The organism is Nostoc sp. ChiQUE01b (assembly GCF_034531255.1).
Lineage (GTDB): Bacteria > Cyanobacteriota > Cyanobacteriia > Cyanobacteriales > Nostocaceae > Nostoc.
The window spans coordinates 1-46,946 of sequence record NZ_JAVRBM010000069.1; the positions used below are offsets into that span (position 1 = coordinate 1).

General features: G+C 42.7%; 39 protein-coding genes. 18 read left to right on the plus strand and 21 right to left on the minus strand.

Annotated elements, in window-relative coordinates; genetic code table 11:
• Positions 1–259 precede the first annotated feature (259 nt).
• The 8 genes from dnaK to RMY63_RS31245 form a co-directional block, all read right to left on the minus strand.
• Positions 260–2,188, minus strand: a complete 1,929-nt coding sequence (gene dnaK, locus RMY63_RS31210; RefSeq protein WP_322732405.1) for a molecular chaperone DnaK — start codon at positions 2,186–2,188, stop codon at positions 260–262.
• Between the two features lie 885 nt (positions 2,189–3,073).
• Complete coding sequence (locus RMY63_RS31215) at positions 3,074–3,223, minus strand: hypothetical protein (protein ID WP_322732406.1); 150 nt, start codon at positions 3,221–3,223, stop codon at positions 3,074–3,076.
• 85 nt (positions 3,224–3,308) lie between these two features.
• Entirely contained in the window at positions 3,309–3,854 is a 546-nt protein-coding gene (locus tag RMY63_RS31220; protein ID WP_322732407.1) for a photosystem I reaction center subunit XI, read from the minus strand.
• A 234-nt stretch (positions 3,855–4,088) separates the two neighbouring features.
• Positions 4,089–6,311: a photosystem I core protein PsaB gene (gene psaB / locus RMY63_RS31225; RefSeq protein ID WP_322732408.1), complete on the minus strand. Its 2,223-nt coding sequence runs from the start codon at positions 6,309–6,311 to the stop codon at positions 4,089–4,091.
• 154 nt (positions 6,312–6,465) lie between these two features.
• A complete protein-coding gene (gene psaA, locus RMY63_RS31230; RefSeq protein WP_322732409.1) occupies positions 6,466–8,832 on the minus strand; it encodes a photosystem I core protein PsaA in 2,367 nt (788 codons plus the stop codon).
• 662 nt (positions 8,833–9,494) lie between these two features.
• Positions 9,495–9,872, minus strand: a complete 378-nt coding sequence (locus RMY63_RS31235) for a response regulator (RefSeq protein WP_322732410.1) — start codon at positions 9,870–9,872, stop codon at positions 9,495–9,497.
• Positions 9,873–10,352: 480 nt separating this feature from the next.
• Positions 10,353–13,013, minus strand: a complete 2,661-nt coding sequence (locus tag RMY63_RS31240; protein WP_322732411.1) for an ATP-binding protein — start codon at positions 13,011–13,013, stop codon at positions 10,353–10,355.
• 166 nt (positions 13,014–13,179) lie between these two features.
• Entirely contained in the window at positions 13,180–14,283 is a 1,104-nt protein-coding gene (locus RMY63_RS31245; RefSeq protein WP_322732412.1) for a response regulator, read from the minus strand.
• 1,293 nt (positions 14,284–15,576) lie between these two features.
• Here RMY63_RS31245 and RMY63_RS31250 point away from each other — a divergent pair.
• From RMY63_RS31250 to RMY63_RS31265, 4 genes are all read left to right on the plus strand, one after another.
• On the plus strand, positions 15,577–16,788 hold the full coding sequence (locus RMY63_RS31250; protein WP_322732413.1) for a photosystem II q(b) protein: 1,212 nt from the start codon (positions 15,577–15,579) through the stop codon (positions 16,786–16,788).
• A gap of 29 nt (positions 16,789–16,817) precedes the next feature.
• Positions 16,818–17,015: a hypothetical protein gene (locus tag RMY63_RS31255; RefSeq protein WP_322732414.1), complete on the plus strand. Its 198-nt coding sequence runs from the start codon at positions 16,818–16,820 to the stop codon at positions 17,013–17,015.
• Between the two features lie 329 nt (positions 17,016–17,344).
• A complete protein-coding gene (locus RMY63_RS31260; protein ID WP_322732415.1) occupies positions 17,345–17,824 on the plus strand; it encodes a Photosystem I reaction center subunit III in 480 nt (159 codons plus the stop codon).
• A gap of 102 nt (positions 17,825–17,926) precedes the next feature.
• Complete coding sequence (locus tag RMY63_RS31265) at positions 17,927–18,073, plus strand: photosystem I reaction center subunit IX (RefSeq protein WP_322732416.1); 147 nt, start codon at positions 17,927–17,929, stop codon at positions 18,071–18,073.
• Positions 18,074–18,178: 105 nt separating this feature from the next.
• Here RMY63_RS31265 and RMY63_RS31270 read toward each other — a convergent pair whose 3' ends face one another.
• Positions 18,179–18,997: an SDR family oxidoreductase gene (locus tag RMY63_RS31270; RefSeq protein ID WP_322732417.1), complete on the minus strand. Its 819-nt coding sequence runs from the start codon at positions 18,995–18,997 to the stop codon at positions 18,179–18,181.
• A 275-nt stretch (positions 18,998–19,272) separates the two neighbouring features.
• Here RMY63_RS31270 and RMY63_RS31275 point away from each other — a divergent pair, with 275 nt between their 5' ends.
• Entirely contained in the window at positions 19,273–20,796 is a 1,524-nt protein-coding gene (locus RMY63_RS31275; protein WP_322732418.1) for a HAMP domain-containing sensor histidine kinase, read from the plus strand.
• Positions 20,797–20,921: 125 nt separating this feature from the next.
• On the opposite strand, the gene RMY63_RS31280 is transcribed toward RMY63_RS31275, so the two are convergent.
• The 4 genes from RMY63_RS31280 to RMY63_RS31295 all read right to left on the minus strand — a co-directional run bounded on the left by RMY63_RS31280 (position 20,922) and on the right by RMY63_RS31295 (position 24,748).
• Positions 20,922–22,163: a M20 family metallopeptidase gene (locus RMY63_RS31280; RefSeq protein WP_322732419.1), complete on the minus strand. Its 1,242-nt coding sequence runs from the start codon at positions 22,161–22,163 to the stop codon at positions 20,922–20,924.
• A gap of 237 nt (positions 22,164–22,400) precedes the next feature.
• Positions 22,401–23,147: a phycoerythrobilin:ferredoxin oxidoreductase gene (locus RMY63_RS31285; RefSeq protein ID WP_322732420.1), complete on the minus strand. Its 747-nt coding sequence runs from the start codon at positions 23,145–23,147 to the stop codon at positions 22,401–22,403.
• A gap of 103 nt (positions 23,148–23,250) precedes the next feature.
• Entirely contained in the window at positions 23,251–23,985 is a 735-nt protein-coding gene (locus tag RMY63_RS31290; protein WP_322732421.1) for a 15,16-dihydrobiliverdin:ferredoxin oxidoreductase, read from the minus strand.
• A 184-nt stretch (positions 23,986–24,169) separates the two neighbouring features.
• Positions 24,170–24,748, minus strand: coding sequence for a phycobiliprotein lyase (locus RMY63_RS31295; RefSeq protein ID WP_322732422.1), 579 nt, complete (start codon positions 24,746–24,748; stop codon positions 24,170–24,172).
• Between the two features lie 115 nt (positions 24,749–24,863).
• Here RMY63_RS31295 and RMY63_RS31300 point away from each other — a divergent pair, with 115 nt between their 5' ends.
• Positions 24,864–25,688, plus strand: coding sequence for a pentapeptide repeat-containing protein (locus RMY63_RS31300; protein ID WP_322732423.1), 825 nt, complete (start codon positions 24,864–24,866; stop codon positions 25,686–25,688).
• 221 nt (positions 25,689–25,909) lie between these two features.
• Here RMY63_RS31300 and RMY63_RS31305 read toward each other — a convergent pair whose 3' ends face one another.
• Both RMY63_RS31305 and RMY63_RS31310 read right to left on the minus strand, forming a co-directional pair.
• Positions 25,910–26,110: a hypothetical protein gene (locus tag RMY63_RS31305; protein WP_322732424.1), complete on the minus strand. Its 201-nt coding sequence runs from the start codon at positions 26,108–26,110 to the stop codon at positions 25,910–25,912.
• Positions 26,111–26,262: 152 nt separating this feature from the next.
• On the minus strand, positions 26,263–26,925 hold the full coding sequence (locus RMY63_RS31310) for a HEAT repeat domain-containing protein (RefSeq protein WP_322732425.1): 663 nt from the start codon (positions 26,923–26,925) through the stop codon (positions 26,263–26,265).
• A gap of 70 nt (positions 26,926–26,995) precedes the next feature.
• On the opposite strand from RMY63_RS31310, the gene RMY63_RS31315 reads away from it, so the two are divergent.
• The 6 genes from RMY63_RS31315 (at position 26,996) to RMY63_RS31340 (ending at position 31,934) form a co-directional block, all read left to right on the plus strand.
• Positions 26,996–27,577: a phycobilisome protein gene (locus RMY63_RS31315; RefSeq protein ID WP_322732426.1), complete on the plus strand. Its 582-nt coding sequence runs from the start codon at positions 26,996–26,998 to the stop codon at positions 27,575–27,577.
• Positions 27,578–27,962: 385 nt separating this feature from the next.
• On the plus strand, positions 27,963–28,826 hold the full coding sequence (locus RMY63_RS31320) for a phycobilisome linker polypeptide (protein WP_322732427.1): 864 nt from the start codon (positions 27,963–27,965) through the stop codon (positions 28,824–28,826).
• A 387-nt stretch (positions 28,827–29,213) separates the two neighbouring features.
• Entirely contained in the window at positions 29,214–29,972 is a 759-nt protein-coding gene (locus tag RMY63_RS31325) for a phycobilisome rod-core linker polypeptide (protein ID WP_322732428.1), read from the plus strand.
• Positions 29,973–30,236: 264 nt separating this feature from the next.
• On the plus strand, positions 30,237–30,773 hold the full coding sequence (locus tag RMY63_RS31330) for a phycobiliprotein lyase (protein ID WP_322732429.1): 537 nt from the start codon (positions 30,237–30,239) through the stop codon (positions 30,771–30,773).
• A 197-nt stretch (positions 30,774–30,970) separates the two neighbouring features.
• Positions 30,971–31,612 (plus strand): chromophore lyase CpcT/CpeT, encoded by a 642-nt coding sequence (locus RMY63_RS31335; protein WP_322732430.1) that lies wholly within the window; start codon positions 30,971–30,973, stop codon positions 31,610–31,612.
• Positions 31,596–31,934, plus strand: coding sequence for a CpeR family transcriptional regulator (locus RMY63_RS31340; protein WP_322732431.1), 339 nt, complete (start codon positions 31,596–31,598; stop codon positions 31,932–31,934). Before RMY63_RS31335 ends, RMY63_RS31340 begins: the two co-directional genes overlap by 17 nt.
• Positions 31,935–32,074: 140 nt before the next feature.
• Here the strand turns inward: RMY63_RS31340 and RMY63_RS31345 are convergent, their stop codons facing one another.
• Complete coding sequence (locus RMY63_RS31345) at positions 32,075–32,236, minus strand: hypothetical protein (protein WP_322732432.1); 162 nt, start codon at positions 32,234–32,236, stop codon at positions 32,075–32,077.
• A gap of 250 nt (positions 32,237–32,486) precedes the next feature.
• Between RMY63_RS31345 and RMY63_RS31350 the strand changes: the two genes are divergently transcribed.
• Positions 32,487–33,494 carry a phycobilisome rod-core linker polypeptide gene (locus tag RMY63_RS31350; RefSeq protein WP_322732433.1) on the plus strand — a complete coding sequence of 336 codons (1,008 nt, stop codon included), beginning with the start codon at positions 32,487–32,489 and terminating at the stop codon, positions 33,492–33,494.
• Positions 33,495–33,742: 248 nt separating this feature from the next.
• On the plus strand, positions 33,743–34,657 hold the full coding sequence (locus tag RMY63_RS31355) for a M23 family metallopeptidase (RefSeq protein ID WP_322732434.1): 915 nt from the start codon (positions 33,743–33,745) through the stop codon (positions 34,655–34,657).
• A 311-nt stretch (positions 34,658–34,968) separates the two neighbouring features.
• On the opposite strand, the gene RMY63_RS31360 is transcribed toward RMY63_RS31355, so the two are convergent.
• Both RMY63_RS31360 and RMY63_RS31365 read right to left on the minus strand, forming a co-directional pair.
• A complete protein-coding gene (locus tag RMY63_RS31360) occupies positions 34,969–35,823 on the minus strand; it encodes a cyanophycinase (RefSeq protein WP_322732435.1) in 855 nt (284 codons plus the stop codon).
• A 524-nt stretch (positions 35,824–36,347) separates the two neighbouring features.
• Complete coding sequence (locus RMY63_RS31365; RefSeq protein ID WP_322732436.1) at positions 36,348–36,551, minus strand: hypothetical protein; 204 nt, start codon at positions 36,549–36,551, stop codon at positions 36,348–36,350.
• A gap of 328 nt (positions 36,552–36,879) precedes the next feature.
• On the opposite strand from RMY63_RS31365, the gene RMY63_RS31370 reads away from it, so the two are divergent.
• Together RMY63_RS31370 and RMY63_RS31375 are read left to right on the plus strand one after the other, a co-directional pair.
• Entirely contained in the window at positions 36,880–38,790 is a 1,911-nt protein-coding gene (locus RMY63_RS31370; protein WP_322732437.1) for an acetate--CoA ligase family protein, read from the plus strand.
• A 214-nt stretch (positions 38,791–39,004) separates the two neighbouring features.
• Positions 39,005–39,595, plus strand: a complete 591-nt coding sequence (locus RMY63_RS31375; protein WP_322732438.1) for a thioredoxin family protein — start codon at positions 39,005–39,007, stop codon at positions 39,593–39,595.
• Between the two features lie 67 nt (positions 39,596–39,662).
• Here RMY63_RS31375 and RMY63_RS31380 read toward each other — a convergent pair whose 3' ends face one another.
• The 3 genes from RMY63_RS31380 to RMY63_RS31390 form a co-directional block, all read right to left on the minus strand.
• Positions 39,663–40,874: a sensor domain-containing diguanylate cyclase gene (locus tag RMY63_RS31380; protein WP_322732439.1), complete on the minus strand. Its 1,212-nt coding sequence runs from the start codon at positions 40,872–40,874 to the stop codon at positions 39,663–39,665.
• A gap of 616 nt (positions 40,875–41,490) precedes the next feature.
• Positions 41,491–41,721, minus strand: coding sequence for a DUF6737 family protein (locus RMY63_RS31385; protein ID WP_099099524.1), 231 nt, complete (start codon positions 41,719–41,721; stop codon positions 41,491–41,493).
• Positions 41,722–41,780: 59 nt separating this feature from the next.
• On the minus strand, positions 41,781–43,400 hold the full coding sequence (locus RMY63_RS31390; protein WP_322732442.1) for a cyclic peptide export ABC transporter: 1,620 nt from the start codon (positions 43,398–43,400) through the stop codon (positions 41,781–41,783).
• Positions 43,401–43,718: 318 nt separating this feature from the next.
• Here RMY63_RS31390 and RMY63_RS31395 point away from each other — a divergent pair, with 318 nt between their 5' ends.
• On the plus strand, positions 43,719–44,576 hold the full coding sequence (locus tag RMY63_RS31395; protein WP_322732440.1) for a hypothetical protein: 858 nt from the start codon (positions 43,719–43,721) through the stop codon (positions 44,574–44,576).
• A gap of 301 nt (positions 44,577–44,877) precedes the next feature.
• A complete protein-coding gene (locus tag RMY63_RS31400; protein ID WP_322732441.1) occupies positions 44,878–46,533 on the plus strand; it encodes a B12-binding domain-containing radical SAM protein in 1,656 nt (551 codons plus the stop codon).
• Positions 46,534–46,946 lie beyond the last annotated feature (413 nt).

The window sequence follows — 46,946 nt, forward strand, 5'->3', positions numbered from 1 at the left end:
TAACTCCTAACTCCTAACTCCTAACTCCTAACTCCTAACTCCTAACTCCTAACTCCTAACTCCTAACTCCTAACTCCTAACTCCTAACTCCTAACTCCTAACTCCTAACTCCTAACTCCTAACTCCTAACTCCTAACTTCTAACTCCTAACTCCTAACTTCTAACCCCTAACTCCTTAAAAAAATCCCCACTCAGGCATTTGTCTGAGTGGGTAATTATAAGGTGGGACAAGATAATCTTCCCAAAAGAAGTAGAGAAATTATTTGCTCTCTGTAAAATCAGCGTCAATCACATCGTCGCCGTTACTAGAACTAGAGGAACTGCTACTATCTTGAGGTTCACCACCAGATGTAGCACCGGCACCAGCACCAGCACTGGCACTTGCACCAGCTTGTTGATAGATGTTGCTACCAACAGCGAATAACGCTTGTTGTAATTCTGGGGTGAGCTTCTTGATTTGCTCATCGTCTTCTTTAGCAACTGCTTCCCGCAGTTCTTTGACTAAACCTTCGACTTTAGTCTTGTCAGCATCAGGAACTTTATCGCCCAACTCTTGTAACTGCTTTTCAGCTTGGTATGCCAAAGAATCAGCTTGGTTCTTGCGTTCAATCTTCTCACGTCGCTCTTTGTCAGATGAAGCGTTCTGTTCAGCTTCTCTCACCATCCGGTCAACGTCATTTTTGTCCAAGGTGGAAGCGCCAGTTATGCTGATGGACTGTTCTTTACCAGTACCTTTGTCCTTAGCGGTGACATTAAGGATACCGTTAGCGTCAATATCGAACACCACTTCAATTTGAGGGACGCCACGTGGTGCAGGAGGAATACCATCGAGGCGGAAGGTTCCCAAGCTCTTGTTATCGTTAGAGAATTCGCGTTCACCTTGAAGCACGTGAATTTCTACGTTGGTTTGTCCATCCACAGCAGTAGAGAAGACTTCCGATTTCTTGGTAGGAATTGTAGTGTTGCGGGGGATAATTTTAGTCATCACGCCGCCCAATGTTTCCACACCCAAAGATAGAGGTGTCACGTCTAACAGCAAGATGCCAGTTACATCACCAGCCAGTACCCCAGCTTGAATGGCTGCACCAATTGCGACGACTTCATCGGGGTTAACGCTTTGGTTGGGGTCTTTACCCAATACCTGCTTCACAATCTGTTGGACTGCGGGAATCCGCGTAGAACCACCAACTAATACCACTTCATCAATATCGCCTTTGTTTAACTTGGCATCCCGAAGGGCGTTTTCCACAGGAATACGGCAACGGTCGATTAAGTCAGAACAAAGTTCTTCAAACTGAGCGCGAGTTAAGGTTGTATCCAGGTGCTTGGGCCCATCCTGGGTTGCAGTGATAAATGGTAGGTTGATTTCTGCTTGGCTGACACTAGAAAGCTCAATTTTGGCTTTTTCTGCGGCTTCTGTTAGACGTTGTAAAGCTTGCTTGTCTTTCCGTAGGTCAATACCTTCAGCTTTCTTGAACTTCTCAGCTAAGAAGTCAACTATTTTTTTATCAAAGTCGTCACCACCAAGGTGGGTATCACCAGATGTGGCTAGTACTTCAAAAACTCCGTCTCCTACTTCCAGCACGGATACGTCGAAGGTACCACCACCAAGGTCAAATACGAGGATAGTTTCGTTAGTCTTCTTGTCAAATCCATAAGCCAAAGAAGCAGCGGTAGGCTCGTTGATAATCCGTAGAACTTCAATCCCGGCAATTTTACCAGCGTCTTTTGTCGCTTGCCGCTGGGAGTCGTTGAAGTATGCTGGAACGGTGATTACAGCTTGGGTTACAGTTTCACCCAGGTATTTGCTGGCATCTTCAACTAGTTTGCGAAGAACTTTTGCAGAAATTTCTTCAGGAGCAAACGGTTTACCAGCTATCGGACAATCTAGTTTGACATTGCCATTGCTGCTGAGAACTTTGTAAGAAACTTCCGTAGCTTCGTTACCCACTTCATCGTAGCGGCGACCGATGAAGCGTTTGACTGAGTAAAACGTATTTTCGGGGTTCATCACCGCTTGGCGTTTGGCGATTTGGCCAACCAAGTTATCACCATTTTTCGCAAATGCGACTACTGATGGCGTTGTCCGAAAACCTTCAGCATTAGCAATTACTGTGGGTTTACCACCTTCCATCACTGCCACGCAGGAGTTCGTTGTTCCTAAGTCAATTCCAACTACTTTTGCCATTTTAGGTGCTGGCTCCGTATAACTACAAATGAATGAGTGAGAATATAAAGCACTAAATTTTGAACTAACAGGGTCAAGAAATCAGCCAGTTCAGCATGAATACCTTTGATTTGGCTTTCCTGGGGTTAAAACTCCAGACTATGCTGATATATATACTGAAGCTTAGTGGTAGCCAGTCCATGAAGGGTGGTTTCCCGAACCTTACTTGGGACGGTTAAACTAACTAAATTTTATTTTTAGTTGGTTCATGGATTAATTTGTCTTCACTCTGTCTAATGTAGGAGAATTAATACTTTCAGTAATTAGGGTGAACCGTAACGTCCGAGTGGTGTTTGCCGTCTTTTGAGGCAATAAACTACAGAAGTACTGAGAATAGAAGGAGGTTAAAAGGTGCGTAGGCGAGCATTTACCGCAGGCATCGCTTCCATATTGCGTATAATCGCCAATATTTAGTAGTTTTCATGGCTGTGATTTTGCTGCCATCATAAAAAACTCCACCCACTCTTGGGTGGAGTTTTTGGACATAGAAATGGTGGGGCCCCTCTGGGGATAAGGGGTAATGGGGCATGGGGAAGAAGTTACCAATGACGCCAGTTGCTTCTCCCAAAGGGAGACGCTGCGCGAACAAGTCGGGCATTGCCCGCCCAACGCACTGGCTTCCCAATGCCCCAATAGGAAAATAATATTTTTTATAAAAAATAACCAGCAGTCAACAAAACTGCTGATTTATTTACCAACTTTCGAACTTCTGATAAGCGTTTGTAACCAGTTATAACTTGTGATTCTGCGATTGAATTTTGCTGAAGCAAAGTATGCGTTAATGCGCGTTAAAGAAGCGTCATCCTATTCTTTAAAAGTAGGTGTGTTATGAATTCATTAGAAGGCTCATACTTCGTCTTGAGAACCTTCTTTTTGAATCCAGATAAATACTAAAGCAAACACTGGAAAAGGCAAGATATAGAATATTAAGGGAATCATGATCCAGGGTAGCCATGAAGCAGCATAATCACCTGTTAGTTGTGTTATATCTACCATGATGTATTATCCTCATGAATTAAAAGTTGAAAAATTTATGTAAGCTGCCCTCTGGGCGTCTCTAAAATTCCAAAGACAAGCGTGATTAACTAGCGTTAACCGCACCTCGCAAGATAGCATCTAAAGAATCAAAATTTTCTAGTAGAAAGTAGGCAAATATGGCGCCACCCATTGCACCTACAAAAATTCCACCATTCAATTGACTCCATTCTTCACGATTTCTTAGTGGTCGAAGCTGGTCTTGAGAATATGAACTATAAGCTCCTTTAGGATTTCCTTGGAAAGTAGTAATTGCAAAAATGGAAATACCCAAACAGGCTGATAAAGCTATATATATGGAGGTAATTAATCCACTGAGATTGGTTCCATGTGCAGATTCTCGCAGAGGGCCAATCACAACCTCTGGCCCAACTAGGAAATAACCATGAGCCATGCCAATTTCTAACCCTCGCATGAAAGGTGTTAATCCTTTACGGTAGGCGGGCAAATTATTAATGAAAGCCTTAACTAAGGGAGAATCATTAATCGGAGTGGATAGATTACCAAGGCAAGGATCTCCTTTGTAGGGTTTAATTATGTCTTCCTCATTGTATTGTTTAATTATCTCTGCCATGTCAATTGAATTAGACATTATTATTTCTCCTAATTATCTTAGTTAAATATTATCATTGGCATGTAAAATTAGAGATATCTTATTGAAAGTTAACATATTATAAACTAAAAAACTCTCCTACCAAAATAGGTAAGAGAGGAGGTCGAAAACTGAATATTTTTAGCTGAACACTTGCATATTAATTACGCATTTTTTTGCAAATAAGTAGAATTAGTTGCGTAATTTAAAGTGTAGTTAAACAGCTTTTAAAGCTTAACCAAACTTCCCTGCGGTTGAGGCAATTAAGAAAGCCCCATAGGTTGCGATATAACCAACAGTAAAGTGAGTTAAGCCAACTAAACGAGCTTGAACAATTGACAAAGCAACGGGCTTATCTCTCCAGTAGCCAAAGGATAGTGGAGTCTGTTCGTGCGCCCAGGCTAAGGTTTCGATTAATTCTTGCCAGTAACCCCGCCAGGTAATCAAGAACATGAAGCTAACAGCCCAAGCTAGGTGTCCAAAGAGGAACATCCAAGCCCAAACGGCTAAGTTATTTGTGCCGTAAGGATTATAGCCATTAATTAACTGTGCGGAATTCGCCCAAAGGTAGTCTCGGAACCAGCCCATGAGATAGGTAGAAGACTCATTGAATTGGGCGACATTGCCTTGCCAGATGGCAAGATGTTTCCAGTGCCAGTAGAAGGTGACCCAACCAAGGGTGTTAAGCATCCAAAACATGGCGAGGTAGGAACTATCCCACGCAGAAATATCGCAAGTGCCTCCCCGTCCGGGACCATCGCAGGGGAAAGCATAGCCGAAGTCTTTTTTATCCGGCATGAGCTTAGTACCGCGAGCATCCAGTGCACCTTTGACTAAGATGAGGGTGGTGACATGCAAACCGAGAGCGATCGCATGATGTACATAGAAATCACCAGGGCCAATTGTCAGGAATAAGGAGTTGGTGCCGTTGTTAATTGCCTCCAACCAACCTGGTAACCAGACATTGCCATGATTAGGCCATGCCGTGGAAGCAATACTATGTGGATTTGACAACAACGTGTTAAACCCATACAACAGCTTACCGTTAGCCGCCTGGATAAACTGAGCAAATACAGGCTCAATCAATATTTGTTTGTCAGCCGCCCCAAAGGCTACTTCTACATCATTGTGGACGTATAAACCCAAAGTATGGAAGCCCAAGAACATCGATACCCAGCTAAGATGAGAAATAATCGCTTCTTTGTGCTTGAGTATCCGCTCTAGAACATTTCCTCGGTTCTGTTCTGGGTCATAGTCCTTAATCCAGAAGATCGCAGCGTGGGAAAACGCCCCTACCATCAAGAAACCGGCAATGTACTGATGGTGCGTGTATAGTGCCGCCATTGTGGTAAAGTCCTTAGCGATAAACGCGTAAGGCGGCATGGAATACATGTGCTGCGCCGTCAAGGAACTCGCTACACCCAGACAAGCTAATGCCAAAGACAGTTGGAAATGCAAAGAATTATTAACGGTTTCGTACAGTCCTTGGTGGGGTAAGTTGAACGGTCCATCGACTTTATTACCGTAGAAGTCCTTGGAGTCCATCATCTCTTTGATGCTGTGACCAATACCCCAGTTAGTCCGGTACATGTGACCCGCAACAATGAAGATGACAGCGATCGCCAAATGGTGATGCGCCATATCTGTCAACCACAAAGAGGAAGTCTGGGGATTGAAACCACCCAAAAAGGTGAGAATTGCTGTTCCTGCACCTTCGGAACTATTAAATACATGGGCTGGTGTATCGGGATTTTGCGCGTATGCCCCCCAGTTCAAAGTAAAGAACGGTAGCAAGCCACCTGGGTGTGGTGGGGTAGACAAGAAGTTATCCCAACCTACATGAATACCACGAGATTCTGGAATAGCAACGTGTATTAAGTGACCAGCCCAAGCTAAGGAACTGACACCAAACAAACCCGCTAAGTGGTGGTTGAGACGAGGTTCTGCACTCTTGAACCAAGCCAAGCCAGGACGGAATTTGGGCTTTAAATGCAACGCGCCTGCAAACAAAAATACAGCCGCCAGCAAAACTAGGAAAATGGCCCCAACATACAGTTCATTATTCGTCCGTAACCCGATGGTATACCACCAGTGATAAACACCGGAGTAGCAAATATCTACCGGGTTACGCGCTCCCGCTTGGGTATAAGCTTCAATTGCCCCTGGCCCAAATTGAGCATCCCAAATCGCGTGGGCGATGGGACGGATATGTATGGGGTCTTTAATCCATAGTTCAAAATTACCTTGCCAAGCAACGTGGAACAAAATTCCCGACGCCCACAGAAAGATAATTGCCAGATGACCGAAGTGAGAAGAAAAAATCCTTTGATAAAGATTTTCTTCCGTCATGCCATCTTGACTTTCAAAATCGTGAGCCGTGGCGATCGCATACCAAACGCGTCGCGTCGTTGGATCTTGTGCAAGGCCTTGGCTAAATTTGGGAAATTTAGTCGCCATAGTTTTACAAAGTTTTGAGATTTTCTCGTTCCCAGGCTGAGTCTGGGATTGCACATCCAGAGGTTGAACCTTTTAAGAAACCAGGGAACAGGGAACAGGAAATGAGATTGCATAGCTGCCTCCTGCCTCCTGGATTAGGCGAACAAAAGGAGTATCATCCCAATGCCGACATTCGCGCTAGGAAGAAGGCCCAAGTGGTGACAATTCCTCCCAAAAGGTAATGAGCTACCCCCACAGCCCGACCATGAGTGATGCTCAAAGCGCGAGGCTGAATAGCTGGGGCAATTTTCAACTTGTTGTGCGCCCAAACAATTGATTCGATTAATTCTTGCCAGTAGCCACGACCACTAAACAGGAACATCAGACTAAAGCCAAAAACGAAGTGTCCCGCTAAGAACATTAAGCCGTAGCCCGAAAGTGCTGAATTGTAGGATGTGATTACTTGCGTTGCCTGTGCCCAGAGGAAATCACGCAACCAGCCGTTATTGGTAATCGATGATTGGGCAAAGTTTCCGCCCGTAATGTGCGTCACTACCCCATCTGCATCTACGGTTCCCCAGACATCTGACTGCATCTTCCAGAAGAAGTGGAAAATCACCATTGACAAGGAGTTATACATCCAGAACAGACCCAGGAAAACATGATCCCAAGCTGATACCTGGCAAGTACCGCCTCGTCCCGGGCCATCACAGGGGAAGCGGAAGCCCAAATTGGCTTTATCTGGAATTAAACGCGAACTGCGGGAAAACAACACACCTTTGAGCAGTACTAAAACAGTGACGTGAATTGTAAAGGCGTGAATGTGGTGAATCATAAAATCCGCCGTACCCAAGGTAATGGGCATCATCGCCACTTTACCAGCCACTGCCACAATACCGCCGCCGAATGCATAGCTGACGGGCGCGTGCAAATTAGGTGCAGCAGTTCCCAATCCGCTCAGTTCCAGATTTCGCAAGCCGCCGAATGCATCACCCAGAGGTGCAGCAGCTTGGAGAGCTGGATTGCCGATGGTCATCGTCTGGATATGTTGTACCCACTGAGCAAACACTGGCTGCAACTGAATTCCCGTATCCGAGAACATATCTTGGGGGCGACCAAAAGCCCGCATGGTGTCGTTGTGGCAGTACATTGCAAAGCTATGGAAGCCCAGGAATTGACATACCCAAGCTAGGTGGGAGATGATTGCATCGCGGTGGCGGATCGTCCGATCCAACACGTTGTTGACATGGTCGGCTGGATTGTAGTCCCGTACCATGAAGATGGCTGCGTGAGCCGCGCCCCCAACAATGCAGAAACCTGCAATCCATACGTGGTGGGTGAATAGCGATGTAACGGTCGCATAATCCGTTGCCAGATAAGGATAGGGGGGCATTGCGTACATGTGGTGCGCCACCAGGAGGCTGGCTGTTCCAAACTGTACTAGGTGGATAGCTAGATTAGCGTGCCAGGAAGTCTCGAAAATTTTATCGAGGCCTTTATGGCCGACAGGTCCAATAAAGCTCAAGAATGGCAGCATCTTCGGAGTTCTGGCATCATCGAGCATTTCCTTGAAGTCGTGGCCGATGCCCCAATTCGTGCGGTAGAAATGACCGGCAATGGTGAAGAGGACAGCGAGTGCTAGATGGTGGTGGGCAGTATCTGACAACCACAAGCCACCCGTCACTGGATTCAAGCCACCATTAAAGGTGAGGAAGTCAGAGTAAGCTCCCCAATTCAAACTGAAGAAGGGCGTGACTCCCTTGACAAAGCCCCAGTCTACTTTGGGATATAGCTCTGTCATTAAACTGGGATTCAGGATGAACTCGTGGGGCAGCGGAATATCCTTGATCGCAACTCCAGCATCCAGCAGCTTGTTGGTTGGTGAGGCAACGTGGATTTGATGTCCGGCCCAACCTAAGCAGCCCATTCCCAGCAATCCTGCCAGGTGGTGGTTCATCATTGACTCCCAATTCCGGAACCACTCCAGCTTGGGAGCGCGAACGTGGTAGTGGAACCAGCCTGCAAACAGCATCACTACTGCCATCACCAAGGCACCAATGGCGGTGCAATATAGCTGGTACGTATTAGTAAAACCCTGTCCACGCCACATCTGGAAGAGTCCAGAGGTAATTTGAATGCCGTGGAAGCCGCCGCCCACATCTGCATTCAAAATTTCTTGACCAAATATCGGCCAGACAACTTGGGCGCTGGGTTTAAAGCCAGTCGGGTTCGCCATCCAAGCTTCAAAATTGGAAAAGCGAGCGCCATGAAAATACATCCCGCTCAACCAGATAAACACTACAGCTAAGTGTCCGAAGTGAGCGGCGAAGATTTTGCGCGATACGTCTTGTAAATCGCTGGTATGAGTATCAAAATCGTGGGCGAGTGCGTGCAGGTTCCAAATCCAAGTGGTGGTTTTGGGACCTCTGGCAAGAGCGCGGTCAAAGTGTCCTGGTTCCGACCACTTCTTAAATGAAGTTTGCACCGGATTATTATCAACCTCAACCCTTACCTTTTGCTCTCGCTCAGGAGTAATTGTCATTAGAAATTCTCCCTTTTCCGTGAAAGAAATGAGAACTTTACTCGGCTCAAAGTTTCTGTATAAGTAGTTAGTTATTAGTTGGTAGTCGCTAACCAAAAATAATTAACTGCTTAAGTAATTTACAACTTTGAGTTTTGTCTATATGGTAAGCTGTTCCACATTTAAATTGCATAATGTCAGAAATAAAATCCTCTATAAGCTCAGATATATAGGAACTTGAGAATATCTTTCTGATAATTTATGCAATTTAGGTGACTTTCAGTTTAATGATTTAACAGCAGAGAAAAAAGCCAGCGATTGACTAACCAGTGACGCTAGATTAGCGAAACAAAGGTAACTCAAGAGAAATAATTAGCTGAAAAACTCTTTCTTCAGAGAGAATAAGAAATAAAAATGAAGAACCCATGAAGAAAAATGCTTTCTTAACGAAAGGTTACATTTGTGTAGCTATATAAGAGAAGGTAGGAGGCAGATCGCGCAGCGTGTAGTCAGACAGGGCAAGAAGAAAGTCCTGATGAATGAAAACTTTAGTTTTGGGTATAAAACCCAGTTTAAAAAGAAGAATTGTGTCGAGCGGAAAGTGCCTAAGTCCCACTAACTGAACTGTATTGTCTTAATAGGGTAGGCAAAAAATATGAAAAACTCATGAAGAATGTTGACAGTTAATTGTTAACTTTTAACGCCTGTGCAACTTGTTCAGACAGAGTAAAGGGATCGTAAGGCTTAGTAATTACTGCCGCAACTTTTAGTTGAGTAAACTGACGCTGTTCGGCAGCCTGTGCTTTTGCTGTTAATAAAATCACGGGAATACTCTGGGTTTCAGGATTTGCTTGCAGATTTTCCAACGTCGTCAAGCCATCCATATCCGGCATCATTACATCTAAGAGAATCACATCTGGATGTTCTAAAGCCGCTTTGAGCAAACCTTCTCTACCAGAACCAGCTGTCAGCACTTCCCATTCATTAGCTATCTCTAGACATATCTGAGTGGTTTCTCGGATATCTTCTTCATCATCAATAATCAAGATGCGCTTGTTCATTTGTTATACCATTTTGGATTTTGGATTTTGGATTTTAAATTTTGGATTGTGAATGCCAGTACATCATATTTGTTTACATACATCTGTTTTTCATCGTCTATCTGACTTGAAAGTGCTGAGGAGCTACTGCGGTCTTCTTTCAAAGGGAGAGGTTAGCGCCTTTCCTTCGGAACGCTACGCGAACACGGAGCGTCTCGTAGAGAAGGGGTTTCCCTAAGTGGAGCAAGTGGCGTTATTGAGTTAAGAGTTATTACAATGCTGCTCAGTTAAGGCTAAAAAATAAAAATGTATAAGTTGGATTGAGGAACGTAGTAAGATCCCGTTCGCGTAGCGTTTTTGAAGGAGAAGGGTAACTCAACATTCTGCGGGGTTTGTTAGGTAACGCATTGCCTCAACCCAACCTACGAATATTGTTAACCTAGCAGTATTGGGAGTTATTATTCTCCTCCCAGTCCCCAGTCCCCAGTTAATGATGCCTACTTAATTACTAATAGGTAATGTGAAATAAAATGTACTACCTTCCCCTAAAGTACTTTCTACCCAAATCTGGCCTCCGTGCTGTTGTATGATGCTACGGCAGATTGCTAATCCTAAGCCAGTTCCTCCTTGATGACGTGAGTTAGAGGTATCTACTTGCTGAAAACGATCAAAAATCGTTTCGAGTTTATCTTCAGGAATTCCTCGCCCTTGGTCTTTTACCTGGAATAGGATGTTGGAGTCGCAAGGCTTAGAGGAAGAACTAATTTCTTTTGTAACTTCTGTATTTATTTCTTTCCTAGTCTCTGCTTGGGCGCTCAACCAAACTGTAAAACCTGGAGACGAAAATTTAATCGCGTTGCTAAGTAAGTTGGTGAGTGTTTGGATGATGCGGTCTGAATCTGCCCATAGCTGCACTGACAAGGGCGTTAATTTTAGGTTAATCTCTGCTTTTTCGGCCATTGCCCGCATTTCGTCCGCTGCTTGACTCATCAAGTCAGCTGCATTGCAGGTCTGTTTATACATCGTTGCTTTGCCGGAATTAATACGTTCAATATCAAGGATGTCGTTAATTAGACGCACCAAACGATTAGTGTTATCAAAGGCAATTTCCAGCATCCGCTGACTTTTTTCTGGTTGATTGTCCAAAGAACCGCGCGCTAGTAAACCTAAAGCGCTGCGAATTGAAGTCAGAGGCGTTCGCAGTTCGTGACTTACTACTGAGACAAACTCATCCTTCATTCGCTCGACTATCTGTCGCTCGGTAATATCCTTAAATATGACTACTGCTCCGACTATATCGCCTTGTTCTCTAATTGGTGTACTTACATACTCAACTGGAAATTTCGACCCATCACAACGATAAAATATGTCATCAGAAATATGTTGTACTGCCCCAGTTTCCAGAGTGGCACGAATGGGATTTTTTTCCCAGCAATAGGGAGTGCCATCAGGTTGAGAATGGTTCACAATCTCATGCATAAATTGATTTTTTAGTTCTTTTACCCCAGATAAAAGCATTCTGGCTGCTGCTGGATTAACAAAAGTGATTTTACCTTGGGAATTTAAACCGTAAATTCCCTCACCTGCGGAGTTCAAAATTAACTCGCTCTGTCGGCTGAGGCGTTCTAGAGAGGCTTGTGTTTGCTGGCGAGCGCGTAGTGCCCGTTCGCGTTTGCTCATTTCCCGCAACAATCTTTCATTAGCACGCTGTAACTCCCCTGTTCGCTCTTGTACTCGCTGCTCTAGTTCGGCATTCAAGGCAGAGATTTTTTTCTCAGCCTGCTTGCGTTCTTCAATATCCTGCTGCAAGTCATCATTGAGCGCGTAAACTTGCTGATAGAGTTCATATTGATGAATTGCCATAGCAAAGTGACTACCCAAACTTTGGGCGAGTTCAATTTCTGTGGTTTTCCATTCTTGGGCTTGATTTTGCTTTAACTCTCGCCATACTTCAAAGGATTGAACTGGACGTTGATTTCGCTGATCATTACGGTTAACTCGTCGCGCCCACAGAGTTTCTGTGTCTATTTCATGGCGAAAAATACTTAAGTAACCCAATATCTGCTGCCGATATTGTAAGCAAATAACCAATAAGCTGCGAATCCCGGCATCAAAAAACGTCTGTGCCAAGTCTGACTGTAGGGCAGCCTGATATAAATCAGTAATTGCCCACACAAGTTTTCCCTTCTCAACAGTCGCCTCCATATTTAACCACTCTTGCCAACCGGGATGCTCCTCGAAGAGGATGGGGGGACTGGGGACTGGGGATGGTGGGGCCCCCTCTGGGGATAAGGGGGACTGGGGACTGGGGACTGTCATTCTTCTCCTGCTCCTCTGCTCCTCTGCTTCCCCTGCTCCCCCTGCTCCCCATTCCCCACAGCTAAACATCTGAGCCGCCTCACCTGGGTTTTGGGGAGCGATATAAATTCTGCCACCGGCAGCCTGTAAAGCAGATACAGTCAACTCCAACGCCTGTTGTAACTGCATTTCGGTCATGGAATGCAGTAGCTTGGCTACGCGGTTAATTGTAGCTTCTTGGTCAGCTTGGGCGCGGGTTTGTTCGAGGAGGGTATTTTGAGCGATCGCAATTGATAATTGATCTGCAACCAGCTGCACTACCTGTAATTCCCGTTCGCTCACCTCTCGCGGTGAACTGTGATGAGATACTAACAACCCCCATAATTGGTCACGATGCAAAATTGGCACTACCAGAGAAGACTGCACTCCCATTGAGGTGAGGTATTCTATATGACATGGGTCTATGGCTCGAAACCGGATATCATTTTCATCAAGTGACTCAGCCGTTTCCGGACAATCTAAGGGACTCTCCCCAATTTTCTCTGCTGCAACATCCACAATTGAGCGCTGCCTAGCTTTCAGAAACAACTCACGAGCTACAAACGGAATATCCTCAGCGGGAAAGTGTTGCCCTAGTAGAGATGGTAAGCGATCGCGGTTAACCGACTCAGCCACAACTTCACCGCTAGCATCTACATCAAAACGATACACTTTAACACGGTCAGTCCCCAAGAAGATACGTACTTCAGCGACGGTTCCTGAGAGTATTGCTGGCAACTCTAGGGATTGACGAATGCGGTTCATCATCCGATGTAGCAGCGCTTCTAAAGAGTCGATAGGCTTTTGTTTTTTGTCTTTTGTCATTTGTCTTTTGTCCTTTGTCCTTTGTCTTTTGTCAGTTGTAAATGACTAATGACTAATGACCAATGACCAATGACCAATGACCAATGACCAATGACCAATGACTAATGACCAATGCCCAATGCCCAATGCCCAATGCCCAATGCCCAATGCCCAATGCTCAATAAATTTATTCGCTCACATCGTCTAGAACATAATGGCAAAGGACTTTATCTAATTCTCTAAACGCCGGCTGCTGTAGTTCCCCAGAAAGAAGTTCTACTAAATGGCGAAGATGCAATGCCTCACTTTGGTCAAGAGTAATTTGGGATAGCAATATCTGCTCTATGTGTTTAGCCAAGCGTGAACCTTCTGCAAAACCAAAAATGCCTAAAGCTCCCCCTAGCTTATGTGCTGCATGATATGCTTTCTTCTGTAATTCTTCAGAGAGATTGTTGGCTTGTAATTCGAGTGAGGCTTGTTGGAGAATTTCTAAGCGATCGCTACTGTGTACTTTCAGCCTCTCCCACACAACTGCTAATGCCTCCTTAATTTGTGGCTTCCTCTTGCTTTGGCTTTGTTTTGTCTGTTTTACAGTTAGAGAAGGTTTTTCTTCATATGCAAATACTTTCAGACGATAACCCAAACCATAGACTGTTTCAATAAAATCAGTTGGTGCGCCAGCTTGCGTTAGTTTCTGCCGCAAACCTTTGATGTGAGCTGTCACCGTATCCTCTTTGGGTGCTTCTTCTACAGACCAGAGGTGGTCTAAAATTTCACTGCGGCTGAAGACAATATGTTCATTACGTAGAAAAAGCTCCAGTAAGCGATACTCCTTAGGTGTTAAATTCAAACCATGACAACCATAAGTCACTTCACAGCTACCAGGGTCAATACGCAATTTTTCCCATTTCATTACTGACAATATCGGTGAATTTCGTCGCCGCAATAAAACGCGAATTCGAGCTAATAATTCTGAGACTTCAAAAGGTTTAACAACATAGTCATCTGCTCCTGCATCTAATCCCATCACTTTCTGAGTGCTAGAATTTTGGGCTGTCAGTAGCAGTATAGGTGTTTGATAGTTATGGGAACGTAACCTCTGACAAAATTTTATACCGTCCAATTTGGGCAGGATGATATCTAGCAAAATTAAGTCATAGCTAAAAGCTTCTACTAGCTCCCAACCAAGCAGACCATCAGCAGCAATATCAATTACATAGTGTTGATTACCAAGAACATTTTCAAGTGTTTTAGCAATACATTCGTCATCTTCAACTAATAAAATTCTCATTCCAAATCACCCTACTGTACCTAAACGCTAGGACTTCATCAGAGGGAAAACAAATAATTAGGTAACTCCAAGAAATAAACCATTACATAGGATAGACAAGATGCCCAGCCTAGCAAAAAAGTATTGGTGAATTTTTTTCTTTGGCAGTCCCTTAGCAACAATCAAAGTAGAAAAGTTTTACCTCAGAAAAATCTGCCAATTGTTCACCACATATACTACTAGTACAGCACGGTGCAAATAGAGCAAGCATTGAAAATCAATGAAACTCTTGCGATATAGGAATTAGGAATTACGTTAGAGCAATTCCTGCCGAGTCTTGTCTGCGACAGGCTACGCATTCGAGCGAGCGTCATTACGAATTCTGCCTTGCGGTACTAGCATTTATGGTGAACAGAAAGCTCTATATCGAACAAGTTTCAAAATCATTATTGACTGTTCTTTGATGCAAAAGTTATACAGCTTCAACCAAATTTACATTTGTTGATTTATTTTGATAATTAAATGTGACATCTATCACCTAGTTTCAGGCTGTTATCGATCATCCTTTGATAAATAGCGTAGACGCTATGCGGTGAGGCAGTTGCAGTCCTGGCGGTGAGGCAGTCCGGTCTTGGGGTCTCCCCAAGTAGAGGAACTGCCGTTAGCGTAGCGTTAGGGACGCAGGAGCTTCACCCATAAGGGTTTCCGTCGGTTGCGTTCGCCTAGCGTCCCCTTGGGAGAAGGAGCGTCACTGCCGAACCCGTTCGCCCTTGGCGTTCCTGCAGGTAAGGCTTGTCGCTAGACATCGCCTAAATAGTGTCGAAAAATCAAGGTTTAATGCCTGAAATCAATACCTCATATTTAGGTTTTCCTGTCAATATTTCAGAGGGTATAGGGGGTAGGTATGGGGTGTAGGGAACCCACGTTTAAAAACGTGGGATTGAAGCAAGAACCAGAGACCAAGAGGCTCTGGCTCCGCACTTTATACCTCGCTGCACTCTCCACTCGGTATAATTCTTTTTTTAAACTGGAGCTCAAATCCAGAACTAAAGTTTTTATTTATACCCCACACCCCGTTTTTTGTAAGTCCTATCCCCTCTAAACCCTTGTGATGAATATTGTGAACTTTTATGAAAATACGAACTTCCTTCATTGGTTCTTCATGTTTTTCTTTTATGTTTCTTTTCATCGACCTTGAAGTAGTTTTTGTCTCAGCGGCTTTGGTTTGAGTGCAAAAGATTATTCTGTCGTCTCCGGTTTTAGAAACTGTGGCGATAGAGAATTCCTATTTAATTATGCAAGGATCTATGTAACATGACGCCAAAGTCAGACAGCATAATTGCAACTTCGACTGTTAGCGTAGACGAGGCAGTCAGAGCAGCGGCTCCCACCGATGTTAACTGTCATGGGGTGCGGGTTACGCCTGCAAATCACAATCTTCAAACAATACCAACAAGCATCTTAGAAAGACGCGAAAAGACTAGTTTATGGGAAAAGTTTTGTTCATGGGTAACCAGTACTGAAAATCGGCTGTATATTGGCTGGTTTGGCATACTGTTGATTCCTTGTGCCCTAACAACCACCATTGTTTTCATCATTGCTTTTATTGCTGCTCCGCCAGTAAACATGAACGGAATGGGTTCACCAATTTCCGGTGCTTTATTCGACGGCAATAATATCATCTCAGCCGCTGTAGTACCGACATCGGCTGCGATTGGTTTGCACTTTTACCCCATTTGGGAAGCTGCTTCTTTAGATGAGTGGCTTTACAACGGCGGCCCTTATCAAATGATTGTGCTGCACTTTGTGATTAGCATCATTTGTTACCAAGATCGGGAATGGGAATTGAGCTATCGCTTAGGAATGCGTCCCTGGATTTCTTTGGCGTTCACTGCTCCCGTTGCTGCTTCCGTCTCTGTATTCTTAATTTACCCAATTGGGCAAGGCAGTTTTTCTGCGGGAATGCCTTTAGGGATTTCTGGTACTTTTAACTTCATGTTGCAGTTTCAAGCAGATCACAATATTCTGATGAGTCCCTTACATCAGTTAGGGGTGATTGGGGTATTAGGTGGTGCAATGCTGAGTGCGATGCATGGTTCTTTGGTGACATCGACCTTGATTCGTACCAACGAAAGCGACTCAGAATCGGTTAATGCCGGATACAAACTTGGTCAAAAACATCCAACCTACAACTTTAAGTCTGCTCAATTTTATCTTGGACGGTTGGTATGGCGGCGGGCAAATTTTCCTAACTCTCGCAAATTGCATTTCTTCCTAGCGGCTTTTCCAGTAGCAGGAATTTGGTCTGCCGCTTTAGGGGTTGATGTCGCTGCGTTTAACTTTGAAAAACTCACATTTGATCAGCCAGAAATCAAAAGCCAAGGACAAGTTATTCACACTTGGGCAGACACAATTGATTGGGCTGATTTGGGGATAAAAGTGGTAAGCGAAAGCGATCGCCGAGTTTATAACTTCTCTGAAGATTTAAGTACAGGGGAACCAGTACCGTTGAGTTTTGAATTTTAAATTACTTGGGAACGCCCTTTTATAGCATTTTGGATTTTCCTCGTTCCCACCCTGAGACTATTGGTGACAACTTAGAGCAATTGCCAAAGTCGGCGAATGGACATGAGTTAAACGTCGAAATGTCAGCAGAACTGATTTATGTACAACCTAGAGGTGAGTTATTTGTGAAAGGGGATGAGGGAGCAGAGGAGCAGGGGGAAATAACCAATGCGCCATGCTCAAATTAGTCATGCAAAATTTTCTCAAACAGACAATTATTGCTCCCATAGTTGGGAATATTGCAATTGCCTTTTTTTCTGTGCTTGTAATGTTCTTGAAAACCTTTTTTCCCAACTCAATATCGGGCACATACTTACAACTGTTTTTCTAAAAGTTATAGCCGTAGCCACATAGGTTAGGACAATGTTGATTGCTAAAAGCCTTGATTTCACTGGGTTTATACTCAGCACTCAGCACTCAGTACTCAGTACTTTGCTATAAGAGCCATGAATTCAAAACTGCTAAGGTCAATAATTATCAGTACGGATTGTTCATCCTACTAACAAAGGACAAAATCGTGAAACGAATATTTGCTTTAATTTTGGGAATTTTTCTCTGGCTTAATGTTGTCCCCACAGCTTTAGCGGAGAACACTAGATTAGTACCTTGTGCCGAATCGTCTGTATTTGTAGAACGAGTACAAAATGCTGCTGATAGTTATTATACGACAAAGCCATTAAGGGCTTATTCTCGGTTACTTTGTGGCGAGGATGGTTTACCTCATTTAGTTCTTGACCGCTTGAGCCTTGCCCTTGACGTGCTGACTCCCATAGTGATATTTCTCTATATTGCAGGTTGGATTGGCTGGACAGGTCGTTCCTATTTGCGGGCAATTCAAAAACTTGGTTCCCAAGAAGAAAAAGAAATATTTATCGATATACCACTGTTCGTCAAATCTATGGTACTGGCTTTCCTTTGGCCGGCATCAGCAGTTCAAGAATTTCTCAGTGGTGACTTGGTTAATAAGGATGAAGAAATTCCGATTTCAATTCGCTAAAGGCTATTGACAGTTGATGGTTTTGATTAACTATTAACTATCAATTAACCTTAGAAAAATGACTGAATGTCAATGTAAACTTAGTTGATTTAGGAGAAGAACATGGAGCCACGTTATTTGTTGAAATATCTGACAGTGCTTCCTGTAGTTGCTACATTAGCAGTAGTTATTTTAGCAGTGATTTTCATTGAATTGAATTCCATTTTTCCTGGGTTACAATATGGGACTTTTTTCCATCCTCTACCGTAAATCATTTGACTTTTGCTAATGAAAAACTCCACGCCACTTGCGGAATGGAGTTTTTGGGCATGGGGAAGAAGTTAACAATGCCCAATGCCCAATGCCTCCTGAATATTAATGCAAAGATAAAAGAGTTTCCCAGTCAATCACAGGCAGTCTTTGTCCCTGGTTGACTATTTCAAAAATTTTCCTAGAACTACTTGGCTGAAAAAGGCATTCCACACAAGCGTTTGCTACGTCAATCCGGCTAGTATCACCCGAAAGAGTATCTCCAGTGCCTACGACCACACCGTATTTACCCCCTGTTTTTGCCTTGAGGAGGGTGTTGAGGTCGTATGAGGTATAGGGCCCGTCAATAAGGCGTCCTGGACGGATAATGGTGTAGGGTAATCCTGAATTAATAATAGACTCCTCGCCTTTTTGTTTGGCATCCAACACGCCAAACGCATTCAGAATACTAAAAGGAAACTGATTTTTACGAAGAATTCCACAGGAAGAGACGAAAACGAATCGCTGCAAATTCCGGGGTGCTGCTGCTACTATGTTGCTTACACCTTCGGCATCGACCTTTGCCGGACTATTCTTTGCTTTTGTTTCACTAGATTTAGGGTTAAGGAAAGTGATTCCCCATTCAATCAAGTTTAGTGGTTGGTCAAACTCCCATCGCGCAGAGGGAAAGGCAGTAGTTCCGGTACAACTTATGATACGAGTGACATCTGGCATTGCCGCTGGCAGTGTAGCTGGCTGGCGGATGTCACCAACGGCAATTTCTACTCTCTGGTTAAACATCTCTTCAGCTTTTACGGCATTGCGTGTCAGAACACGAACTTTCAAGCCCTTCTCCAGTAGCTTGCCTACCACCAGTTGCCCTACTCCACCAGTAGCACCAGCAACTAGTACCAAATCTTCAACTGACGTTTCAAAAGAAGTCATAAAGTGCCTTTGAGATAGTCTATTGCTAATCTACTCAAAAAATGCAATCGCAATGACAGATACTACGTTTTGCTATATCTTTTCTTACTCCCCACTCTCACTTAGCAATTTGCAGTTGGTCGAGTACTAAGTAACTAATTTACAGGGGAAATTGCACCCTAATTGTTCGGTTCTACCACTGTCACGAGTATACAAATAGCTATAACCTCTTAGATAGTAGTGAAATGTCTAACCTAGATGCTGTTAGTCGCTCTTGAATTAAGGGGTGAAAGCCTGTGTACCAATGGATATTGCCAAGCCTGAGTGGAATCTTGGCTGAAAATCAATCAAGTATGGCAGAATGTTCACCTGCTAAAGCAGAGCAGCAGTGGCGTATCAGCCTCGCAGCGACAGAACATTTGCTATTAAATACTTTAGCAGACCCTTCAGTTGACATAACCCAAGGATTAGTTTTAGCCGCACCAGCACCCTTGTTTAGTCAACCAAAATTGACTCAAAGTTTACAAACAGTAACTTTTACAGCAAAACCATTTAACCCTTTGGCGCTGATGCCATTTCAGATGCCAGGTACGATACCTGTGGCAGACTATGCCAACGCATCTGTAAATGAAGACATTGCTTTCCATGATTCGGTACTTCCTTTACTACCTGCCGATCCTCTAGGTGCAGAACAGTTTTGCTTAGTTTTTACAGATAAATTTAGATTAGTGCTGGTTTTAGCAACCCACAAAAACGGTAAAAAAACCTTTTCATTTTCTTTTGAGCCAGAGGTAGTGCAGCAGGCTTGGCGATCGCTAGGGGCACGGGTAATGCTGGCTAATCCAGAATTTTTTGCCCACTTGGACGCATTAGTAGAACAGTATTCTCCGGTAGCACCAGACTACCGAATGATGATTCAGTTTAGCCAGTTGTTGCTTCAGGAATTAACAGAACCAGAAGAGACTAGGGACTCTTTACTAGGAACTGAGGAAGAAGCAGGGGAGCAGGGGAGAAGAGTTATCCCTCAATGCCCAATGCCCAATGCCCATTACCCCTTATCCCCAGAGGAAGCCCCACCTTCTTCAAATCCTGATGTAGAATTGCTCCAAGCCTTCGCTCACGAAGTCCGCACACCTTTAACAACTATTCGCACTATGACTCGTCTGCTGTTAAAGCGGCGAGACTTAGATGCTAGCGCGATCAATCGTTTAAAAATTATCGATCACGAGTGTACCGAGCAAATTGACCGCATGGAATTGCTGTTTAAGGCGGCAGAACTAGAAACTACTACCTCAGCAAAATCATCGAAAACTCAACTCACGCCGATGTCTTTAGATCAAGTGTTGCAGCAGAGCATTCCCCGTTGGGAACAAGCAGCGCATCGGCGGAACTTAACTTTAAATGTTATTTTACCCCAGCAACTACCGACTGTGGTAAGCAATCCCACTATGCTGGATCAAGTTCTTACTGGTTTGATGGAAAATTTTACTCGCAGCTTACCCGCTGGCAGCCATATTCAAGTACAAGTTATCCCAGCTGGAGATCAACTGAAGTTACAATTATCGCCGCAATTGAGGTGTAAAGATTCCAATAAAACTACCATACCTGCAACGCCACCAATTCGCAAAGCCCTTGGTCAACTGCTGATGTTCCAACCAGAAACAGGTACGATTAGTTTAAATATCGCTGCAACCAAGCATTTGTTTCAGGCGATCGGTGGCAAACTAATTGTGCGCCAGCGTCCACACTATGGGGAAGTGATGACCATTTTCCTGCCTTTAGAAGTTAGCAATAAACAGAAATCGGCAGTCAGTAATTAGAGATATAGCAATCCTAAATGAGATTGTGAAAATTTTTGTTATGGTCATCCTTGGTCATTTGTCCTTTGTCAATAACTAATGACCAATGACCATTGTACAGACGCGATTAATCGCGTCTCTACTGACTAATGACATGAAACAAAGTACTTTTCCACGCATCTAACAAATATTTCCACACCCATTGCCAAGGCGGTTTCGTCAAAATCAAACCGGGGATGATGATGGGGATATGCTAAGTCTTTCGCAGGGTTAGCAGAACCTAGAAAGAAATAACAACCAGGAACCTCTTCTAAGAAAAATGACATATCTTCAGCAGCCATAGTTTGACATTCTGGCACAATACCTAGAGGAGTTTCTACCACTTCTTCTGCGACTGAACGCACTAGTTCTGCTATTTTTATATCATTAATTACTGGTGGATAAAGTGACCAATATTCTAAGTCATAATTTGCAGCATGACTCTGACAAATTCCAGCAATAATTTGCTCGACACGCTGGTTAAAAAAGTCTTTTAAACTAGGATTAAAATACCTGACAGTAGCACTCATTCTGGCTGTATCAGCAATTACATTACGTTTGGTTCCAGCGTGAAGTTCGCCCACTGTCACTACTGCTGAATCAATGGGATTAACATTCCGAGCGACAATGGTTTGCAAAGCATTGACGATTTGGGCAGCAACAACAACGGAGTCAACAGTTTGATGGGGTAGTGCGCCGTGTCCACCTTTGCCCAAAATTGTGCAGTTAAAGCACTCCACAGCTGCCATCAATGCCCCAGCACGCACACCCACTGTTCCTAAAGGCAAATTATTCCACAAGTGCAAACCAATAATCGCGTCAACATCTGGATTCTTCAGAACTCCAGCTTCAATCATCGGCTTTGCGCCTCCTGGTGATTCTTCTGCTGGCTGAAAAATAATTTTCACGATCCCGGAGAAGTCTTGGCGATGCTGCTGGAGATAATAAGCTGTACCTAAAGCGATCGCTGTATGTCCATCATGTCCACAAGCGTGCATCACTCCATCATACTGCGATTTGTACGGCACTTCGTTGAGTTCTTGGATTGGCAAAGCATCCATATCCGCGCGAATCGCTAAAACTTGGGGAGTCGGAAGTCGCGAGTCAGGAAGTTTGTTGCCTTGGATGGTGGCAACAATGCCAGTGTGAGCAATGCCAGTTTGATGCTCAATCCCCCATTCTTGCAGCTTTTGTGATACAAACTCAGCAGTCAGTTTTTCTTGAAAACCCAACTCTGGTTGTTGATGCAATCGCCGTCGCCACTCTACTAATTGCGGTTGCAATGAGCGGATCGAAAGTCGGATGCGAGATAGATCAACCGAAGAAGGATTGGGAAAGGTGGAAACCATTATGAAGACAAACTAGTTTAAGTACAGCTAATACCAATTTGAAAAAGAATGCAACACATAACATATAGATAAGATCCCTCGCCAACCCTTTCCAAGGTATCGGGGAAGGTGCGCATCAGCGGATCATGTCGCAAACATTTTTTGAATTGGTATTACTGAGATTATTTTCCTAGTTTAACGTGACTTGGATGAGTCTTCAGTAACGAGGACTCAGCACTGAGTGCGGTCAAAGAGCCTCTAGTTGATGGCTGTTAATTTTCTCTCTAGGTCAAATAAAAAGCCGTGGATATACTCTTCAGTCCATTCCGCACCATAGAAGCGTTTAAACATCCCTCGCGCTGGGTCTTTTTCAGCCCGATATCGCAGGTATCGCAGTTGGGCTTGCTCAATGGCTACTAAATTCTGGGAATCTGTTATGGGTTCTGCCTGCTCTACAAAATCGAGATAAGCTTTCAAATAGTCTTTGAAAGCGGCAAACACCTGAGTTTCTACGACAGCCGTTTCTTGGGGACGAGTCCACAGAAAAGCCGGAGAGAAAAAAGGCTGTGCTTCTTCGGGAAAATCTCCTCCCCAAGACAGATGTTGTTGGTGGGCGTGGAAAATGGGCAGAATTGGTTCAGTATATTTCGCCTGATATGCTAGATCGTCCCGAAATAGGGGCTGCATATCCAAAGCAATTAGATGTCCTCCTGGCAATGTCACCAAATCTGCCCCAAAAAAGGGTAAATCGTAGTTGAGGCGGGGAAAAATTACAAAATTCAGCACTTGCAGCGAATTACCACCCTGTACGTGAGCTGCACGAATTTGCCGCAATTTTGAAGTTTGAAAAGCATAACTGGTGGTGACAACCTCTTCCTGATTCTTTCCCTTGCCCACAACAGCACTCTTGGACTCAAACCCAGTGGGGATAGGATAGGGCTGTAAATCCAAACGCGATCGCATATAGGCGATCGCATAATCGAGAAATGGTTGATAGAGTGTCACGTCTGCTTCGCTCCAATTCCAAATTAAACCCTATACCTACTAACTTGAAAATACTACTTCGACCAACTAGATACCCCAATGCCCAATGCCCAATGCCCAACGCTTATCTTTTGCCGGCACCGACTGCTAGGGGAACAGCATCTTCAAATAAGAATTCATGGAGAAAGCGCTCTGCCCATTCATGACCAAAGTAACTGCTAAATAAACCAGATGCTGGATCGCGGTCTGCACTATATTGGTCATAGTCTTTTTGGGCTTTGACAATCCGCTGGATATCTTCAGGGTCTTGGAGCGGTTCGGCATCTGCTAACATTTGCCAGTACAAGTTTAAATAATCCTGAAAAGCTTCAAAGACTCGCGTTGCCACTGTTTGGGGGTCTGTTTTGGCAAACAATAGGTATTTAGAAAAATACTGATTGGCATCGTAAAATTTCATTTCTAAGTTTTGCGCCAAATCTGGGTATTTATCGTGAAGAGATTTTAGCGGAACTATATATTTTTTTTGATAATCTTCATCCTGAAACAAAGGCTGAAAATCAAGCACAATCAGGTTTTTGACTTTCCCAAAAGATAAAAAGTCAATCCCTAACAGAGGTAAATCGTAGTGATGACTGGGATAAATCACGCTGTTAAAAATTTGAGCGCTTTCCCCAGCATCAATGTAGGTATAACGAATTTTCCGCAACTCTTGACATTGGTGACACCAACTGCGAATAGTTGCTGGGTTTCTGCCGCGATCGCTAACTTTGAATTCCAAACCAGGGGGAATGACCCTACTTTGTAAATCAAACCGCTGAAATAGCTCTTTTTCTAAAAATTCCAGGAAAGGCTTATACATGGAGCATGATTTATTAACCCTTGCATGAAAATAAGTTATGACAATCATGCACGTCTCATTTATGAGAAACAAAGCAACATTCCTTAATGGGGAATCGGGCATTGGGCATTGGGCATAGTTATTCTTCTTGTCTCCCTCATCTCCCCCATCTCCCCACTCCCCACTCCCCACTCCCCACTCCCCACTAACGCCTAGCATGATTCCGACCGATCATTTGCTCCAAGACTTCTTGAGAAACACAGCGACGCTCAGAACAATAAGTCATCAAGTTGATTCCGTTCATCATTCGCACAGTACTGACTCTGACACGAAAATCATCCGTAACAAACCAACAACGTTCCTGACCTTGATTGTTGTCATAGTCAGTATCAATTGTCAGCACTCCATCATCGGCAAACCGATATCGGCTCACAACTGGAATACTCTCAACATAGCCTTGATTGCGAATCAGTTTTCCAGAACGCCTCGTTTCGTCGGGAACATCAACCAAAATCGCAGCATTATCGGTATTGGGTAGCCTGGTATCCAGATTAGCTTGCCATGCAAAGCTAGCACCGCTTGTTGCTTTACTAGGATCTATCCCTTGGGCTTTACAAACTTCTTGGACTTTCGGATCGTCCTTTTCCATAACTTTTATAATCAAATTCGACTCCCCGGACTCATCCGCCGCCGAGTCAAAATGATGAACGGAGCGTTCTGTAAACCATGTACCTTCACTTTTACGGAAGAAGTCGAGCATTGTCAAAGGCGGTATTATATGCATCTGTTTTGAAACCTCGTTTGATCAAATTTTGGCGTTATTAATCCTGAGTGATGAGATGAAGTCCCGATTTAGCTAAAGTGTAGAATAACTCCAAAAGTGATATTTTAATCAGCTGATGACAAATAGTGAAATTCAACTTATTACAAGCGAACGCCCCAGTCCAACTCCAGAAATCTTAACAGCCCTCAAAGCCGGAACCCCTGTGGATTCAATAGATTTGTACCAATTCAATCTAAAGCAAGTTGATTTCCGACAAGCTAACTTGAGTAAAGCCAAGCTATTAGGAGCTGACCTCAGTGAGGTGGTATTAAGTAATGTCGATTTGAGTGGAGCAGATTTGCGAGGCGCTAATCTGCAAGGAGCCGATTTGAGTGGGGCTAATTTGCAGGGAGCCTATTTAAACCGTGCTGACCTCCAACAAGCAAATCTCAGTGGCGCAAATTTGCAGGGAGCCAAACTCCAAGTAGCACGTTATGATTCACAAACGAAATGGCCTGAAGAATATAATTACAAAACTTCTGGAGCGGTAGGGCCGGGTGCTAATCTCAATGGTGCTTTTCTCAATACAGCTTCTTTACGAAATGCAGATTTACAAGGTGCTAATCTGCGTGGAGCCTACTTGAGTGGCGCTGATTTGACAGGAGCCAATTTACAAGGTGCTTATTTGAGTGGTGCCGATCTAACAAAAGCTTATTTGACAGGGGCTTGCTTACGAAATGCTCGACTGACTGGAGCCGATTTGCGGGATACAGACCTGCGAGCAACCGATCTCAGTGATGCAGAGATGGAGCATCTTCTAAGTATCGCTGGGGCAGACTTTACTCTTGCTCAAGGACTCACAGAAGCAACTAAAGCTATGCTTTTCAGCCGTCCACATTCAGAACTCGATGTTTGGAACGCCTATACCCGCACAACAACTCGTGAAAGTTTGAGTGTTTAAGCGTGCCGATTTTAGATTCAAGCTGCACTCCTTGTGGGCGAAATAAATCCAAAATTCGGTGTTGCGCTGACAACGCACTAAAGGTGCGACCCCAAATCCAATAATTATTTAATTATAGCACAAGCCTTGGTGATTAGGACATCAACAGATGATAAAACTTAGACACAAAAAGACTTTTCACCCAGTACCCAGTCCCTTGCTATAGTTGTTCTGTAGTGAGTTTACAACGGCTGCCAGTTCTTTTTCAGGAGCGCTAAAAATGTCGCGTATCCTTCGGAAAAACCGGGCGGATCAGGTAGGACATATTGTGGAAATTCTTTATACGATCGCCAAGGTTCCGAAGCATTATGCCGCAAATATAAAGCAGATTCTGAGGAACCTGGTAGTCGCCAAGTCATTTGACCAGCTTGTATATCAGTCACAAATGCCTCCTCATCTAGAAAAAGTTGATCTTTTATTCCAGATTTTGACAGATTAACCGGATATTTTAGTCAAATTTAAGGTAAAATAAAATATATACTATTCATCTGATAAGTTTTCTCACAATAATTGCATTGGGGACAAACCCAAGCCGCTATTGTGGCAATAAGTCTTCTAAAGCAGCTCCAACAACTCGGTGATCCTCATCCTGTCTGAGTTGGTTGAGGGCTACTTTGGCTTCTGGCTCATCAAATCGTTTGAGGGCATAGCTAACTCGCACGCGCATCCGCCAAGATTCATCATTCACCAACGTTAGGATCTGGGATAATGCCGCAGTATGTTGGCTAGAGTTAGCTAGTAAGCCAAGTGCATCAACAGAAGATTCCTGAACTGTGAAATCTTCATCTTTTAAACCCTGAACGCATATATCAAATAGTTCTTCAGGGCAATCCATTTCAGCGATCGCAGCCAAAATGCTCCGCCTAACTAGCCAGTGATCATCTTGATAATATGCCAAAACTAGATGAGAAACTGCAACTCTGCCAAATAGCGATAAAGAATTTGCCGCCTCAGCCCGCACGTTGGGAGTATCATCAAATTTCATAATTTGCATCAAAGCTGCAAAAGATTCCGCTGATTGTTGATTACCCAAACCTCTAGCCACAAAAGAACGCACTAAAAATTCTGAGTCATGAAGTTTACTCGTAAGCAGAGGAACTGCAACTTCTGATTCATAATCATTGAGGGCAGCGATCGCCTTCAAACGATAATGAAAATCTGGGTTCTTCAGTTCAGCTTGGATTTTATGGATTTCCATAAGTGCATTTGGTACAGCTATTCTTTATTTTAGGGCATGCCCCATGCCCAATACCCTATCCCCAAAACCAATGACTCAATTAAGCGAAACCGTTAAAGAATTAATCGCTAAAGCTAGAATTGTCAGCTTTGCTGAGTGGGAACAGTCCCATCCACAAGCAGCGATCGCTATATTTCAAGCTGCGGATGATGCTTTTCGCTACCTCAATGATGAAGATTTATTGCAGATTAAAACCTTGTCACCCGATAATTCTGAGTTGATTCCTGTTGCTCAATTGTTACGCGATCAGGCAGCCGAAATCGTTGATGAATCTAGGGAACAAGTTTTGGCAACTTATCCCGAAATTATCCAGCCTGGAGGCGGTCTTTATCCACCTGAACGTGCCCAAGCTTGCTGGCGAGATTTTTGGCATTTTCTCCGCTGCATTACTTATGGCATAGCAGGTGGTCACAGTAAATATACAAATCCCACAGGACTGCATTATATGAATTTGCTCTATCAGGAGTTACAAGTTCCATTGGATGCAATGGTTTTAGGCTTAAAAAGCATCAAGGCTGCTAGTTTGAAACGCTGCCAAGCCGATCAGCAGCAAACTCTTGCTCCCTATTTTGACCATTTAATTAGCCAACTAGCTACTTTCCAAATTCAATAGTATTTTTGTACTATAAAATTGCGCTCGCACTGTGCCAGTTGCGTAAGTCCTAATCAAGATCAGCTTGTGTAACTCGGCACACTTAATACTCTGGCTCAAGGAAATGTTATTCTACCATCATTTACATCCCAATTGCAAATCAAATACTAAAAAAAAGCTGAATTTTCTCTCAAGTATGATTTAACTTAACAAATTTTAATAAATATGGTTTCAGCATCGTATCACAATATGTAAAGGCAAACGATGCAAAAACTTAAAATCATCACGACTAATAAGGATTTAAAATCTCTATGTCCCCTACTTTTTCACCATGATGTAAAGTTTTTTAACATCTGCTGAATATCCTTCTCATAAAATTTTAGTTGTTAACTAGGAGATAGTTTGAATGGCTTTTGGACCAGCATCACGATTAGGGGTCGCTCTGTTTGAAGACACTGATACCATTGATCTGTGGCCAAATCGCTCTAATGAGGATGTTGAAACCGTAATTAGAACTGTCTACAAGCAAGTTCTAGGTAACGCTTATGTAATGGAGAGTGAGCGGCTTTCTGTTGCTGAATCCCAACTCAAACGGGGTGAAATTAGCGTTCGCGGGTTTGTGCGTCAAGTCGGGAAGTCGGAACTTTACCGTTCGCGGTTTTTTGATAGCACCCCTCGCTATCGGGCGATTGAATTAAATTTCAGACATTTCCTTGGTCGTGCGCCATTGGATCTAGAAGAAACGCGTACACACAGCACTATTCTAGATAGAAAGGGCTTTGAGGGTGAGATTGATTTTTATCTAGACAGCGACGAATATCAAGAAACTTTTGGGGAAAACATTGTCCCTTATATTCGGGGTTACAAAACCGAAGCTATCCAGAGTTTGGTTCAGTTTACCCACTTATTCCAACTGGTACGTGGTTCCTCTAGCAGCAGCCTGAAAGGTGACTTAGCTGGCAAACAACCAAAATTAAACAGCCTGCTAATTCAAAGCACGCCTACCCCTGTGGTTTCACCAGCCAGCAAGGGTGCTACATTCCGTAACCCAACATCTACTCCTCGCACTCGTCAAGGTGTAGGATCTGATGATGATGGTAAGGTCTACCGGATTGAAGTGACTGGCTACAAAGCAAATGTGGTAAATAACATTTCCAAGTTTCGCCGCAGTAACCAAGTCTTTTTCGTGCCATACAATAAGCTTTCACAAGAGTATCAACGGATTCACCAACAGGGTGGTACGATCGCCAGTATTACCCCTGTCAACTAAAGAATAGAAATTCGGGATTTAGAGATTAGGGATTGGGAAATAATTCCGCTATACTCAGTCTCTAGTCTTTTAATCCCCAGTGCCGATCGTTTTAGGATTTACGCAAAACTACACGCGCTTAGAAGCAGAAAATCATTCTTTTCGGCTGTAGTTTGCGTAAATCCCGGTCAATCAAAAGTTAGCCAAAGCGATCGCTAATCTGGAGTTTGACAAATTCCGCCGTCAGTTGTGATATACGAAAACATTTAACCCACTTTCACAAACTAAAGTTTTACAAAAGCTAGTCAGTAGCAAAAATAACTGACAACTGATGGGAAATTTTACCTCTATAAAGGGGTAGGATACTTGTAAATTTAATTTAATTAGCGTTTTTCGGGAGATACTTCAATGTCACTTTGGGTTATTGATTCACCTACTGTTGAGCTGCGTCCGAACACCAGCGAAAGTGAATTACAAACACTGATTCGGGCAGTTTACAAACAGGTTTTGGGTAATGCTCACTTGTTGGAAAGTGAGCGACTAGCCACAGCTGAATCGCAATTGCGCGATCGCAAAATCAGCGTCCGTGAATTCGTCAACATCGTCGCGAAATCAGAGATTTATCAATCCCTGTTTTTCAACTCTTCTTCGCAGTATCGGTTCATTGAACTGAACTTCAAACATTTTCTAGGACGTCCTCCTGCCGATCAAGCAGAAATTTCCGAACACGTCCGCATCTACAACGAACAGGGCTATGATGCTGAGATCGACTCCTATATCGATAGCAACGAATATCAGCAGAATTTTGGCGAGAATATTGTTCCCTATGTTCGCAGCGCAAACTCCCAAATCGGAATTAAAAATGTTACCTTTAACCGCACCTTTAGTTTAGCGAGAGGATTCGCTAGCAGTGATAGCGATCGTAAAGCCAAACTGATTGGCGATATCGGTTCTAATTTACCCACATCCATCAAAGCTCCTGCGGCTGGTTCTAGTGTCAACAGCACCGATAAACGCTTCTTGATTAAAGCTGTCAAAGGTGCAAGTAATCTCCGTACTCGTCTGGGCAACCTGCAATATGTAGTTAACTACAACCAACTGTCTGGACAAGTGCAAAACATTCATCGGACAGGCGGCAAAATTATCAGTATCACTGAAGTTGCTTAGATTTGTCTAAGTAGGAGGCTGGGGACTGGGGAAGGTGGGGCCCCCTCTGGGGATAAGGGGTAATGGGGACTGGGGAAAGAATAACAACTCTAAACTCCTAACTCCTAACTCTTGTACAGACGCGATTAATCGCGTCTCTCCCCACTCAGCACTCCCCAATGCAGTTGTAGTCAAGGAGGCTAACATATAGATTAAGAGAATAACTTTCTTTTTTGTCAAGATATCTCTTGGATTTTAAGCTACTTTTTTAAAATCACTTTTCTAATGGAAATTACTGAGTTTTTTGAACTTTCAATTGGACGATGGCGATCGCAGCGAAGCGCTCATCATTTAGCATTCGCCCATTTTGAAGAAGTATTGTCTAACATTGACATTGAGTCTCTATCCACCAACGATCCAGCAGTGGTAGCAATCTGTCAATTGCATAACACTGAACCCGCCAGTATTACTCACCCCTTTCGGATGACTTGGGAAGGTGAGTCAGACTGGGAGGATAAACCAATCTCTGGCAGTACTGTACTAGTACCAATTCCCGATGTCGAAAATCCTTCTAGAGGAAAACTCCTGCGGGACAAAGGCTACGCTGAAACAATTCCAGCAGTGGCTAAATATCATCTGAGTGACGATGGTATTTTTACCCTGCTAACAGAGTATGAACTCGCTGCTGCTGAGGAGCGAATTTGGTTTGCTAACCCAAATCTCCGATTTCGGGTAGCAATGATTAAAACTAGTGATGGTAAAGGTGTGACAACAGCTTCCTTTTCTTCAGAAATTCGTTCTTTGTCAAGTTCAACCAATTAGCAAATATCAGGTTAAAACATAAAAGGGTACAAGCTCACACCACTTGACGGCAGTTGCTCCACTTGGGGAGACCCCAAGACCGCACTGCCTCCTCTACTTGGGGAAACCCCAAGACCGCAGTGGCTCCTAAATTTATTTATGGAGATTGTTAATTTTGAATTTTGAATGCGTGAATTTTGAATTCGGAGCGAAGCGACGTGACGATAGCGCCCAGCGAATCTAGCACCAACGCTAGCGATTTGCTCACCTTAGCCTGTTGGATGGCAGGAGATTTTAGCAACTACAAGCAATCTTTTGCAAATCCGCAACTTTACGCCCACATTCACATTTTTTTTCGTCCTTTACCGATTGAATTTTTTTCTGGCATCGGTTTCTATTCGGAACAAGCTTATGACCACGATTTGTGGACACCCTATCGTCAGGGAGTACATCGACTAGTCGATTTGGGCGATCGCATTTATATCGAAAATTACAGCTTGAAAGACCAGATGCTTTATGCAGGTGCAGCTCGTGAATTAGATATCCTTAAAACCATCACCCCAGAAAGCATCGAACGGCGTTATCACTGTTCAATGGTTTTCCAACGAGAAGGTGAAATGTTTCGAGGTAGTGTCGAATCGGGTAATCAATGTCTGATTCAACGCAATGGATGCCAGACATATCTTGTCAGCGAAGTAGAAATAACCGAGCATACTTGGATAAGTCTAGATAAAGGTATGGATATTGAAACCCATAAGCAAATATGGGGATCTACCGCTGGCCCATTACAATTTGAAAAACGGGAAAGTTTTGCTGATGAATTACGTGCGGTGAGCGCCAGAAATGTTGATTCAGCTTGAATCTGTTAAAACCAAAATGTTGCCTCCACTGGCTGAAAAAAAAATGCGCTGCTGGATTCGCAGCCGCCATTTAATTTGTTCGGGTAACTTTTTTATATTCGAGACATTAGAATACACAACGATTGAGAGATTTTCTGAATGCGTTGCTTCTTTAGGAGGTACAGTAATATCCGTTGACCCAGTTAATAAAATTTGGATGGGCGATCATCGCCAAGTTATTTTATATCAGGCAAAAGCTAGTTTACATACACCTCATCATGATTTGAAACAATACTGGATAAAATACGGTGGTTTCTACACTAGATTTGATGAGCGTGCTTGAGAGTGACTATCCTGAAGAAATTCTTCTGACAGGCGTCTACACTTCAATTCAAAATTAAGTTTTGAATTTTAAATACTCCCCAAGGGGGTTGACGGCTAATTGTTAATGTCTAATTGCTAATTTCTCATTGTGATTAGCTGTTAGTTATTAACAGTTAGCCGTCTAAGTTTGTTAGAAAATGTAACTAAAAAATTCACCAAAACTTGATAAATTAATCCTGACCCAATAATTAGTAAATCATAAGTAGGGTGTGTTATGGCTTTAGCCTCACGCACCATGTTATCGATCTGTGTGTTAGGCACTTTGATTTATATTTTTTGTGACAAATCATCTTGAAATATGCGCCTAACACAACGCCAGTTGCTTCTCCCTTGGCGTTAGCCTCTCCCTTTGGGAGAAGGAGAGACGCTCTTGCTAGCTTGCTTCCCCGTTCGCGGAGCGTTCCGTAGGAAAGGGGTACAAGCCAGGGAACCCGTCCAACGCACTGGCTCCCCTACAGAAATTTTATTCTTAGTTTCCAAATTAGTTACTCTTACCCACACTAACCCAACTATGCAAATCTTCCTAGACGACGAAACCAGACGACGCCAATATCAAGCATTTCCCCAAACAGAACCCATCGAACTGTGGACTACTGCTTCAGTTGATGACATTGAAACTGTAATTCGAGCAGTTTATCGGCAAGTATTGGGTAATGCCTACATCATGGAAAGTGAGCGGCTCGTAGTTCCAGAATCCCAACTCAAGCAAGGCATAATTGATGTGCGTGAGTTTGTGCGTCAAGTTGCCAAATCAGAGTTATATCGCTCCAGATTTTTTGATAACATTTACCGCTACCGAGCAATTGAACTGAACTTTAAGCACCTGCTGGGTCGCGCTCCCGATGACTACTCGGAGACGATATATCACAGCAACATTCTAGATGAGGAGGGTTTTGAGGCGGATATTGATTCTTATCTTGATAGCGACGAGTATTTAGATGCCTTTGGCGAGAATATAGTCCCATATTATCGAGGTTATAAAACTCAAAAGGGCAAAAAGATATTGGAATTTACCAATATGTTACAACTGGTGCGGAGCAACTCTAGCAGTGATAAGAACTTAGCAACGAATAATGAACCTCAACTGGTGCGATCGCTAATTACCAACGCTCCTTACGGTAGACAAAAACTCACAGATATTAGTGCATTGCTGGCTGAAATATTCAAGCCCAAGCCAGAAACTGCTGCTCCAGTTAATACCTTTATTCCAACTCCCACAGCAGCCCAGCAAAGCTTGCAGCAAAAGATTCAAGAGCAAGAAAGCCAGATTACAACTTTGCAACAACAATTAGCAGACTTACGACCATTTGCCACTATTGGGACAACAAAATTTAGTAGTAGTTGGCAGTCTTCTAGTTTGCCCACCAGCACAGGTGAATATACATCTTTGCAACAGCAAGCTGACGCTCAAGAAAAACAGATTGCAGCTTTGCAAGAGCAAATTGCTGATGCCCGCCGATCTGCCACAATTGGCGAAGCCCGGTTGAATAAATGGCGCAGTCGCGTTTTTAATGGGTAATTTCTCTACTGTTTAGTTTATCGGGTGGGTTAGGCAAGTTTAACTCACCCAGCCCTCTCAATGCGAACAAATGAACTACTTTAGGAAAATTTGAAACTATTTCCCAGAATTAAATATAGCGGTTCTCATTATCTAAAAAGTTAGAAAGCTACAAACTCACTAAAGATTTCCTGATATTTTCCGAGTAAGCTTGAAACAACAAATAATCAGAAAGTGTCTGAATTGTTGTTCTAATAGACTTACAACTTATGAAAAAAGCTACTGCTTATCGATACCGTACTTACGGACTAATTGGGTTAATATCCTTAACCGCTGTATTAAGTACAGCTACATCTGCCTTAACACAATTAGCAGGCGATTCCCCAATTGGGCAAACTCCTATCCCTACTTCTAACTTAATCTGGCCAACTAAAGGGTTTATTTCTCAAGGCTTCCGCAAATATCAACATGAAGGAATTGATATTGCAGGGGCATCTGGAACTCCTGTTGTGGCTGCGGCATCCGGTACAGTTGTTAAAGCAGGTTGGGATAATTGGGGATTAGGAAATGCCATAACTATTAAACATCTTGATGGCAGCATTACTGTTTATGGCCACAATCGCCGTTTGTTGGTGAGCAAGGGTCAACAGGTCATTCAAGGTGAAATTATTGCCGAGATGGGATCTACAGGCAATAGTACAGCACCTCATCTGCACTTTGAAGTTCATCCAAATGGTCGAGTAGCAGTTGACCCCCTTCGTTTGTTGATATCCGTAACTGCAAGTGTTGGTTCCGGTTCTAAAGTTCAGCAAGTGGATAACCCGAACCGCCCAGTCTCGCCACCCCCAGTAGCAAATCAAATTTCACCTTCACAGCCAATTCCAATAGGTTTTGCACCTGTAAGCGGTGATACTAAATGCAATGGAGTTACCATCATTGAAGGTGAGACAGCAAGCATTCGTGTAAAAGTCTGTGAAGAAAATGGTCAGTTATTTTATATTGGGCAATTGAAGCAAGACCCAAACAAGCCGATAAAAATAACAGCTTTGAATATTGGTAAAAGCAGATATCGAGCAGATAATGGAAGTTTTTATTATTTAGTCACTCCAGAAAAAGTGGAAGTTTGGCGAAATGGCAGTCAGATTCGTTCTGACAGTTTTTATAGTTTAACGAAATCGCCTTGATATTCTTTCTACCTTACTTTGGTGAAGATGGTTATTTAAAATATCACTTTTTGTTATACTGGATTGTTAAAAACTTATACCAATTCAATTAATGATTGCAACATATTCTTGGGTAAAGACGCGATGAATCGCGTCTCTACAAATGGTCTATTTGTCGCATTCTTTTTTAAAATTGGTATTAGCTACTGTGCAGATTTTATTTCGCTTAGACTTCAGTTTTGAACCGCTTGATATCCCCTACCTACCAAAGGTTGAGGCAGGGGTATTACAGCGATTAGAAAAATTTTCAGTTTAAATACACTTACTAAAAGTTAAGTGTTAACTGAAGCAAGTGGTTGAGAGCCATTTGGTACAGAGCCATTATTTAGGATCGGCTGACGAGTTTTCAGGTCAAATTTGAAGCCATGTGGCAAAATATGAAGCTTTGCTCCACAAATCGCCAAAGACTCATCCTTCAAAATTTCGCCCATATTGTTATATGTAGCTTCTGATTCATCAACAATTGTAACCGCACCTTCACCAATTACTTCAATTTGGTTATCTATTACTACCATAGCGGTATTTTCGTCAATACCAAATCCCAAGACAGCAGGCTGTAGTATCAAAGCTGATATTAAACGTCCCAAGCGTCCCCGTTGGGAAAAATGCTGGTCAATTACTACCCCTGGTAAAAATCCCAGACCTGGGCCCATTTCGACAGTTTCAATCCGAGGATGTGTTTCTGAGTCGCCTTCCACAATCATAACGTCTGGCATCACAGCAGCTCCGGCACTTGTGCCTGCGATAACTGCGCCTTCAGAAAAGCGCTGGTGAATCGCCGTATCGATTTCGGTGTCCTTAAGGATGTTGGTAATACGAGCTTGATCTCCCCCTGTAAAAAATACCCCAGTTGCTTTACTAATAGCTTCCAATGCGGTAGATGAAGATGCATCTTCACGGGTTTCTGTATCAATGATGCGAACAGTTTCGGCTCCCAGGCGCTCAAACACTCTAATGTAATTTTCTCCCACTTCTCTTGGTAGTTCTGTGGCTGCTGTCAGAATTACAATATACGCCTTTGTACCTCCAGCGCGTCGTACAAAGTCCCGCAAAATTACAGAATCTCCCTCTTTATCTTCGGCTCCCCCAATAATTACTAACTGCCTTTTGATATTACTTTCCACCATGATGCCCCCTGGATTTGAGTTAATAAATCTCACTAAAACATGACAATTCAATGTATCAAATCATCCCTTTGATAGATTACTTGATAAAAGTAGGGTTAACATTTGCGTAGACGCATTCGCAAAGCGTCTTGTAGAGAAGCGGCTTGTCCTTAGACATCGCATTTAGACCAAAATATTTTTCCGAAAAATTATCTAAATTTTTCATTTACTAAATCAAATCTACAACGTCAAGTGCCTTTAGAAGTATTTCCTAAAGGCATTATTGGCTATATAGCAATCCTATTTGAATTGTGAAAAATATAGATTAGAAAACGAACTGCCTTTCTTTCCCTACGGGACGCTACGCGAACGCACAGCGTCTCGTTAGAGAAGGACGCAAAGGAAAGAAAGAAGAAAGAGAGATATAATTTTCACGAATGATTTAGGACTGCTATATTACTAATTGTCAATTGGAGAATTCTCGTGCAATGTGAGTAATTGGTATTGACCTAGCTAAATGCAATTTAGATATGCGATCGCAAGTCCTAATGAACCCGACTTCTGTAAAGTAAGTTAGTTAAGAAAAAACGTGCTTGTTCTAGTGGCAGATGTCTGGGTTTGCCTTGGTAGACAATTTGATACTCATTCATGTCTTCCCCATCTCCATGTCCAGAGATCAGCTTTTGGTGAAAAGCTTCGTCAGCTAGTTCTCGAATTTCATCTCTTAGAGCAGCTTGTGTGCTATTCATACTTTGCTGTCTTTTTATACTGTCTTTTTAATGCCCCACGTCCATTTATACAATTTTTGGATGAGTATTGCACCTTTCAAAGGTTATATCTTTGATTATTCATAAGGATGAATTGACTGTAATTGATTACTGGCAGAAGAATGGGGATTAAATTATGCCTTAAGATAGTTAAAAATGCTTAGTAATAGAGTTAGCGTGGGTTCTGATTAGCTCAGTGGCAAAGCCATCACTCTCCAAAATTAACCTGAGTCAATCTACAATCAGTAAGTCTGAGTAACTATAACTCAGCATTAAAATTTTAGGGTGTTTAGCTGAAGGTTTGTAATCAATGGTTCTACAAAAAAGCAGTGAATTAGTCCGCATTAATGCTAGAAGAACGGATGTATTCGATATTTTCAACTTCAAGCATTACTTTGGCCCCAACCCTTATTTAGATGTAGGGGCAGTAGTATTTGATTTTGCTCTAATTGACTCTAGAAAGCCTTTGCCCATTGAAGATTATATTGCCAGCATTGGCGATCGCTATCCAAATCTTCGCGATCAAACCTACGAATCTTATGCCCATCTCTTTGCCCAAGTTGTGTCTGAAGCCGGAAAATTGGACATGGATTTACACCTAAACCGCTGGAGTGTTAAGCCATATCCAAATCTGACGCGGATTAGCATCCAATCACTACATGAACGCACAACTAGAGAGGTAGTCTACTTTGTTTGGGATTGGTTTGAAGCCATTACCCAAGACGAAGACTTTGCCTTTGATGAGCAACTGGTGAGGTTGCAAGATAGATTTCGCGCATCTGTCTACGGTGGCCCCACAGTTTACGCCCTATTGCGAACAGCTTACCAGAAAGGTATTCCCGCCTTTTATTTGTGGGAAGAAGGATTGATGCAATACGGCTTAGGAAAAAAACACGTCCGGGGGGTAGCAACAACATTTAACTGTGATAGCCATCTAGATTCAGAGTTTACTACCCGCAAAGATGATTGTAAGGCATTTTTGAAAACCTTGGGTTTCCCAGTACCTGAAGGTAGTATTGTCTTTTCCGAAAAAGAAGCCTTGGCAGCAGCAAGAGAAATTGGCTACCCAGTGGCAGTTAAGCCAGTAGTGGGTCACAAAGGAATTGGCGTTACGGCTGATGTACAAGACTCAAAAGAACTGATATCTGCTTATAATCGGTCACTAGCAGCGATTCCCGAAAATCAGCAAACCCGAATAATTGTTGAGAAAAGCATCACCGGATCGGATTTTCGTTTGTTGTGTGTCAATGGTCGATTTGTCGCCGCCACAGAACGCCGTCCAGCATCAGTCGTGGGTGATGGGTATTTAACGCTTGCAGAGTTAATTCGCCAAGAGAACCGCAAACCTGCACGTTTAGACACGCCAACTTCGCCGATGAGTAAAATTCAGATTGATGAAGCGATGGAACTCTACCTAGAGGAACAGCGCTTATCATTAGACAGCGTGATTGAGAAAGAACGCACTGTTTACCTGCGTAAAGTTGCTAATCTTTCAGCCGGAGGTATGAGCATCGATGCAACCCCGACAGTTCATGATGACAATATTATCTTGGCGCAAGATATTGCCCAACATTTTCAGCTGACTTGCCTGGGAATTGATGTGATCACCAAAAGTCTTGCAGAATCTTGGAAGTCTAGTAACTTTGCCATCCTGGAAATCAACGCTGCACCAGGCGTTTTAATGCATCTTAAACCTTCTGTTGGTGAAAGTGTTGATGTGCCTTCTCATATTTTAGAAACCTTTTTTGAGTCGGGTACAGATGCCAGGATACCAATTATTACCTTTAACAAAATCTCGATTGAAGAACTACAAGCGACGATTGACCATATCCTTTTGCAAAATTCCAACTTGACAATAGGTGCTGTTTGTCGTGATGCCGTTTTTGTGAATCGCTCGAAAAAAGTATTAAGCAAAGATTATAACAGTAATGTTCAAACTTTGCTGCGTCATCCCAAACTTGATTTGCTAATTGCCGAGTATCCTGAAGAAATCCTCGAAGAACAGGGCATATTTTACCAGAATAGTAATATCGTAGTTTTGGATAATCCCACCGAAACTGAGATGATTTTGGTGCGAGATGTTTTCGATGGTTCGACTGTGGTGATTAGAAAAGGCAACGATATTTCTATTCGTCGCAAAGGGTTGATTGAAGATTATACTTTGGGTGAAGATGAACCGTTTACGCGAGTTTATTTGAAGGAAACTGGAGCAATTTTGTAAGTGAAGTAAATAGGGGATTGGGGACTGGGGAGCAAAGAGGCAGGGGAGCAGGGGAGCATAAGGGAGAAATAACCAATGCCCAATGCCCAATGCCCAATGCCCCATGCCCCATGCCCCATGCCCAGTTCAAGTGTTCCAAAGGTAGAGAAATTAAAGAGCGTAGAGTCAGCTAAACTAAAGAAGAAATTGCTTAATAAGTTTTTATAATTCTCTTATGAGTACTGATTCACCTGTTAATTCTCCCGAAAAACCTGAATCCACATTCGGGAAGCGTGTGAGAAACTTTTTAATTGTAATGGTAGCGATCGCTCTTAGCGTTTCCCTCGTTTTAGGATTGCGAACTGAAACAACCTCGGCAACTCTAGCCAAGTTAAGCGAGACTTCCACACCGTTAGAAGTAGCCGTCAGCAACGGCAAACCATCTCTAGTAGAGTTTTATGCTGATTGGTGTACTGTCTGCCAAAAAATGGCACCAGATATCACTCAATTAGAAACAGAGTATGCTGACAAGATGAATTTTGTCATGCTGAATGTAGATAATACCAAATGGCTGCCAGAAATGCTGAGATATCGGGTGGATGGGATTCCCCATTTTGTATTTTTGAGTCAGCAAGGAGAAACCATCGCTGAAGCGATCGGCGATCAACCCCGGACGATTATGGCTAGTAACTTAGAAGCTTTGGTTACTGGTTCCTCTCTCCCTTACGCTCAAGCTAGCGGCAAAGTTTCTAAATTTTCAGCCCCAGTAGCACCAACGGCAAATCAAGATGACCCCCGCAGTCATGGCAGCCAGGTGGTAAATTAAAATAATTCGTAATTCGTAATTCGTAATTCGTAATTCGTAGTTAAAGACTGTTATGTAATGGGATATTCTATGTAAGAGATTGCCGCTTGAGACGCTTGTGAGCATACATTAATTCGTCAGACCTAGCGATTAGTTGTTCTAATGACATATTGCTCTCTGGTGAGTAACGCTCTATGCCGATACTCATCGAAAGTTTATAGCTACAGTTTTGCTGTTGATTAAAGCTGGCGATATTTGCTTGTAGACGCGCTTGGATACTATCAGCGTCCTTAAAGTAGCTAGAGATGAAAACAATGAACTCATCTCCACCTAAACGGGCAACAATATCTGAGTTCCGAAAACTTTGCTTAAGTAATCGACCAGCATCAATAATCAACGCATCTCCAATGTCATGACCAAGGGTGTCGTTAATCTGTTTTAGTCCATCTAAATCAATGAACATAACCCAGCAAAACACTTTCATGCGGTGAGCAATTTTCAATTTCTGTGCAGCCATTAGGAAGAAACCACGCCGGTTATACAAACCTGTTAGTTCATCAGTGAGCAATAATTGTCTTCCTTCGATCTCTGCTTGTTTGCGGTTGCGAACTTCCTGAATGAGTTCCATTTGAGCGATCGCCTGACGACTTAGGCGGCGCAGTGCATCTAACTGCTGGTAACTTAGATGATGAGGAATGGTATCCATCACACACAAAGTCCCAATTGGAAGACCATCAGGCGTAATTAGAGGGACACCAGCGTAAAAACGAATTTTGGCATTACCTTTGACTAAGGGGTTGTTCTTAAAGCGATCGTCTTTAATGGCGTTGGGAACCACTAATATATCCTCTGGTTTAAGAATGGCGTGGGAGCAAAAACCCCAATCTCTGGGTGTTTCGCTACTTTTTAGTCCAATCTTAGACTTAAACCATTGGCGATCGCTATCAACTAAGCTAATTAAAGCAATTGGAGTCTTACAAATGTAGCCAGCAATAGCAGTTAGGTCATCAAATGCTTGTTCGGGTAGGGTATCTAGAATATTGTAGTCTGCCAGCGCTTTAAGCCTTTCTGCTTCATTGTCAGGTAGAGAAACACCTTGGATTTTCACAGATGAGTGTCTAAGCCTTAGCCGGTAAAGTCTGGGATGCTGGAAATTTCGGAACAACCGCAGCATTACCTTTCTAGCAACAAGGCTGGGTAACATAAATATCTCTGCAACGAAAATCAACATTCGGTTGAATATACAGAAATATTTTATTACATAATGTTCTTCATGCCTTTGGTTTGCTCTGTTGTTCATGTCACCCAGCTTTCCCTGTCAAATTCCCTAAGTATCTACATACTTACAAGGTCTTTTGCCCAAAGGAAGCTTAAAAAATATCAATATTAGCAAAAAATTATCAAAACTTATTATATTGTTAGAGTTATTAATCATGGATTAATGTTTTTGATACCACTATATAGCAGGGGACTGGGGACTGGGGACACTTCGAGTGAGCTTCAGTGCATCGCTGGGGGCTGGGTGAAAAGTCTTTTTGTGTCTAAGTTTTATCATCTGTTGATGTTCTAATCACCAAGGCTTGTGCTATACATACATAAGTTCTGAGGGTTAGAAACCGATTTGGAGAACTTCTTCTCACAATTTGCTTGAGCGATCGCTTAACTTTGCAGCACAGTCTTGCTCATCTCTGCACGTCTACGCAGAGATGATACGATGTCCGGTTAAAGACTTATCATTAAGACCGCTTCTGCCTCCTGCCTCCTGCCTTATCCCAACTACAAATATTTACGCCCACCTACTTAGATTCGGGAATTATAACTAATTAGCTGGACAGGATCTGAGATGCTAAATCTCTGAACACGGTGGAATAATTTTCTCTACCTGGACTAATTTCCAGCATTACATCAAGCTCAAACTACTCTTTATACGACTCCAAAATTCCACTGCGAATCATTAGTTGTGGCCAAAACAACACAAAAAATGCCATCCACGTTCCTATAGGGATGGAAACAAGAACTGTTAGCCAAATAGTTTTAAATAGTAACCAGCTACCACCAATTAGTGTTACACCTGTGAGAACTATAGACCAGGGTTGACACCACCAAGGTTTGTAGTTCCAAGGATTTATGGGCTTTTGTTCAGACATTAGTTTTATTTAGTCAAACTCCAAATATTCCTTTAACAATTATGAATTATTTTGACATATTAAGTTTTATCGTACTCTATTTTTCCATAGTCAAGTTTGATAATTCGGTCTGCTAAATGAAAATAGCGATCGTCATGGCTAATCACCAGCACTGTTTTACCCCGCGATCGCAGTTCTGGGAGAAGTTGAGTGTAGAATATTTTCTTGAATACTGGATCTTGATCGGCTGCCCACTCATCAAATAGATAAATTGGTCGATCTTCCAAGTAAGCTGTGAGTAAAGCTAGCCGTTTCCGTTGCCCTTGAGAAAGAGCAGTGGTAGAAATTTGTCCATTTTCAACTTTCACTTTCTGGTCTAGTTGCAGTTGTTTTAAATATTTTTTGGCTTGAGCGTCCAAGTGAGAATTTTTTAATCCTAAAAGTTCTTCAAATAAATAAAAGTCGGAAAACACCACAGAAAAATGCTGGCGATACCATTCTCGATTTTCTTCGCTAATTAACTCGTCATCAAACCAGATTTCACCGTTCTCTGGGAGATAAAGCCCAGTAATTAGTTTAGCTAATGTAGATTTACCGCTACCATTACCGCCGACAATGAAGACTAATTCTTCAGGATAGAGTGTCAAATCTATGGGGCCAAAAATAAAGCTATTGTCTTCTTGGTCTGTGTAGTAAGTGTGGATAACACTTTGAAACTTCAAGCTGTGCCAGTTATATTTCAAAGCAGGTGGAACAGTAGATAATTCAGTTCGACTAGCTAGAGATAAACCCAGTGATTCGATTTTTTGTAAGGCAATACTGGCTTTGCTTAATAAAGGAAGTTTACTGATGATGTTATCCATTGGTAACACCAAGTAAGTGAAGGTCAAAATGTAGCCAGAGAGAGTTTCGGGATTGATGGTAAGTAGATTAGGCAGTATAAACAGTACAAAACCGAGGGCAAAAAAGAATATGAGTTGACCCCAGCTTGAAGTTATGGCAAAAAGGGTTAGACCGTTAACATTGTGATGACGGAATTCGTTAGCAGTTGATTGCAGTTTTTGTTCTAAAAAGTCTTCACGCCGCTTGTAGTTGAGTTTGAGTTCCTTAACTCCTTCGGTAATGGTGCGAAAATGTTTAAATAGATGATCTTCATCTTCACGAGCTAGAGTCAGCAATTTTCTTCCTCTGTTGAGTAGCCACTGACAACTAGCGATCGCAACTACTGAAATACCACAAACCATCAGCAATACTAACCAAGAAAGCCAGGTTATATATGTTATACAACCCAAGACGATCGCTAAATTAATAAAAATGAAAGGCATCTGATAAACAGCATTAGCAACTGCCTGAATATCTTCTGTTAAAGTTGCTAATAATCGAGGATTCCCTAAGCGTTCTAGATGACTCAATTCAGAAGCGAGAATCTGGCGACTCAAATGCATCCGTAATTGTAAGACTGCATTTTGAGAAAGACGAATCAGCATCATTTGAGAAATGATACTGGTAATTAGTGCAACTATTGCCAGCCCCGCAAAACCCCAAATTATTGATGTGAGGCGAGAAGCACCACCGCTACTTGCAGCATGGCTAATTAAGGCAATCAAGCCAGCACTACTACCGCCACTCAAAAATCCGGTAGCGATCGCGATCGCTACCATCGCATAAGAACGTGTTAACAACCACCGTATAATCAATATTTCAGCCTTAAATTTCTCTAATAATGTTCAAAAGCACATTTCTCAAGTCCTGAGTGTCTATTTTGAGCATATTTTTCTAGATATTAACTATGCTCATAAAATGCTCACCTTATTTTTGCTATCCCAGTTGTCTCACCATATATATCCTAAGTTCTTCAAGTAATACTCTAACAACTTGGGACAACCAATCTCTACTCCGAGCTCTCCAGAGCGTGGTTTAGGATCTGTGACTTTCCCACAATCTCCTTAGTTTTCTAAGTAAAAGTATCCTAGACTACAAAAATTTGGCTAGATCGCACTTCAAGAAATGACGGTCGAGTGATTCTTTGGAATTTAAATCTTAATGATTTATTAGAACAGGGTTGTACCTTAGCAAATAACTATCTACGCACCAATTCTTCTATAACTTCCGAGATTCGTAGTCTCTGTAAGATACCAGAAATTGCTCCAAAATTACTTATTGAGCAAGGAAGAGATTTGGCACGCCAAGGAAATTTGGAAGGAGCGATCGCCAAATTTCAAGAAGCTCGAAAACTAGGTCAAACTTTCGATTTTGACTCGAAGGATGAAGCAAAACGTTTATCTGACGCTTCTACACAATTAGAAACAGGATTGGAAGCAGCAAAGTACGGAAAACTCAAAGAAGCAGCCTATGCTTTTAAAGCGGCAATTGCTCAAGATCTTGCCTTTGGTAATTCAGGTATTGAACCCGATCAAGAAGCAAAGCGCTTATATGCTCTAAACCTTGTGGGTACTTCCCAACGATTAGCAGAAGGGCTAAAAGTAGCAAAGCTGGGAAACCTGGTAAAAGCAACTGAGACTTTTCAAAAAGCGATCGCTCAAGATCCGGCCTTTAATTCAAAAGTTAAACGTGACAAAGAAATAGACCGCTTAAAAAAAGCAGCCGAGGATTTCCAAAAAGAGATCAAGCAAGTTCCTACCTTGAATTCAAAAGTTGAACGCAATATAAAAATAAAGGGCTTATACGATAACAGTAATCTCAAAAAACTAATTCAGGACTATCAACGAACAAATCCCAAAAAAATAATTCAGTACTATCAGCAAGCAAAAAAACTTTACCTACCAATTGAATTTTCTACCCAAACTTGGGATTTTCTATGCAATGATGACACTACTAAGGGCCAATATGCTAAAGCGTGTTCACAAATAAAGTGAAGACGATCGCTTCGACTTAACTCTGTATAAAGAGTAACAATCTTGATGGGCACGACTTTCGGCTTAATTGTCATACGGTAGCTAGATCCCCCAGTCTAACGGGGCGACAGCGCACTGTTCGCGCAGCATCTCGTAGAAAAGTATCTCGAAGATTCTTCTCTCTACTACGTTATACTCAGAATTACAGTTTCAAAAAAGTTGTACATGGCGGGAAATATCACGGTAAGCTAATTGGAATTACAGCTGATTGTGCCAGTAGATTGTCAAGTTAGCTGCTCAGTTTTCCGGGGTAAAATTTGCGATGACTGTGAATTTAAAGTCTTTAGAGAACCAAATTAATGTAGTGGGCGATTCCAAAACCGCTTCTACTGCTCAAGGAACCCGCTACGTTCCTTCGCACTATCGACGCATTCTGTGTATTTTTCCTAAGTACAGCCGCTCTTTTGGTACTTTTCATTATGCTTACCCACTCATGGGTAATGTCCGAGCTTTTATGCCACCCCAAGGTATTTTAATTGTGGCTGCCTACTTACCTATAGAATGGGAAGTGCAGTTTATTGATGAGAATGTCAAATCAGCAACGAGGGCTGATTATCAATGGGCTGATGTGGTAATTGTCAGTGGAATGCATATCCAAAAACCACAGATTAATCAAATTAACGAACTTGCCCATCGAGCGGGGAAAATTACAGTTGTGGGTGGCCCCTCGGTATCTGGGTGTCCAGAATATTATCCTGAATTTGACATTTTACATTTGGGCGAATTGGGAGATGCTAGCGATCGCATGATCGAATATCTAGACCAAAACTCTCAACGTCCCCAAGCGCAAATTCGCTTTGAAACCAAGGAACGTTTACCTTTAACAGAGTTCCCCACACCAGCTTATCATTTGCTGAATATCAATGATTATTTCTTGGCAAATGTCCAGTTTTCTAGTGGTTGCCCTTATCGCTGCGAGTTTTGCGATATTCCCGAACTCTATGGCAACAGCCCTCGGATGAAAACACCAGAGCAAGTAGTCGCCGAGTTAGATGCAATGCGACAATCTGGCAATTTGGGGGCAGTGTATTTTGTCGATGATAACTTTGTTGGCGATCGCCGCGCCGCGATGAAGTTACTTCCTCATCTGATTGACTGGCAAAAGCGCAATGGCTATCCCATCCAGTTTGCTTGTGAAGCAACGCTCAACTTAGCTCAAAGTCCAAAGCTGCTGGAAATGATGCGCGAAGCTTATTTCTGCACAATCTTTTGCGGTATTGAAACACCAGAACCAAATGCCCTCCATGCGATTTCCAAAGACCAAAATCTGAGTATGCCAATCTTAAAAGCAATTCAGGTTTTAAATAGTTATGGTATGGAAGTAGTATCAGGAATCATTATCGGGTTAGATACAGATACACCAGAAACAGCAGACCGAATTATCGAGTTTATTCGGGCATCGCAAATTCCCATGTTGACAATTAACCTACTTCATGCATTACCTAGAACTCCATTATGGCGGAGATTAGAAGCAGAAGGACGACTTATCTTTGATGAAAGCCGCGAATCAAATGTTGAATTTTTGATGCCCTACGAGCAAGTTGTTGAGATGTGGCGGCGCTGCATTACAACTGCTTATGAGCCAGAATTTTTATATCAGCGGTTTGCCTACAACATGGAACACACCTATCCAAATCGGATCGAAGTCCCTAACAGCCCAGCTCGCACTTCTGGGGCCAATATTCGCAAAGGTTTAACTTATTTAGCTAATATTTTGCTGCGGATAGGCATATTTAGTAACTATCGTCAGACTTTCTGGAAAATGGCCAAGCCAGCACTGAAAGCAGGTAATATTGAAAACTTGGTTCATGTTGGACTTGTGGGACACCATTTAATTAAGTTTGCCCAAGATTGCGCCAAAAATGAAGAATCAGCTTCATTTTATTCGCAAAAAATTATTACGAAAGTTCGTAGCTAACGTCACAATTAAAATCAGTTTTGAGAGGCTGAAAGTCTGTTAAAAGTAAGTCTTGATCTCTAGAAAAGTAACCTGAAAGACACACTCGCGATACTTCTTTGGAAAGACGCAATCATACTGCTACCTACCTAAGATTATAAGGGTTGAAAGCCCCAAGTGGAGGAGGCAGTGCGGTCTTCTCCCAAAGGGAGAGGCTAGCGCCTTTCCTTCGGAAGGCTACGCGAACGCGGAGCATCTCGTAGAGAAGAGGTCTCCCGAAGTGGAGCAACTGCCGTCAAGTGGTGTGGGCTTTTGCTTGATTTTTTAGGGGTTATTTTTCGTCTTCTTATACCCCCTAAACGCTTACAGCGCTCCTTAGTAAGTAAGTCGGCGGAAAAATTTATAGTTATGTAACAAAAAGTTAAGGAGAATGG

What these genes read in the sequence shown, in the direction of transcription:
- dnaK (WP_322732405.1), bottom strand. Translation starts at nt 2,188, where the DNA reads ATGGCAAAAGTAGTTGGAATTGACTTAGGAACAACGAACTCCTGCGTG.
- RMY63_RS31215 (WP_322732406.1), bottom strand. Translation starts at nt 3,223, where the DNA reads ATGGTAGATATAACACAACTAACAGGTGATTATGCTGCTTCATGGCTA.
- RMY63_RS31220 (WP_322732407.1), bottom strand. Translation starts at nt 3,854, where the DNA reads ATGTCTAATTCAATTGACATGGCAGAGATAATTAAACAATACAATGAG.
- psaB (WP_322732408.1), bottom strand. Translation starts at nt 6,311, where the DNA reads ATGGCGACTAAATTTCCCAAATTTAGCCAAGGCCTTGCACAAGATCCA.
- psaA (WP_322732409.1), bottom strand. Translation starts at nt 8,832, where the DNA reads ATGACAATTACTCCTGAGCGAGAGCAAAAGGTAAGGGTTGAGGTTGAT.
- RMY63_RS31235 (WP_322732410.1), bottom strand. Translation starts at nt 9,872, where the DNA reads ATGAACAAGCGCATCTTGATTATTGATGATGAAGAAGATATCCGAGAA.
- RMY63_RS31240 (WP_322732411.1), bottom strand. Translation starts at nt 13,013, where the DNA reads ATGACAAAAGACAAAAAACAAAAGCCTATCGACTCTTTAGAAGCGCTG.
- RMY63_RS31245 (WP_322732412.1), bottom strand. Translation starts at nt 14,283, where the DNA reads ATGAGAATTTTATTAGTTGAAGATGACGAATGTATTGCTAAAACACTT.
- RMY63_RS31250 (WP_322732413.1), top strand. Translation starts at nt 15,577, where the DNA reads ATGACGCCAAAGTCAGACAGCATAATTGCAACTTCGACTGTTAGCGTA.
- RMY63_RS31265 (WP_322732416.1), top strand. Translation starts at nt 17,927, where the DNA reads ATGGAGCCACGTTATTTGTTGAAATATCTGACAGTGCTTCCTGTAGTT.
- RMY63_RS31270 (WP_322732417.1), bottom strand. Translation starts at nt 18,997, where the DNA reads ATGACTTCTTTTGAAACGTCAGTTGAAGATTTGGTACTAGTTGCTGGT.
- RMY63_RS31280 (WP_322732419.1), bottom strand. Translation starts at nt 22,163, where the DNA reads ATGGTTTCCACCTTTCCCAATCCTTCTTCGGTTGATCTATCTCGCATC.
- RMY63_RS31290 (WP_322732421.1), bottom strand. Translation starts at nt 23,985, where the DNA reads ATGTATAAGCCTTTCCTGGAATTTTTAGAAAAAGAGCTATTTCAGCGG.
- RMY63_RS31295 (WP_322732422.1), bottom strand. Translation starts at nt 24,748, where the DNA reads ATGCATATAATACCGCCTTTGACAATGCTCGACTTCTTCCGTAAAAGT.
- RMY63_RS31300 (WP_322732423.1), top strand. Translation starts at nt 24,864, where the DNA reads ATGACAAATAGTGAAATTCAACTTATTACAAGCGAACGCCCCAGTCCA.
- RMY63_RS31310 (WP_322732425.1), bottom strand. Translation starts at nt 26,925, where the DNA reads ATGGAAATCCATAAAATCCAAGCTGAACTGAAGAACCCAGATTTTCAT.
- RMY63_RS31315 (WP_322732426.1), top strand. Translation starts at nt 26,996, where the DNA reads ATGACTCAATTAAGCGAAACCGTTAAAGAATTAATCGCTAAAGCTAGA.
- RMY63_RS31320 (WP_322732427.1), top strand. Translation starts at nt 27,963, where the DNA reads ATGGCTTTTGGACCAGCATCACGATTAGGGGTCGCTCTGTTTGAAGAC.
- RMY63_RS31325 (WP_322732428.1), top strand. Translation starts at nt 29,214, where the DNA reads ATGTCACTTTGGGTTATTGATTCACCTACTGTTGAGCTGCGTCCGAAC.
- RMY63_RS31330 (WP_322732429.1), top strand. Translation starts at nt 30,237, where the DNA reads ATGGAAATTACTGAGTTTTTTGAACTTTCAATTGGACGATGGCGATCG.
- RMY63_RS31340 (WP_322732431.1), top strand. Translation starts at nt 31,596, where the DNA reads ATGTTGATTCAGCTTGAATCTGTTAAAACCAAAATGTTGCCTCCACTG.
- RMY63_RS31350 (WP_322732433.1), top strand. Translation starts at nt 32,487, where the DNA reads ATGCAAATCTTCCTAGACGACGAAACCAGACGACGCCAATATCAAGCA.
- RMY63_RS31355 (WP_322732434.1), top strand. Translation starts at nt 33,743, where the DNA reads ATGAAAAAAGCTACTGCTTATCGATACCGTACTTACGGACTAATTGGG.
- RMY63_RS31360 (WP_322732435.1), bottom strand. Translation starts at nt 35,823, where the DNA reads ATGGTGGAAAGTAATATCAAAAGGCAGTTAGTAATTATTGGGGGAGCC.
- RMY63_RS31365 (WP_322732436.1), bottom strand. Translation starts at nt 36,551, where the DNA reads ATGAATAGCACACAAGCTGCTCTAAGAGATGAAATTCGAGAACTAGCT.
- RMY63_RS31370 (WP_322732437.1), top strand. Translation starts at nt 36,880, where the DNA reads ATGGTTCTACAAAAAAGCAGTGAATTAGTCCGCATTAATGCTAGAAGA.
- RMY63_RS31375 (WP_322732438.1), top strand. Translation starts at nt 39,005, where the DNA reads ATGAGTACTGATTCACCTGTTAATTCTCCCGAAAAACCTGAATCCACA.
- RMY63_RS31380 (WP_322732439.1), bottom strand. Translation starts at nt 40,874, where the DNA reads ATGAACAACAGAGCAAACCAAAGGCATGAAGAACATTATGTAATAAAA.
- RMY63_RS31385 (WP_099099524.1), bottom strand. Translation starts at nt 41,721, where the DNA reads ATGTCTGAACAAAAGCCCATAAATCCTTGGAACTACAAACCTTGGTGG.
- RMY63_RS31400 (WP_322732441.1), top strand. Translation starts at nt 44,878, where the DNA reads ATGACTGTGAATTTAAAGTCTTTAGAGAACCAAATTAATGTAGTGGGC.